The organism is Clostridium culturomicium, assembly GCF_000821305.1.
Classification (GTDB): Bacteria; Bacillota; Clostridia; order Clostridiales; family Clostridiaceae; genus Clostridium_J; species Clostridium_J culturomicium.
On record NZ_CCXK01000014.1, the window covers coordinates 173,015 to 230,685 of the forward strand.

Annotated in this window: 60 protein-coding genes, 1 riboswitch and 1 other annotated feature (2 of these 62 running past the window's edge); of the genes, 8 read left to right on the forward strand and 52 right to left on the reverse strand. The window is 32.4% G+C overall.

The genetic code is table 11. From position 1 onward, the window contains the following. A protein-coding gene (locus BN1075_RS04765; protein ID WP_040191946.1) for a Gfo/Idh/MocA family protein crosses the window boundary here: on the reverse strand, positions 1 to 1,242 show its 5' portion. It extends 54 nt beyond the left edge of the window; only the first 1,242 of its 1,296 coding nucleotides appear in the window; it begins with the start codon at positions 1,240 to 1,242; its stop codon lies beyond the left edge, outside the window. A gap of 193 nt (positions 1,243 to 1,435) precedes the next feature. On the opposite strand from BN1075_RS04765, the gene BN1075_RS21880 reads away from it, so the two are divergent. Beyond that, positions 1,436 to 1,591 (forward strand): hypothetical protein, encoded by a 156-nt coding sequence (locus tag BN1075_RS21880; protein WP_197072276.1) that lies wholly within the window; start codon positions 1,436 to 1,438, stop codon positions 1,589 to 1,591. A 213-nt stretch (positions 1,592 to 1,804) separates the two neighbouring features. Here BN1075_RS21880 and BN1075_RS04770 read toward each other — a convergent pair whose 3' ends face one another. From BN1075_RS04770 to BN1075_RS04850, 18 genes are all read right to left on the reverse strand, one after another. After that, the gene (locus tag BN1075_RS04770; RefSeq protein WP_040191947.1) at positions 1,805 to 3,175 is read right to left on the reverse strand and encodes an MATE family efflux transporter; all 1,371 of its coding nucleotides are present in this window, start codon (positions 3,173 to 3,175) and stop codon (positions 1,805 to 1,807) included. A gap of 161 nt (positions 3,176 to 3,336) precedes the next feature. After that, positions 3,337 to 4,665, reverse strand: coding sequence for an ABC transporter permease (locus BN1075_RS04775; RefSeq protein ID WP_040191948.1), 1,329 nt, complete (start codon positions 4,663 to 4,665; stop codon positions 3,337 to 3,339). Between the two features lies 1 nt (position 4,666). Continuing rightward, positions 4,667 to 5,557, reverse strand: coding sequence for an ABC transporter ATP-binding protein (locus BN1075_RS04780; RefSeq protein WP_040191949.1), 891 nt, complete (start codon positions 5,555 to 5,557; stop codon positions 4,667 to 4,669). Positions 5,558 to 5,674: 117 nt separating this feature from the next. Then, on the reverse strand, positions 5,675 to 6,127 hold the full coding sequence (locus tag BN1075_RS20580; protein ID WP_052406390.1) for a hypothetical protein: 453 nt from the start codon (positions 6,125 to 6,127) through the stop codon (positions 5,675 to 5,677). A gap of 2 nt (positions 6,128 to 6,129) precedes the next feature. Continuing rightward, positions 6,130 to 6,336 (reverse strand): helix-turn-helix transcriptional regulator, encoded by a 207-nt coding sequence (locus tag BN1075_RS04790; protein ID WP_040191950.1) that lies wholly within the window; start codon positions 6,334 to 6,336, stop codon positions 6,130 to 6,132. Positions 6,337 to 6,579: 243 nt separating this feature from the next. Further along, positions 6,580 to 7,269, reverse strand: coding sequence for a hypothetical protein (locus BN1075_RS04795; RefSeq protein WP_040191951.1), 690 nt, complete (start codon positions 7,267 to 7,269; stop codon positions 6,580 to 6,582). A gap of 56 nt (positions 7,270 to 7,325) precedes the next feature. After that, on the reverse strand, positions 7,326 to 8,012 hold the full coding sequence (locus BN1075_RS04800) for a hypothetical protein (protein ID WP_040191952.1): 687 nt from the start codon (positions 8,010 to 8,012) through the stop codon (positions 7,326 to 7,328). Further along, on the reverse strand, positions 7,999 to 8,694 hold the full coding sequence (locus BN1075_RS04805; RefSeq protein WP_040191953.1) for an ATP-binding cassette domain-containing protein: 696 nt from the start codon (positions 8,692 to 8,694) through the stop codon (positions 7,999 to 8,001). The genes BN1075_RS04800 and BN1075_RS04805 overlap by 14 nt, the downstream gene beginning before the upstream one ends. 16 nt (positions 8,695 to 8,710) lie before the next feature. Continuing rightward, positions 8,711 to 9,082 (reverse strand): GntR family transcriptional regulator, encoded by a 372-nt coding sequence (locus BN1075_RS04810; RefSeq protein ID WP_040191954.1) that lies wholly within the window; start codon positions 9,080 to 9,082, stop codon positions 8,711 to 8,713. Positions 9,083 to 9,224: 142 nt separating this feature from the next. After that, the gene (locus BN1075_RS04815) at positions 9,225 to 9,791 is read right to left on the reverse strand and encodes a DUF5317 family protein (RefSeq protein WP_040191955.1); all 567 of its coding nucleotides are present in this window, start codon (positions 9,789 to 9,791) and stop codon (positions 9,225 to 9,227) included. A gap of 9 nt (positions 9,792 to 9,800) precedes the next feature. Beyond that, entirely contained in the window at positions 9,801 to 11,126 is a 1,326-nt protein-coding gene (locus BN1075_RS04820) for an HD-GYP domain-containing protein (protein WP_040191956.1), read from the reverse strand. A gap of 292 nt (positions 11,127 to 11,418) precedes the next feature. Next, on the reverse strand, positions 11,419 to 12,033 hold the full coding sequence (locus BN1075_RS04825; protein ID WP_040191957.1) for a hypothetical protein: 615 nt from the start codon (positions 12,031 to 12,033) through the stop codon (positions 11,419 to 11,421). Positions 12,034 to 12,255: 222 nt separating this feature from the next. Further along, a complete protein-coding gene (locus BN1075_RS04830; protein ID WP_040191958.1) occupies positions 12,256 to 13,440 on the reverse strand; it encodes an AI-2E family transporter in 1,185 nt (394 codons plus the stop codon). Between the two features lie 163 nt (positions 13,441 to 13,603). Continuing rightward, positions 13,604 to 14,155: a hypothetical protein gene (locus BN1075_RS04835; RefSeq protein WP_040191959.1), complete on the reverse strand. Its 552-nt coding sequence runs from the start codon at positions 14,153 to 14,155 to the stop codon at positions 13,604 to 13,606. Positions 14,156 to 14,288: 133 nt separating this feature from the next. Further along, positions 14,289 to 14,744 carry a dCTP deaminase/dUTPase family protein gene (locus BN1075_RS04840; RefSeq protein ID WP_040191960.1) on the reverse strand — a complete coding sequence of 152 codons (456 nt, stop codon included), beginning with the start codon at positions 14,742 to 14,744 and terminating at the stop codon, positions 14,289 to 14,291. A gap of 377 nt (positions 14,745 to 15,121) precedes the next feature. After that, entirely contained in the window at positions 15,122 to 16,939 is a 1,818-nt protein-coding gene (locus BN1075_RS04845) for an immune inhibitor A domain-containing protein (RefSeq protein ID WP_052406391.1), read from the reverse strand. A 77-nt stretch (positions 16,940 to 17,016) separates the two neighbouring features. After that, positions 17,017 to 17,349: a hypothetical protein gene (locus BN1075_RS20585; protein WP_052406392.1), complete on the reverse strand. Its 333-nt coding sequence runs from the start codon at positions 17,347 to 17,349 to the stop codon at positions 17,017 to 17,019. Between the two features lie 175 nt (positions 17,350 to 17,524). After that, positions 17,525 to 19,756 (reverse strand): type IA DNA topoisomerase, encoded by a 2,232-nt coding sequence (locus BN1075_RS04850; protein WP_040191961.1) that lies wholly within the window; start codon positions 19,754 to 19,756, stop codon positions 17,525 to 17,527. 316 nt (positions 19,757 to 20,072) lie between these two features. Here BN1075_RS04850 and BN1075_RS04855 point away from each other — a divergent pair, with 316 nt between their 5' ends. Both BN1075_RS04855 and BN1075_RS04860 read left to right on the forward strand, forming a co-directional pair. Beyond that, on the forward strand, positions 20,073 to 20,267 hold the full coding sequence (locus BN1075_RS04855) for a helix-turn-helix transcriptional regulator (RefSeq protein WP_040191962.1): 195 nt from the start codon (positions 20,073 to 20,075) through the stop codon (positions 20,265 to 20,267). Positions 20,268 to 20,269: 2 nt separating this feature from the next. After that, the gene (locus BN1075_RS04860) at positions 20,270 to 20,737 is read left to right on the forward strand and encodes a DUF6773 family protein (protein ID WP_040191963.1); all 468 of its coding nucleotides are present in this window, start codon (positions 20,270 to 20,272) and stop codon (positions 20,735 to 20,737) included. Between the two features lie 111 nt (positions 20,738 to 20,848). On the opposite strand, the gene BN1075_RS04865 is transcribed toward BN1075_RS04860, so the two are convergent. The 5 genes from BN1075_RS04865 to BN1075_RS04880 form a co-directional block, all read right to left on the reverse strand. After that, a complete protein-coding gene (locus BN1075_RS04865) occupies positions 20,849 to 22,198 on the reverse strand; it encodes a TraB/GumN family protein (protein ID WP_040191964.1) in 1,350 nt (449 codons plus the stop codon). 66 nt (positions 22,199 to 22,264) lie between these two features. Beyond that, positions 22,265 to 22,873 (reverse strand): hypothetical protein, encoded by a 609-nt coding sequence (locus tag BN1075_RS04870; RefSeq protein WP_040191965.1) that lies wholly within the window; start codon positions 22,871 to 22,873, stop codon positions 22,265 to 22,267. 15 nt (positions 22,874 to 22,888) lie between these two features. Beyond that, entirely contained in the window at positions 22,889 to 23,323 is a 435-nt protein-coding gene (gene aac(6'), locus BN1075_RS04875; protein WP_042387018.1) for an aminoglycoside 6'-N-acetyltransferase, read from the reverse strand. Between the two features lie 16 nt (positions 23,324 to 23,339). Next, on the reverse strand, positions 23,340 to 23,480 hold the full coding sequence (locus BN1075_RS21885; RefSeq protein WP_197072277.1) for a hypothetical protein: 141 nt from the start codon (positions 23,478 to 23,480) through the stop codon (positions 23,340 to 23,342). A 183-nt stretch (positions 23,481 to 23,663) separates the two neighbouring features. After that, entirely contained in the window at positions 23,664 to 24,326 is a 663-nt protein-coding gene (locus BN1075_RS04880) for a TetR/AcrR family transcriptional regulator (RefSeq protein ID WP_040191966.1), read from the reverse strand. A gap of 148 nt (positions 24,327 to 24,474) precedes the next feature. On the opposite strand from BN1075_RS04880, the gene BN1075_RS04885 reads away from it, so the two are divergent. Then, positions 24,475 to 27,117 carry an ABC transporter ATP-binding protein/permease gene (locus BN1075_RS04885; RefSeq protein ID WP_040191967.1) on the forward strand — a complete coding sequence of 881 codons (2,643 nt, stop codon included), beginning with the start codon at positions 24,475 to 24,477 and terminating at the stop codon, positions 27,115 to 27,117. A 57-nt stretch (positions 27,118 to 27,174) separates the two neighbouring features. Here BN1075_RS04885 and BN1075_RS21475 read toward each other — a convergent pair whose 3' ends face one another. Then, positions 27,175 to 27,348 (reverse strand): hypothetical protein, encoded by a 174-nt coding sequence (locus tag BN1075_RS21475; protein ID WP_156132760.1) that lies wholly within the window; start codon positions 27,346 to 27,348, stop codon positions 27,175 to 27,177. A 291-nt stretch (positions 27,349 to 27,639) separates the two neighbouring features. Between BN1075_RS21475 and BN1075_RS04890 the strand changes: the two genes are divergently transcribed. Continuing rightward, positions 27,640 to 28,512, forward strand: coding sequence for an endonuclease/exonuclease/phosphatase family protein (locus BN1075_RS04890; protein WP_235777759.1), 873 nt, complete (start codon positions 27,640 to 27,642; stop codon positions 28,510 to 28,512). A gap of 328 nt (positions 28,513 to 28,840) precedes the next feature. On the opposite strand, the gene BN1075_RS04895 is transcribed toward BN1075_RS04890, so the two are convergent. The 12 genes from BN1075_RS04895 to BN1075_RS04950 all read right to left on the reverse strand — a co-directional run bounded on the left by BN1075_RS04895 (position 28,841) and on the right by BN1075_RS04950 (position 41,256). Beyond that, positions 28,841 to 30,277 (reverse strand): deoxyguanosinetriphosphate triphosphohydrolase, encoded by a 1,437-nt coding sequence (locus BN1075_RS04895; protein WP_040191968.1) that lies wholly within the window; start codon positions 30,275 to 30,277, stop codon positions 28,841 to 28,843. A gap of 83 nt (positions 30,278 to 30,360) precedes the next feature. Beyond that, positions 30,361 to 31,635: a dicarboxylate/amino acid:cation symporter gene (locus BN1075_RS04900; RefSeq protein WP_040191969.1), complete on the reverse strand. Its 1,275-nt coding sequence runs from the start codon at positions 31,633 to 31,635 to the stop codon at positions 30,361 to 30,363. 94 nt (positions 31,636 to 31,729) lie between these two features. Then, positions 31,730 to 31,968 (reverse strand) — a binding site (T-box leader). Positions 31,969 to 32,122: 154 nt separating this feature from the next. After that, positions 32,123 to 33,616: a cobyric acid synthase gene (locus BN1075_RS04905; RefSeq protein WP_040191971.1), complete on the reverse strand. Its 1,494-nt coding sequence runs from the start codon at positions 33,614 to 33,616 to the stop codon at positions 32,123 to 32,125. 1 nt (position 33,617) lies between these two features. Further along, positions 33,618 to 34,274 carry a Dph6-related ATP pyrophosphatase gene (locus BN1075_RS04910; protein ID WP_040191972.1) on the reverse strand — a complete coding sequence of 219 codons (657 nt, stop codon included), beginning with the start codon at positions 34,272 to 34,274 and terminating at the stop codon, positions 33,618 to 33,620. A gap of 4 nt (positions 34,275 to 34,278) precedes the next feature. Then, positions 34,279 to 35,034 carry an ABC transporter ATP-binding protein gene (locus BN1075_RS04915; protein ID WP_040191973.1) on the reverse strand — a complete coding sequence of 252 codons (756 nt, stop codon included), beginning with the start codon at positions 35,032 to 35,034 and terminating at the stop codon, positions 34,279 to 34,281. Positions 35,035 to 35,043: 9 nt separating this feature from the next. Further along, positions 35,044 to 36,075, reverse strand: coding sequence for a FecCD family ABC transporter permease (locus BN1075_RS04920; RefSeq protein WP_040191974.1), 1,032 nt, complete (start codon positions 36,073 to 36,075; stop codon positions 35,044 to 35,046). After that, complete coding sequence (locus tag BN1075_RS04925) at positions 36,050 to 36,985, reverse strand: ABC transporter substrate-binding protein (RefSeq protein ID WP_040191975.1); 936 nt, start codon at positions 36,983 to 36,985, stop codon at positions 36,050 to 36,052. The genes BN1075_RS04920 and BN1075_RS04925 overlap by 26 nt, the downstream gene beginning before the upstream one ends. Before the next feature lie 201 nt (positions 36,986 to 37,186). Then, positions 37,187 to 37,361: riboswitch (cobalamin riboswitch) on the reverse strand. A gap of 24 nt (positions 37,362 to 37,385) precedes the next feature. Next, complete coding sequence (cobD, locus tag BN1075_RS04930; protein WP_040191976.1) at positions 37,386 to 38,459, reverse strand: threonine-phosphate decarboxylase CobD; 1,074 nt, start codon at positions 38,457 to 38,459, stop codon at positions 37,386 to 37,388. 58 nt (positions 38,460 to 38,517) lie between these two features. Further along, on the reverse strand, positions 38,518 to 39,465 hold the full coding sequence (gene cbiB / locus BN1075_RS04935; RefSeq protein WP_040191977.1) for an adenosylcobinamide-phosphate synthase CbiB: 948 nt from the start codon (positions 39,463 to 39,465) through the stop codon (positions 38,518 to 38,520). Between the two features lie 20 nt (positions 39,466 to 39,485). Then, positions 39,486 to 39,863, reverse strand: a complete 378-nt coding sequence (locus BN1075_RS04940; RefSeq protein WP_040191978.1) for a bifunctional adenosylcobinamide kinase/adenosylcobinamide-phosphate guanylyltransferase — start codon at positions 39,861 to 39,863, stop codon at positions 39,486 to 39,488. 15 nt (positions 39,864 to 39,878) lie between these two features. Continuing rightward, positions 39,879 to 40,634, reverse strand: a complete 756-nt coding sequence (locus tag BN1075_RS04945) for an adenosylcobinamide-GDP ribazoletransferase (protein ID WP_040191979.1) — start codon at positions 40,632 to 40,634, stop codon at positions 39,879 to 39,881. 49 nt (positions 40,635 to 40,683) lie between these two features. Then, a complete protein-coding gene (locus BN1075_RS04950) occupies positions 40,684 to 41,256 on the reverse strand; it encodes a bifunctional adenosylcobinamide kinase/adenosylcobinamide-phosphate guanylyltransferase (protein ID WP_040191980.1) in 573 nt (190 codons plus the stop codon). Positions 41,257 to 41,472: 216 nt separating this feature from the next. On the opposite strand from BN1075_RS04950, the gene BN1075_RS04955 reads away from it, so the two are divergent. Continuing rightward, positions 41,473 to 42,327: a choline kinase family protein gene (locus BN1075_RS04955; protein WP_040191981.1), complete on the forward strand. Its 855-nt coding sequence runs from the start codon at positions 41,473 to 41,475 to the stop codon at positions 42,325 to 42,327. A 38-nt stretch (positions 42,328 to 42,365) separates the two neighbouring features. On the opposite strand, the gene BN1075_RS04960 is transcribed toward BN1075_RS04955, so the two are convergent. The 5 genes from BN1075_RS04960 to BN1075_RS04980 form a co-directional block, all read right to left on the reverse strand. Continuing rightward, the gene (locus BN1075_RS04960) at positions 42,366 to 43,580 is read right to left on the reverse strand and encodes an MFS transporter (protein ID WP_052406393.1); all 1,215 of its coding nucleotides are present in this window, start codon (positions 43,578 to 43,580) and stop codon (positions 42,366 to 42,368) included. A 36-nt stretch (positions 43,581 to 43,616) separates the two neighbouring features. After that, the gene (locus BN1075_RS04965; RefSeq protein WP_040191982.1) at positions 43,617 to 44,048 is read right to left on the reverse strand and encodes an MOSC domain-containing protein; all 432 of its coding nucleotides are present in this window, start codon (positions 44,046 to 44,048) and stop codon (positions 43,617 to 43,619) included. 26 nt (positions 44,049 to 44,074) lie between these two features. Continuing rightward, positions 44,075 to 44,578, reverse strand: a complete 504-nt coding sequence (moaC, locus tag BN1075_RS04970) for a cyclic pyranopterin monophosphate synthase MoaC (RefSeq protein ID WP_040192371.1) — start codon at positions 44,576 to 44,578, stop codon at positions 44,075 to 44,077. 88 nt (positions 44,579 to 44,666) lie between these two features. Next, the gene (moaA, locus tag BN1075_RS04975; RefSeq protein WP_040191983.1) at positions 44,667 to 45,662 is read right to left on the reverse strand and encodes a GTP 3',8-cyclase MoaA; all 996 of its coding nucleotides are present in this window, start codon (positions 45,660 to 45,662) and stop codon (positions 44,667 to 44,669) included. Positions 45,663 to 45,850: 188 nt separating this feature from the next. Beyond that, a complete protein-coding gene (locus BN1075_RS04980) occupies positions 45,851 to 46,342 on the reverse strand; it encodes a MogA/MoaB family molybdenum cofactor biosynthesis protein (protein ID WP_040191984.1) in 492 nt (163 codons plus the stop codon). 422 nt (positions 46,343 to 46,764) lie between these two features. On the opposite strand from BN1075_RS04980, the gene BN1075_RS04985 reads away from it, so the two are divergent. Further along, positions 46,765 to 47,154: a BlaI/MecI/CopY family transcriptional regulator gene (locus BN1075_RS04985; RefSeq protein ID WP_040191985.1), complete on the forward strand. Its 390-nt coding sequence runs from the start codon at positions 46,765 to 46,767 to the stop codon at positions 47,152 to 47,154. Continuing rightward, positions 47,151 to 49,184, forward strand: a complete 2,034-nt coding sequence (locus tag BN1075_RS04990; RefSeq protein WP_040191986.1) for a M56 family metallopeptidase — start codon at positions 47,151 to 47,153, stop codon at positions 49,182 to 49,184. The genes BN1075_RS04985 and BN1075_RS04990 overlap by 4 nt, the downstream gene beginning before the upstream one ends. Positions 49,185 to 49,260: 76 nt before the next feature. Here BN1075_RS04990 and BN1075_RS04995 read toward each other — a convergent pair whose 3' ends face one another. From BN1075_RS04995 to BN1075_RS05040, 10 genes are all read right to left on the reverse strand, one after another. Further along, positions 49,261 to 49,788, reverse strand: coding sequence for an MgtC/SapB family protein (locus BN1075_RS04995; RefSeq protein WP_052406394.1), 528 nt, complete (start codon positions 49,786 to 49,788; stop codon positions 49,261 to 49,263). Positions 49,789 to 49,887: 99 nt separating this feature from the next. Further along, positions 49,888 to 50,358, reverse strand: a complete 471-nt coding sequence (locus BN1075_RS05000) for a pyridoxamine 5'-phosphate oxidase family protein (protein ID WP_040191987.1) — start codon at positions 50,356 to 50,358, stop codon at positions 49,888 to 49,890. Positions 50,359 to 50,383: 25 nt separating this feature from the next. After that, complete coding sequence (locus BN1075_RS05005; protein ID WP_040191988.1) at positions 50,384 to 51,031, reverse strand: HAD family hydrolase; 648 nt, start codon at positions 51,029 to 51,031, stop codon at positions 50,384 to 50,386. A gap of 58 nt (positions 51,032 to 51,089) precedes the next feature. After that, entirely contained in the window at positions 51,090 to 51,419 is a 330-nt protein-coding gene (locus BN1075_RS05010) for a TIR domain-containing protein (RefSeq protein ID WP_040191989.1), read from the reverse strand. A 138-nt stretch (positions 51,420 to 51,557) separates the two neighbouring features. After that, positions 51,558 to 52,682 carry a LysM peptidoglycan-binding domain-containing protein gene (locus BN1075_RS05015; RefSeq protein ID WP_052406395.1) on the reverse strand — a complete coding sequence of 375 codons (1,125 nt, stop codon included), beginning with the start codon at positions 52,680 to 52,682 and terminating at the stop codon, positions 51,558 to 51,560. Positions 52,683 to 53,070: 388 nt separating this feature from the next. After that, on the reverse strand, positions 53,071 to 54,495 hold the full coding sequence (gene glnA / locus BN1075_RS05020; RefSeq protein WP_040191990.1) for a type I glutamate--ammonia ligase: 1,425 nt from the start codon (positions 54,493 to 54,495) through the stop codon (positions 53,071 to 53,073). A gap of 121 nt (positions 54,496 to 54,616) precedes the next feature. Continuing rightward, complete coding sequence (locus BN1075_RS05025) at positions 54,617 to 55,576, reverse strand: siderophore ABC transporter substrate-binding protein (RefSeq protein ID WP_040191991.1); 960 nt, start codon at positions 55,574 to 55,576, stop codon at positions 54,617 to 54,619. 144 nt (positions 55,577 to 55,720) lie between these two features. Continuing rightward, a complete protein-coding gene (locus BN1075_RS05030; RefSeq protein WP_040191992.1) occupies positions 55,721 to 56,476 on the reverse strand; it encodes an iron ABC transporter ATP-binding protein in 756 nt (251 codons plus the stop codon). After that, positions 56,476 to 57,456, reverse strand: a complete 981-nt coding sequence (locus BN1075_RS05035) for an iron chelate uptake ABC transporter family permease subunit (protein WP_040191993.1) — start codon at positions 57,454 to 57,456, stop codon at positions 56,476 to 56,478. The genes BN1075_RS05030 and BN1075_RS05035 overlap by 1 nt, the downstream gene beginning before the upstream one ends. Beyond that, positions 57,446 to 57,671: the end of an ABC transporter permease gene (locus BN1075_RS05040; protein WP_040191994.1), read on the reverse strand. The gene runs 728 nt beyond the window's last position; 226 of the gene's 954 nt are visible here — the last part of the coding sequence; its start codon lies beyond the right edge, outside the window; it ends in the stop codon at positions 57,446 to 57,448. Before BN1075_RS05040 ends, BN1075_RS05035 begins: the two co-directional genes overlap by 11 nt.

The window sequence follows — 57,671 nt, forward strand, 5'->3', positions numbered from 1 at the left end:
TCTAGCTTCTTCTGCAGCCATTGCCATTGCATGACTCATTACAGATACTTTTCCTGTTGTATATCTATCTTCTGTAACACCTGTTTTCACAAGATTGAAGAAGTCTTCCATAATACCATTGTCGCCACCACCATGACCACTGTCTGGTTCTTTAACTTCAATAGTTTTTACCATTCTAGAATCAAAGTCATATACTTCAATTACGTTATTTTCAGTATTGGCTCTAACCTCACCTTTAGTTCCCATAAATCTTGTAATTCTTGAAACCTTATCAGTGAAAGCCGTCATAGTAAATGCTACAGTAACTGCATTTTCAAAATTCAAACTTATAACTTGATTGTCAACTACATCATTATCACAATGATAAACACATCTTCCATAAGGGCCTTCTTTTAAAGCCTTTGTTATCCCCTCTAATGTGATATCTTCAGTGATTGCACTAGTTGGCCAATGTCTTGTGGAGGTAACATTTCCAGCATCATCTTTTCCTATTTTCTCCAAGCACTTAAAGTAAATCTTTCTTCCATCATATGGACAATCTTTTATATCGCAGTCTAAACATCTTTCTGCAGCTCCCTCTGGTGCACATTCTGGTTTAAAATGCTTTAAGCTTCCAAAGGATGCTAAGCTTTCACATTTTGCGCCTGCATACCAAAACATTAAGTCTAAGTCATGGCAGCATTTTGCTAAAATCATTGGAGCGGATTCTTCTTTATTTCTCCAGTTTCCTCTTACGAAACTATGAGCCTGATGATAGTATCCAACATTCTCAATATGTTGAATTGTAACTAATTCACCAATTTCTCCACTGTCTAATATATTTTTTAATTCCTTAAAGAACTCAGTATATCTAAGTACATGGCATACTAACAGATGACATTTCTTTTCCTCTGCTTTATTAACCATCTCAATACATTCTCTTAAGTTTGGTGACATCGGTTTTTCTAACAGCACATCATATCCTAACTCTAAAGCATTCATTGTTGGTTCATAATGCATTTGGTCTTGAGTTGTAACAATTACTACATCTCCAATCTTACCTGCTGCTAATGCTTCATCCCATGATAAAAAAGCTTTATCCTCGCTTAAATTAAACATATTAACTATGTTTTCTCTTCTTTCTTTTATAGGTTCAGCTACCGCAACAACATCAATTTCATCATTATTTCTCTTTATGTAATTTGCGTAGATTGTCCCTCTATCTCCAGCACCTAGAATAATAACTTTAATTTTTTCTGTCACTTTAATCCCTCCACTTATACCTTATACATAAATTTGCTAATTATAATCTTATAGCAATTTTTGTATCTTGTCCACAAATATACCATATTTTTAACATTTATACACAATTCCCCCTACTTACTTCTTTATTCTGTGAATTATTTTTTTAAAATAGACATAACCTAAATTAGTTACTAAAAAGGAGGTGTACTAAATGACAAAGGATTACTGCAAACAAAAAAACAAGAAAACAACCAACACAAAGGATGATCCATCTGCCCCAGGCTATGCACAACAAATAAAAAGTAAAGCAAATGAACATACCCCATACGGTGAAGCAGAGCCATCAACTCATACAACCTTTAAGTAAGTAGCCAAAAGTTACACTTCAGAAGTGATGCTCCAGAAGTGATGCTCCAAATCTTTGATTTGGCAATACGAACTTACTTTTTGAGAACTCCTTTGAATGAACATTAGAAGGAGTCACATATAAATAATAAAAAAGTATCCATAGTTTAAGACTATGGATACTTTTTTATTATTTATAATCTTGTTTTTAATATTAGCTACAGACCTCTTCACCCTATTCTAAAACCTTTTCATCAGCACCACTTAATGTCTTCTTATAGAATATTGAAAATACTATTATGGTTGTTGTAGCCGCGAATATATCTGCAATCGGTTCTGCTAAAAGTACACCCTTAAGTTTATCATCAATAAAGTTAGGAATGATGAATATTAATGGTACTAAAAGAATTACCTTTCTCAATAAAGCTAGAATTAAAGATATTTTTGCTTGTCCTAAGATAAGAAAAGTCTGTTGACATGCCATTTGTCCTCCAAAGATAAAAATTCCAGCAAAGTAAATTCTAATACTCCAGCAAGTAATCTTCATAAGTGCTGGGTCATTATTGAATATTCTTACAAACATCTCTGGCTTTATAAGTAAAGCACCACATATTACTGTTGTAAATGATAATGAAGTTATAAGTACTAACCTAAATGCCTTTTTAACTCTCTCTAGACTTTTAGCTCCAAAGTTATAGCTTACTATAGGCTGGCCACCTTGACATAATCCTATAATTGGCAATGTTATAATCTGCATTATACTACTCATGATAGTCATTGCACTGACAGCTAAGTCTCCACCGAACTTCATAAGTTGAGTATTTAAAGATATTAAAACTAAGCTTTCTGTAGCCTGCATTATAAATGGTGATACTCCTAAAGCCATTATCTTGCCTACTAATTTAAAATCTGGCACTAAGTATTTTTTTCTTATTTTTAATGTACTTTTCTTACCAAATAAGAAGAATAATACCCATATTGCTGATACTCCTTGAGATATAACTGTTGCAAGAGCTGCACCTTTAATGCCCAAACTAAATCCAAAGATTAAAATTGGATCTAAAACTATATTTGTAATAGCTCCAATTAATACTGTATACATACCTGTTCTAGCAAAACCTTGTGTGTTAATGAATGGATTCATCCCAACTGCTATAAGCACGAATATTGTACCTGCAAGGTATATTGTTATGTAGTCATCGGCATATGCTATGATATTATCACTGGCCCCAAAGGCTTTCAATATTGGTATTTTAAACATTAAAAAACCTACAATTAAAATAACCGCTAAAATAATCAATACTGAAAAACTGTTGCTCATAAGATTTTCAGCTCCATCGTTATCTTTTTCTCCCATTTTAATTGCGACAAGTGGTGCTCCACCATAACCAATAAGTGCACTAAAGGCAGATACAAGTATTATGATTGGAAATGCTACCCCAACTCCAGCCATAGCTAAATCACCATTTGGCATTCTTCCAATAAACATTCTGTCAATGATATTGTATAGTACATTGACTAATTGAGCTATGCTTGCTGGAACCGCTAGCTTCACTAATAATTTCCCAACATTATCCTTTCCCAAATCAAAATTTTTAGCAGACATATTAAACCTCCTTAATAACTTAAAATTCCTTAGTTTTTTCATATTATGTGTAAAAGTTAATAAAAAACTCCTTTTGTATAACCTATCGACCTTATCACAAAAAACAAATAAGGACATATAACTTCATGCGAAGTATATATCCTTATTAGCAAATATTAATTTTATTTTTCTCTACTGTAAATAGCAAATAAATCTTTTATTTTTACTCTATTTCCTGTTTGTAAAATTACTACTGAGTACACTCTAGACGTAAATAATACAAGAAGAACTATTGTTACTATCAATATTAAAAGTGATAATAACATTGAACCTGTGCTTATTGTACCTGATAAAATTACTGAAGGAATAAAGAATGCACATGAAAATGGTACATAAGTTGCAATTGTTCCAACAATGGAATCTGGTGTCATTGTTCCCATATATGCTAAATAGAATCCAATAATTGAAATAAATGATACTGGCATTATAGCAGTATTTAAATCCTCAAGCTTACTTACAGTTGCTCCAACTAAGGCATTTAGAACTGCATATACAACATATCCTAGGATAAAAAATAATATTATTAAAATCCATTGAATAGGAGGTACTTTACTAAAGATTGCACCTAAATTAAAGATGTTTGCATTAGGATCTATAACACTCTTTACAATTGCTCCACTTCCTACAAAGGAAATTAGTGCTACAACTAGAATAGAAATAAATTGTGTTATTGCTAAGAAGCCCATTCCAACACATTTACCTACAACTAATTCTAAAGGTTTAGTTGAGGTTAATAAAAGCTCCATAACTCTTGAAGTTTTTTCTGCAACGATAGAGTTTGCAACCCAATATCCATAGAAATAAATTAAATAGAATAGGAGCATACACATTACCATTGGAAGAATCATTTTGATTACCATGTCTTCAATGCCCTTGCCATCATCTCCTGCTATCATAGAATGAGAAGTTATTGGTAATGATAATTTTGCAACCTGGTCTTGAGTCAACCCTTCTGCTAACAATCTTCCATTTTCAAGACTTGATGCTACAACTTGTGAAAGAATTAAACCATCATTCTCTTTAACAACATCCTTATTGGTTGGAGTCACAACCTCCACATTATATCCACCTTGTTCTTGAGAAATATATACCAAAGCAATAGCTTCTTCTGTTGTATCAAGCTTTTTAATTAATTCTTCACGTGACTCTGAAGCCTTTTCATATTTTATCCCTGGTAATACCATAGTAACCGTTGGTGTTACATCCAAACCTAAATCAGATTCATCAATATAGTATGCCTTTTTAATGCTAAGTTCCATTTGACTTTGATTTTCTTGTCCAGCCTTCTCCTCTGATTTGTCCTTATTCATAAATGCAGGTACAAAATTTATAAGAGAAGTTAATATTAAAACAGCAATTAATATTATGGCAGTTGATATTTTAAAGGATTTTCCCTTTACTTGTTGAGCTACAGTAAACTTAGTCACCTTCCAAAAATTCTTCACATCCATGCTATTCACCTACCCTTTCTATAAATATCTCATGAAGGGTTGGCTCCCTTAATTCAAATCTAATAACTTGAATTCCTTTTTCTAAAATAGCTTTTAAAAGATTTGTTGCTTCACCTTCACTTGAAACTAAAAGTTCTTTGTAATCTAAACTATCATGGATTACTTTCATATTTGAAGCCTTAAGCAAGTCCTCAATATCCCCTTCACACTTTAATACTAAGTGATTCCTTCCGTAAGACTTTTTAATTTCATTTAAATTACCACTTAAAACTGTATTACCTTTATTTAAAATTACAAGATTCTCACAGAACTCTTCAATTGTTGACATCTGATGACTGGACATTATGATGTACTTTCCTCTTGCAATTTCCTCTTTAATTACCTCTTTAAATAAGTCAGTATTAACAGGATCTAGTCCACTTAAAGGCTCATCTAATATAAGAATATCTGGATTTGATATAAGGGCAGCAATAAATTGAATCTTTTGCTGATTTCCCTTCGATAACTGCTCTGCCCTTTTATTTTTATATTCTGAAGCCTCAAGCCTCTCCAACCAATAATCAATGCTTTTTACAGCATCCTTACGATTCATGCCTTTAAGTTCACCAAAATATATTAATTGGTCTATAACTGTAAACTTTGAATATATTCCTCTTTCTTCTGCTAAATATCCAATTGGTACATTCTTTGTATTAAAGGGTTTACCATTCCAAGTAACGGTACCTCCATCCTTCTTTAACATATCAAGCATCATTCTTATCGTTGTTGTTTTACCAGCTCCATTAGTTCCTAAAAGTCCAAAAACACCTGGTTTATCTATTGAGAAGCTTAAATTATTTACTACTCTTTTATCACCATAGTTTTTCACTAAGCCTTCAACCTTTAATGCCATAATAATCCCTCCCTTTCTTTAATTCCATCCCATTATTTTACATTATATTTTTCACTTATTCAACGATTCATAATCATCTGGAAATTTTAATTATAAATTTAGCAACATAATTAAAATTTATATTGTTCTTGAATAATAAGCGTATAAACCCGCTCTCACTAATATTTCAACTAATGCAGCTCCCATTAAAGCAATAAATCCAACCATATTAAAATAGCCAACAACAATTGCTCCCGCCAATAAAATTACAATAACAATCCTATAACTCTCTATTCCTGCTCTCTTAGAAATTTCCATATTTCTTTCATCATTCTCTTTTATATATAGAGTTCTAAGTGCCTTTTCATCTTTAAGCGTTGCAATGTAATATGCAACACGATATACAAGAAATATTTCAATTCCTATAAACATTCCAACTTGAACACCACTGAAGAAATCTACATAATGTGGGTTTTTAACAATTGGTGTAAACCAATGAAGCATATTACCTGCGAATAACAAACTAAATAGTAATATAACTCCAGTAAAAAAATTCAATCTTTTTTGAATTGTCTTTTTAAAATTTTCCATAATTAAAATTCCTCCACCTCTGAAAAATCAAATACTTCCTCAATGCTAAGTCCAAAATATTTTGATATTTTATATGCTAAAACTAAAGATGCTGTATACTTACCACACTCAATTGAAGTGATTGTTTGTCTTGTGGTTCCAACTGCCAGAGCTAATTCTTCCTGCGATATTCTTCTGCTTTTTCTAAGCTCTTTAATTTTTGTATTCACTTACTCATCTCCTTTTGCAAAATTCACTTTACAATTTAAGTATAGTAAACTTTGCATTTTATGTCAAGCATACTTTGCAAAATATTTCAAGTGACACTCCAGAAGTGATGCTCCAAATCTATGATTTGGTTAGCAGAACTTCCACAGAGTGCATCTTTGATTTGGTCAGTGGAACTTACTCATTCGAATGTATATGAGAAGGAGTTTCCTTTTATAAACCCTCAGGGTATAAAATATGGAATTTTACTGATAAACCTTTTCTATATCTCTCCATGCTATAAGAAACATTATCAAGCTTGCGATTAAAATAAATAAACCACACCCAGTCATCCACCATGGATCATGAGCTGTATCAACCTTCAATACTCGTATACTTATGCTACATATAATTATTAGTATAAAATCAAATAGCACTATTGCCTCTGTTACCTTATACCCTTTTATTCCTTTTGTTAATGTAAAAATACATCCTGAAATTATTTGAAACTGTATAATTGCTCCAAAACTTAATATAACTATTGGTGTAAATGTAATAATAAAGAATACTTCCTTTAAAGATTCTGCACTACCACTAAGGGCTATATTCCCAAGAGCTCCAACGATTATAACTATTGGAGAAATTATTAGCCAAGGCTTAAGTCCCTTAAAAAATACCTCTTTCCTACTCATTGGAAGATTTGCTGTACTTAAATACAATTTATCACTACCCATCTGTGGGCATACAGCCTTAAATGCAAACATAGGATAAAAGGATATTCCAAATGCCAATATGGAATAAATCTTGTTATATACCACCACTCCATTTTCAACAGGCATTTTATTTAAAACCTTAACAAACACAAGAATTAAAGCAGCAACAGAGCTTAAAATTGTAAGTCCTACTACTCCAACAATCTTTGCATCAAATAACCAATCCTTCTTTAAAAATTTCATTATAAATTTCCTTTCTAAACTCTCTATTTCTTGTTACATCAATGCTTTATACTCTTTTATTGGTGTATCCTCTCAACATCCTTCCAAGCCACAAGAAATACACCTAATGAGCCTAAAAGTAATGTTAAAACTACACCTGCTGCAAACCACATACTGTTATCTGTATCAATAGGAAGTGCTAGTCCAGCTAAAACACATACTCCAATTAAAATTGCATTAAATATTACCATTAAGCTAATAACCTTGTACCACTTAATTTGTTTAGCTGAGCAAAAAATCATTCCTGCTATAACCTGCATATTCATTAAAATCATAAACACACAGACAAGTGCTGGTCTTACTAAAGAAAATAAAACTAATATTCCCAAGCTTTCAGTTGGTTCACTTAATAATGCCATGACCACGGCTGAAGCTAAAATTACAATAGGACAGAATATAAACCAAGGCTTAAGCCCCTTTAAAAATAAACGTTTTTTACTAAGAGGCAAATTTGTAGTATTTAAATAAACCTTACCATTTTTTATTTGAGGTGAAATTGCTGAAAATACCCAAATAGGGTACATGCTTATAATCCCACTAACCATGGTATACAACTGTTCATACCCCTCTTTAAAACCCCATCTAGCCCCTGGAACCATCCATGATACCAGTAAAAACATTATTGATATCCCTGCTAAAGTTACACCTATAACATAACCCGCAGATTTAAAATCATACAGCCAGTCTTTCTTAATTAGCTTCATTCCTATACACCTCTTTATAAAGCTTTACTACAGATTTCCCATTAGTTCTTAAATCTTCAACTAATTCATTGTGTACTACTTTCCCACTCTTTAAAAGGATAACTCTATCCAACATCTTCTCTATATCTGCTACTAAATGACTTGAAATTATCATGGTGCTTTCAGGACTGAAATTTTCTAGTATCATTCCTATTATCTCTTCTCTTGCAATTAAATCTATGGTAGCTAAAGGCTCATCCATTATATATAAAATCCCGTCAATAGCAAGAGCTAATGCTAGATGAAGCTTTTCATTCTGACCCTTAGAAAGTTTTTTCACTTTATCATCCTGTTTTAATCCAAAGTCCTTTAACATGGATAGACACTTTTCCTTGTTAAACTTTTCAAAATATCTTGCATAATAAGCAACACAATCCTTAACATACCATCCTCCTGGCATTAAAGCAGTATCACTCATATACCCTATTCGCCCCTTATCTTTGTAATTAAACTCTTTATCCTCAAGTAAATATTCACCTGAATCAAAAACGATTTGTCCTCCAAGGATTTTAAGAAGTGTACTTTTCCCTTCTGCATTTGGAGCTAAAAGTCCAATTATCTCACCTTTATTTATAGTTAGATTTACATTATCTAAAATAACTTTCTCTCCATATCTTTTATTTAAGTTTACTAATTTAATCATTCACCATAACTCCCATCTATTTAAGTTCAATATATTCAAGAAGCTTTATTGCTTTTTCTTTACTTAATCCAATTGCACTCATATCTCTTAGATATTTTTCACTAATTTCTATTCCCATCTGCTCTTGCATCTTATCCGGTTCATTTTTTCCTTCACTAACAAAGGACCCCATTCCTCTTCTTGTATAAGTAATCCCTAATCTCTCAAGCTCTCCATAAGCCCTTTGAAGAGTATTCGGATTTACCCCTAAGGATGATGACATTTCTCTCACTGATGGCAGCTTATCCCCTGGCATCAAATCTCCTGTTGCAATAGCCCTTTTTATAAGTTCAATAATTTGAAGATATATAGGCTCATTATCATTAAATTCAAAATCCTTTAAGTTCAACTTTAAGTTTCACCTCCACCTTAGTACACTGTATCAGGCACTGTATTACTGTACTACTCAAATAGTACAGTAGTATAATTCTATTGTCAACTACTTTTTCATATTTTTTCTAAATAAAAAAAGAACTCCTATTTGAAGTTCTTTAATAATTACTTATATTTATCTCCTTATACTCTTTACAAGGCTTCTTTCTCATCTCTCGAATAAGAATTCCCATAATTCCAATACAAATGAATATATCCCCAACACTTGCTATACCATTCAAAGGTCCAATCTTATATGGTATAACATCTGCTAAAAATACAAATAGCGTATCGCTATTTACCATAGAATATAAACCAAGTTTACTAATTTCACCACTAAAATTTAATAGCTCTGCAGCCTTTATTCCAACAGGCATTGTACAGCTATTAGCAAATATAACAATTATATTTAACACAAATCCAATTCCTATAGTTAAAATAAACTTGTCTTTTATATTAATGAAAATAAAAACCATAATAAGAGTATACATTATTACGTTTATTACAAAGGTACTTGTTCCAATTTCTAAAACTCCCTTTGCCAGCAACATCTTCATACAAGTCTCTAAAAGAAACCCGGCTGCAATAAACCATATTCCCCTATACTTAAACTCTGATATATTTCTCAATTTCCCCTTAAGTATGTATCCAATTATAATTGCTATTACTATTGAAACTACAAACATCATACCCTCCTATTGGGTTACACTACTCTCTAGCACTTTAGCTTGTGCTTTTTCTTCCATCTTTTCTTCTCTTTTTAGTATATTCAAATATGCATTTGCAACCTTAGGATGAAACTGTGTCCCTGAATACTTTTCTATTTCAGCCTTTACAATTGCTTTTGACAAACCTTTTCTATAAGGTCTGTCTGAAGTCATTGCATCAACGGTATCCGCTAGATGAACTATATATACCTGTATATCAACTTCATCCCCCTTTAATCCATGAGGATAACCCTTGCCATCATACCTTTCATGATGCTGCTCAACAATTTTATGTACATAATCTATATTTTTAATTTTCTTAAGGATTTTTACACCGATAGTCGGGTGCTCCTTAATTATGTTATACTCCTCGTCAGTAAGCTTTCCTGGCTTATTAAGAATATTATCACTAATACCAATCTTTCCAACATCATGAAGCATAGCTGCTATATGAAGCTTCTCAATCTCCCATTGACTAAGCTTAAGCTCTCTAGCAATCTCCACTGATATCTCTGCAACCCTTCTTGAATGCCCTTCTGTGTACATATCTCTTGCATCTATGGCATTCATTAAAGCTTCAACTGTATCTGTAAGCTGTTCCTTTGTATTAGAATATAATAATAAAGTGTATCTTAACATTATCACTGTAAATACTACAATTATTAACCCCCAATAATTGTATTCAGTAAATACAATAGCTAAAAGAATCCCTATTGGTAACATCACTACTGAATTAAAAAAACCTATTTTTATATTTCCTAGAAAGCAATATAAAATATTTTTTCTAGTTTTCAACCCCATAAGTACAGACATAATTAAAATATTTACTATCAAATAAACTATTACAAAAACTATAAGTGGAAAAATATTATATTCAAATTTATTTATGCTATATGTACCACCCATAATCATATAAAAATAGTTACTGATTATAATCGGCAAAACTAATGCACACACATTAAAAATCGTACCAAAAATCGGAGTGTTAAAAATATGTATATATCCTCTACCATCAACCTTCAACACCCTACATAAAAATCCAACAGTAACTATAATAATTGATATTAATGGTCCAAAAAGTATGTAAGACGCAATTGTTACTGCAAAGCTTGTACTAAAAGACATACTTTTAAATGTTACTGTAAAGGACTCCGTTATTCCTATAAGTGCCATAAATAAAATTATGTCTGTATATTCTACTTGATTAGCTTGTATGGTTGCAATTGGATTATTTATAAGTATAATCGTAAAAAAAACTGTCAACGCATAAATTAATAAGAGATATAATCTTTGTTCTTTCGGTAATCTCCTCATATTTTTCCTCCTGAAATATTTAAGACCGATTATATATTATAAAGAACGTTTTAATTAAAACGTTCCTATTTTTAGTTTAAACTATGAATTACCAAATCCAAGTAACGCTTGAACCGCCAGCCATAGCTAATGCAAATAAAGCAACTATAGCAGGAACTAATTTCTTCATGTTTTTCATTGTTAATTTCCCCCTTTTAAGTGAATTAACAACGGTCCGCTAAAAAATCGTCATATTTTTCCACTCCGCTTAAAGGAAGAACAAATTTTAATATAATCGGTCATTAAACCAAAGTTATTGTTTCATTACCCTTCTATTAAGAGCATCCAAAGTAGCCTTTGCTATAGCTTCATTCACATCACTTTTAACTATAGCAGTTCCTATAAGTATTTCTTCATCGTCTCTTGTAATCATATTTGTAACTACATTAACGAAATTGATGTCTCTACTTTTATTCAATACAACATCTTCTATGTCAAACATAGGAGCTCGTCCAATTACTTTTTCTACTGCTGCCACAGTTGCCCTAGCAACTACTTTCTTTCTATTTGCACTTGTGCTTATTGCACTCTTAGTTGATACAAATTCTTCATCTCCACAAGATAATCTCACTTCACATTCTACATTATTATCTTCCACATGAACTGAAATTCCTTGGTAAACTATTCTGTTTATCGTTTTCTTTGATTCACCAGTATCAATTTGAGCAATACTGATTATCTTTCTATCTACTCTATATCCGAAAATCGCAAGAAGTGCGGATTCTATATCTCTTACAATTTGTTTTGCCGATCTTGAAGTTCCAGCAATTACGTGTACTTCTCTAAGGCCTTCATCGTCAGCTACAACCTTAGCATGAGTAACTCCTTGTATTTTCATTATAATATCTTGAAAAGATTGAAAATCCATATATCAACACCCCTACTTTACATTTTCAGTTAAATTATACCTCAAACTGGTGATTTAAACAACATATTCAGTGTATTATTTACCAAACCACCGCTTTTTTCCCACTTCCTATAATTTATCGACTTTTATACTTAAAACTTTATACTTTTTATTTATATTTTTTTAAACAAAAAAAGTATCCTTAAATAAGTTGACTTATTTAAGGATATAAAAGGTAAATTCTTAATCAATAATCTGTTGATCTGAAGATGCATAATCTTTAGTTTCCGTTGGCATCCCCTTCTTTTCTAAATTAATTTCTACAGCACCTCTGACTATAGAATAAATAACTGCAAAAGCCGGTACACCGATAATCATACCAATGAAGCCAAAGAGTCCATTTCCTAATAAAATAGCAAACATAACCCAAAAGGCTGATAATCCAGTTGAATTTCCAAGTATCTTTGGTCCTAGGATATTACCATCAAACTGTTGTAATAAAAATACAAATAAGATGAACCACAAAGCTTTAATTGGGCTGGTAATGAATATTATAATAACACTCGGAATTGCCCCGATAAATGGTCCAAATACAGGAACAATATTAGTCATCCCTATAATAAAACTTACAAGCAAGGTGTATGGCATATTAAATATATTCATACATACAAAACAAATTATTGCTATTATTAAGGAATCCAATAATTTACCGCTTAAAAAACCTTTAAAGGTTTTATTGCTATGATCACTTAATTCTATCAAGTAATTCACTGGTTTTTGTGGTAATACTGCAAATAACAGCTTTTTTACTTGAGCAAAAAATCTCTCCTTGCTAGCTAACATGTAAATTGAAATAATAGTTGCAATAAACACATTAAGCACAGATTGAGTTATTCCAGCTGAAAATTGTAGTAAACCTCCTAAAATCGCACCACCAATTGATGTTATATAACCTGAAATACTATTAAAATCCTCTATAATCTCATTAACCATATTTGCATCTAAATTTAGTTTTGTAACTATTTCAGTAAAATACACTTCTAAAGAATGTGCATAATCTGGTATATTCTCAATTAAAGTTCCTATACTTCTAGCAAGCTCTGGTATTAATATAGCAATTACGATAGCAATAATTATACCTGCTAAAATATATGTAATTGTGATAGCCAGTGTTCTTTTTAATTTTAAATTTCCCTTTTTATCTAATGGCTTTAAAATTGTTCTTTCAAAGACCTTCATTGGTATATCTAAAATATATGCAATAGCAAATCCATAAACAAACGGCATTAGTATTCTTAGAATCTCTTTTGTTCCAACAAAAAAGATACTTATATTCTTTATAACAAAATATAAAATAATCGCTACAGACAATACTATAATGTTAGAAATAGTATTCTTAACAGTATTGGAGCTAAAATTTAACTTCATAGTATCCCTCCATCATTTTAGTGGTCAAGCCATTTAATTATACTATTTTTCAATATAAGATACTACTGTTAAATGTGGATGGAATATGTATATACTGTTAATTCTTACGCCCCTAAAACTCGTCTTCAAAATACAGTCCCGAAAGCTCATATTTGATAAACCTTTATCTTATTGTTGATATAACCCACTTTCCTTGTTCTTCTATAATAGTTACCTTGTTAACTCCTTCTTTCACCTCTCCTTGAGAATTAATATAATGAAATTTAACATCATAAATTTTAATCTTTTCACTTACATCTACATTTTCAATAATTTCATAGAAATCTATCTGAAACTCATCTTTTCGTGTATCCCAGGATATATTTTCTTTACGCTGAAGATATGTCTTAAATTCCTGTTGCAGCATTGGATCCATAACTGCATACTGAAGCACCCCATTTCCACCCTTCATACCTTCTGCCCATAAATTAATAGCTTCTTCTGGACTAGGTATCCTGAATTTATTTATAGCTTCCTCTGCAAATCCAATATGCTTTAAAAGATTATTCAAAGTAGCTTGCTTAGCTTCGTCATTGTCGTTTTCAGCACTTCTCCATGGAGCCTGTTCCTTCAAAATGATATTTGTTTTTGATTGTTCATTTCTCATATCCCCAAATAATATTCCACTACCAAAACTAAGACAGATAATTAATATAAACATAAAATATTTTTTCATAAGTATTTCCCTTCTGCATAACACCTGATAAAATAAATCATCTATTTATTCTAGGATACCCTGTCCAAAATAATAAATTCTAAAAAAATAAAAGTACTTTCAGTATTTCACCAAAAGTACTTTTTTAGGTTTATTATTTGCCTGTGCTTCCAAAACCTCCAACTCTTTCCTCATCAGAGTTACAGTTATCACTTACTAAGAATGGTATAAACATAGCTTGCGCTATTCTATCACCTTTTTTTATTACATAAGGCTCCTTTCCTAAATTTAAAAGATTTATCCCTAAATTCCCGTCATTCTTAGGGTTATTATAATAATCACACTCAACCCATCCTTGAGCATTTCCCATTATAACTGGATGACTTCCCATTGAACTTCTTACGTTTATAAGCAAAGCTTCTCCTGGCTGGAAATAAGCTTTAACATCAGTCCAGATTAATTCCTTCTCCATTGGCTGAATCACTGTATCTATTGGTGAATAAATATCATAAGCAATAGCGTGTTTACTTCCTCTTGTTGGAAGCTGTACATCTACCTCAGGATGTTTTCTTTTTTCATCTGTAACTATTTCAAATCCTCTTACTCTCATCGTATATCTCCTATCTATTTATGCTTTAATGTTCCTATTTATTATATCATCTAAATAAATTTTAAAAATAAAAAAATTAATGAGAATATTTTTTTCATACCGTGACATAATAATATTGTAATCAAGTTACTGAATCGATTAAATCGAAGAAGTTATAAGATTACATGGAGCGGGAATCCGCTGTTTACCTTTATTAATTATAAGGAGGGTTACACCATTGGAAAATTTAGCTGTCAACGCAGAACTAGATTTAGGAAAGGTGGTTGGACCAAAAGATATTTAAGTGATTTAAATTCATCCTTACAAATTAATATTGATAAAAAAAGGGGTGTTAAGCTTTTTAAGCTTAGCACCTTCTTTTTTTGCATAATTGATATTTATTTTACACTTAATCTAATTGTTGCACCACTATTATCCTTTAATTGCTTCAAGATTTGTATATCTAATCCTAGTTTTGGCAAATCAGTTCCTAATGTTGGTATTCCTATATTATTAAACTCTTGCTTATCAGTAAACTTAGGATTAGCTGTTGAATATTTATCAATAGCATTTCTTCCATAAACTTCGCTAAAATCTACAACAAATTTACTTCCTGTCTTAGAGCTAAATGCAGCATCATGCATTTGGTATTTGTTACTTGCGAACATAGTAGATTTATCTCCAAATACCCAATTAATGTTGTTTTGGTCTGCATCTACAACTGATAGATATCCTCCACCTGGATGATATTCACCCCAGTTTTCAGTATAATAGTTATTTACATACCAAACTACCATACCTGGATCAAATGCAAAGATATTTCCTAATGAATTAATATGAGCTAACCTCATATCAACACCTTGGTGATTTCTCCACTCGATTAAATAGTAGTTCTCAGCAGCCTCTTTTCCTGTATTTTGTACAAAACCTTCTAAATTAAATACTCCATCAACCCATCCATTAGAAGTTCCAGTAATTCCATGTGATACTACAACTTCAGCATCTGGATCATGGTCAGTTGTAGTAATATTACCTTCTACATAAGTCCAATCTTCACTTCCTACTTCCCTAACCTGAATTGATGCAAAATCCCAACCATACTCAATATCATACCAAGTTTTAAATTGTAAAACAGGATTAACAGCTCCTGTTAAATCTACAGTAGTAGTCATATAGGTTTTAATAGGTGCTCCATCTACACCTTTTCCACTCCAGTAAGAATAGGTGCCACTAGTTGGTGTATTTATAGCATATTCACGTTCTGGGAGATTAATTCTAATAACCTGCCCTGTTGTACTAGCTGAATTTATATCAAAAGATGTGCCTTTAATTGTTAAATCTTCATAATTTATCACTGTTTGCTTTTGGAAATTACCTCCATATATACTTTGAAGTATCTCTCTTCCATATGGGCTTATTCCTGTTGGCTCTGTACCAGACACCTTACCAGCCCAGCTTCCTGAAGACATTACGGACCAGTTAGATATTGGCTCACTTGAAGCACTGCTATACTGGGTATCATATTCATCTGGCAAGCCTAATTCATGACCAAATTCATGAGCGAATACACCTGCTGCTCCATCCTCTGATTCAGTTGTATATTTATATCCTAAGTAAGGTCTTTCTTTACCATTTTCATCTGTATAGCTAGTTCCTGGAATTTCATATAATCCACCAAGGTCCCAGCTGTGTGCCCAGATTGCATCACTACCTAAATATCCACAGCCATTATCTTCACCAACTCCTGCATGAATAACTATTAAATAATCAATTAATCCGTCTGGCTCATCATAATTTCCATCGCCATCTAAATCATACCTATCAATGTGATCAAAGTCAGCTAAATTAATAGAAGTATCCTTCCCAACCTCATTAAGAGCATCCATAATTAGCTCTCTAGGTCTTATATCATTAGAACCACCAACATGTTCACCATAATATTTTGCAGTTTCTGGTACAGTATACCAGTCTGTAACTGTTCCTGTGATTTTCATTGTTCCACCAGACTGCTCATCATAGAATTGTCTCATAGATATTAAATTTTCACCATTTGGTCCCTTGTATCCATTTTCTCCAAATAGCATATCTTGATAATGCTGCTTTTCATAGCTATCATAATACATCTCTGTTTCACCAGGCTGTATAGAATTATGCTTATAATCATCGTATTCAACCATAACAGCTAATACATTTATTTCTGTAACTTCATCATTCATACTGTAGGATGTTATTCCATTTTCATTTTTCTTTTTATTTTCCTTTGCCTTACCATTTAATTCTTTCTGTTCCTTAGTTATCTTTTGATTATTATTTTAGCTACATTCTGCATATACTCAGTATAAGCCTCTTGTTCTTCTTCGAAGGTGGCTTCTTTTGATATTTTGCCTTCATCTTTTAATATCTCAATTATCTTAAACTCATTAGCAACTACTGTATCTATTGGTCCACCATTTTTATAATAATTACCTTGAGAAGCACCCATAGATATTTCTTCTGTTTCATTCCTAACTAAATTACTATCAACGTCTTTGCTTAATGCTCTTGCATTATGCCCTATGAAGTTCATTGCAACAAAACTTACAGTTAAGATACTAACCATCAATTTAGTTAACCTTCTTTTTAACAATACGAACACCACCTATAAATTAATTTTTACACTATAAATTTGTATGCGTGAAAACATTGGTTAGTATCAAAATAATATTATTCTTAAATTATTTTTCACACAAAGTTCACAATAAAAAGGATGTGTTCATCAATGTAACACATCCTTTTTATAATTAATAATCGGATAAACTTATTTATATAAATTCTAATTTCCAGTTAAAATATCCTGTTGCTTCATCCTTTTCATATCTTAAATAAGCTGCAAAGGTATTTCCTTTTTTACTTTTTAAATTTCTAAATCCTACCTTGCCATTTTTAAGAAGTAGTTCAACCATTTCCTTTGTTACAGTCTTCCCCATGGATTCGATATATTTATCATTTTTCCAAATTGTATACTTACAGCCATTTTTCCAATTGCAGCAACCAAATCCTTTAGATCCTTCAATCACTGGGTTTCCACATATAGGGCAGTTACCAACACTCTCAGTTCCTTCAGGCAGTTCGACCTTAATTTTAGATAACATTGAAGTATCATTTTTTATGGCCTCAACTGAACTTTTTGTGAATTCACAGATATGATTAATGAAGGTTTCCTTTTTAACCAAGCCTTTTTCTATATCCGATAAGGTTTTCTCTAATCGCCCTGTATACTCAAGGTCAAATAGCTCTCTAACAGGGAACATCTCAACCATTGTAGTTCCAAGTTCCGTGCAAGTTAAGTTTTTCCCCTTAGTTGTTATATATCCTATATCCTTAAGCTTCTTAATGGTTTCTGCCCTTGTAGCAGGAGTTCCAATACTAAATCCACTAAGTATTGCCTTCATTAACTCCTCAGAGGTTTCCTCTTGAGTTTCTGGTGAAGTATTTTCATCATCATCCTCATCATTAGAGACTTCTTTTCCAATACTCTTACCACAGGTTTCCATTACTCTAAGGAGAGTTTTCTCTGAATGATATTTAGGCGGCTTCTTGGTAACAGTATTAACCTTAGTGCCAACCACATCAACCATTTCCTTTTCCATAACAAGAGGAAGAATTGTATCCTTTGTTTCTATCTTCTCAACTTTACGCCAACCTTCAACAATTTGAACCTTTCCCTTCGAAACAAATACTCCTTTTATCTTTTCATCATAAACCTTGGAAGTGATCTTTGTTTCCTCAAATTCAGCAATAGGCATAAACTGCATTATAAATCTATTCTTAACAGCTTTATAAACAATAGTCTCATCTGGTGAAAGCCCCTTTGGAATAATATAAGTAGGAACGATGGCACTATGGCTCTCTACCTTTGAGTTATCGAAAATTCTCTTTGTCTTGGCAAACTTTATTTCCCCCTCATAAGGCAGGCCTCTTTTTAAGGTTTCTAAAACCTTTTTAGTTCTATCCACTAAGCTTTCCTCAAGAACTATACTAGCTGTTCTTGGATAAGTAATTAACTTCTTCTCATATAACGATTGGGCAACCTTTAACACCTTATCAGAAGTCCATCCCTTATACTTACTTGTAACATACCCCTGCAGGTTTGACAGATTAAATAGATATGGAGGATATTCCTTCTTCTTTTCAGTCTGCTTCTCAACAACCTCTGCCGATTTCCCTTCAAGAGCCTTTGCAATATTTTTAAGATAATCCTTCTCATCAAACTTTTCATCCAGCTTTTCTTCGCCTTCAACATTCTTTGTTTCATAATACATACCATCATACTCTTCATTATTCTGAGTTTTGAAGGTTACATTAAGCTTGTGATAAGTAGTTGCAACGAACTCCCTTATTTCCTTATCCCTATCATAAATAATCTTTAAGGTTGGAAGAAGAACCCTTCCAATGTTAAGTAGCTTAACATCTTCAAATTTATATCTAAGAGTTGCAACTGAAGTAAGGTTTATTCCAATAACCCAATCTGCCCATTGCCTTCCAATACCAGCATCCTGAAGGGACTGCATTTCTTCATTGGGCTTTAAAGCTGCCATACCTTTTTTAACCTCATCTGGTGTCCACTCATTTAAAAGAAGTCTGTAAACTGGCTTTTCCTCATTAAAATATATAAAGAGCTCATCGGCAATAACTTGTCCTTCACGGTCAAAGTCCGTTGCAGATATAACTCCATCCACATTTTCTCTATCTATTAAACTCTTGATAATTCTAAGCTGCTTTTCAGCACCCTTATCAACTATATTTCTATTTAGTGAGTCACTTTTAATCTTATACTTAAAATTATCTGGTATAAAAGGAAACTTAGAAAACTCCCAGCCTTTCATACTTTCATCATAATCCTTAGCATCATATAGCTGTAATAAGTGACCAAAAGCCCATGTAACTAAATAATCTTCACCTTCAAAATATCCATCTTTTCTAGTCTTAATGTTTAAAGCCTCTGCAATATTCTTTGCCACGGATGGTTTTTCCGCAATAATAACTTTAGCCACTATATCTCACCCTTACTTGTCTTTTTAATAATCTTACGTAAATCTATTTCTTAGAATAACACATTTAACTATAAAATCACACAAATATTTATCCATAAGTGCAGATTTTATTATTTAAACCTGTCCATTATACTATTATATCCCATTATCCAACTTTCTTAAACAAAAGACTAAAAAACACATTAATTCATTATAAAAGTAAAAATTCTCACTTCTCATTTATAAATCAAAATGCAATCTTTACCAGACCAAATGTAATCTATATTTGACATTTAGCAATTTATATATTATAGTACTATTTGTAAGGAGGTTTTTCATGAAAAACAAACGTATGAAGATAGCACGACTAGAACTAGACATGAAACAAGACGATTTAGCTAAAGCCGTAGGCGTTACAAGACAAACCATCGGACTAATCGAATCTGGAAACTATAATCCAACACTTAATCTCTGCATAGCAATATGCAAAGCTCTAAATAAAACCTTAGATCAATTATTTTGGGAGGAATAGATATGAAAAGAAATGTTATTCGCGATGAAAGAGAGATTAATCAAAAAAGAAAAATAACTAGTGAAGCTTTTTCTTTAGTAATGTTTTTTCTAATAGCTTCAATTCTAATACAACAATATGTGTTTAAAGCTGCTCCTGTAGAATATATAACTGAAATGGTATGCTTCTTTGGCGCCTCCGCCTATATTTTAATTAGAAATATTTCAAAAGGTACTAACTTAACCCCTAACATTACAAACAAACTTCTAATTACAAATAGTTTGATTTCTGGAGTAGTTATAACTGAAGTTATGGCATTTCAAATGGTAAAGGATTCTATGCTTCTAAATGAAAAGATTTTTACCCTTGTATTAGTATTTATAATTAGCAGCGTTGGATATTTCCTTTCTTGGTCCATACTAAGAAGTTTAAACCAACGTAAAATAAAGAAAATTGAAGCTGAACTTGATGATGATGATATTGATGATTAAATAGCCTATTTATATTTAATTATAACTTGAACTAAGAAATGAAGAGAGTGTATAAATTTATCATCATACACTCTCTTCATTTTCTCTTTTAAAATCACAAAATACTTAATATTACTTTTTATCTTTAAATATATCCAAGGATATCCACTGTATAGGAGTTGGATAATCTATAAATATTATACCTTGCACATAATCTGTGCAAACGCCTGCATTATTCTTGAATACTTCTTTCTCAAAATAATTGGAGTCATATTCACTAAATGGTATTTTAGACATTGCTTTTTTAAAAGGACTACTAGCTTTGCTTAAATCTAAAATGAAGTTTTTTCCTTCTAATTTTGACTCTTTAATTATTCTCTTCAAGTCTCCTGATATATTTGAAAAGGTTTCGTTTGAACAGGATTCATACTTAAATATTCCACCTTGATTATAAACTGTGCTAAAAGAATAAATCTTCCCCCTAAGCTCATCATCATCATTTAAATATGATGCCAAATATTTTACACCATTAAACTCTTTCTGATAAACATGAGACCCTCCATAATGGATATATGACTTTTCTAAATTGAATTTTTCATCCAGTATTTTAAAATTATTATAGGTATTTTTATCTCTTACTTCATAAAATTCTTTTTTATTGTAATGGTCATTTAATGGTTTACCTGAAATTTCTTGAGTATTTTTTATATTGCTTAAAATTACCTTAAGTTCAAAAAGTGAGTCTTCTAGATTTTCTTCATATTCTACATCATTTGAAGTTATATGACTTTCTAATTTATTAACAGCTTGCTGAACCTTGATCTTATTCTCTTCTACATTATATTCTAAGGTACTGTTAAGTATATCAACTTCCTCAATTTCACTACTAAATGTGTTTAATACATTTATTTGTTCAGGTGATAAGTCTGGATTATTTTTTATAAGTAAATCAATAAACATTTTCACACAAGGAACATTTTCTATACTGTCAATTCCAATTATTCTAATCTTATGCTCCTCTGATAATTCCTTATTTTTTTCAAATAACGACTTCATATAGTCATAATAGGAGGTATTATTAAACTTATTCATTAAATAAATTTTCTTATATTGATTTAAAAGCTCCTCATCTCCTGTTTGAATATAAGTATTTAAAATTGTACCCGCAGCATAGCCACCTTCAACTAATATATATTTTAATCCCCAATTATCTATTAGGTATTGTGACACTTTAGTTTGAATTATAGAATTTTCATTAACTCCATGCATTTCATTGGTAAATATAATTCTTTTATCTTTGATAATTTTATTAAATGACTCTAGCTCTAAATTGTCTACTGTTTCATCTATTTTTAATTCTACTGCGTACTTTTTAATATACTCTTCTTCAGAAAGTGGTTTAGCTTCACATGCCACCATAACTAGCAAAATTAGTCCTACAACTACAGACATTGTTATTAGCTTACTACTATTCATTTTCATAATATTTCCCATCTTTTCTACATTTCATCTAAAACTTATAAGTTAATTATGCTCAAATATATTATTTCAATGTGAATCAATTGCTTTTAAATCAAAGCTATATGAATCTTTTCCTTTTATCTCAGCCATTTCAAAACTCAACATACTTGGTTTGCCTAATTGAATTTCTCCATTAAGGTCATAGGTTTCATTAACATTTAAAGTTAAATCGTACTTTTCCGTACCATTTGAAATTACAATAAACATAAGCTGCGCACTTTCATCAATAGCAAAACCTTCTTTAATATATTCTTCTGGCTTTGGAGCTTTTTCAGGATATACATTATTGAACCACTGTACATAATTACCTATGTCACCTTGATATGTTTCCACATAAGCATAAACATATTTCCCTTTTTTATCTTTTTCAAATTCTATGATTCCTGTTTTACCCATCGATGTACAAAACCCCGCTACTCTTGTAGTTCCCATATCTACTATATCAATAATATCTACTGCTTCCTGCTCTTTATTTACCAGCTCCGTCTTATAAATTGCTTTAATAATCTCTTCTTCAGTATTTCCATAGGTCTTTGGATTAGCAATAAATATAACTGCATTAACTAATACTATAACTCCCACAAAAATCACTAGCACACTAATTAATCCTATAAACGTTTTAATTCTCTCTTTCATACCTCATCTCCTAACTCAAATTCTCTTAGTAAAGCAAATAATCCTATTTGCTTCCTCAAAACCAGCCCTTAAGTGAAACTTTAAGCTATCCATATTATCAAGTTCACAGTCACTAGCAAATTCACTACATCCTTTGTCTTTAGCCCATTTCTCACATTCGCCCAGTAGCTCCTTCGCTAATCCCTTGCTTCGATATGCTTCCTTAACATATATTCCTTCTAAGTAACCAACCGGACTATTATCTGTTCCCTCCACATAATCATGCCTTAGCTGACATTGTGCAAAAGCTATAACTTCATCTTTGTCATAACTTAATAAAATTAAAGCTTCTTCAGAAGAAAGTATATGTTTAAACTCCTTTTGAAGCTCTATAACTTCATTATCTGGCCATAATAACAAAGCAAGTTTTGTAACATCTTTATAATCTTTTATCTCTGCTCTTTTTATCACCTTTTCACCACCACAGCTACTTGAAATTATTAAAGGAATTCTTTTCAATATAAATCTTCAAAGCCTTAATTGATAATATCAATGCATAAATTACTAAACAAATAACAAATACCACAAGTATTATGTAAAGAGACGATAGTATTGAAAAAATAGCCATAATTAATCCCCCAATCATTAACTTAAATATACTTAATCACATTCTATCTATGTTAATTATATACTATTAATGAATATAATTACATAATTCAACTTTAATCAATTTAAATTTAGAATAAATATATTTTCTAATAAAAAAAGTACAGCCTCCTGCTACTAATACAGAAGGCTGTACTTTTTTACTTTAACTTTTATTCTCATCTCTGTTAGCAATTATGCCTTTCAAAATTATGTAAACATATTCCTTATAGGAAGATTCAAAGTCAAAATTTATTGGACATAACTCATCTGCCTCAGGCATAAGCCCTTCAATGGGCTCTCTAAGCATAGTTTGATAGGAACTCATAGAATATCGGAATTGATACTCTCCGAAAAGATATATTTCACGTAGACTTAATTCTGGAATATGCTTTTGAAGTAAAGATAAAAAGTAATCCATTTTTCCAGAAATTTTATCTTTATAAACCATTAAGGCTTTTATGTCAACACTTTTGCTTAAAATTGGTGGCAGAAAGGTCATTAATCCAATCATCCGCATATGTCTTGCAGTAACTTCCGCTATAAAGGTGCATAAATCCCTATGGGACATTTTTTCTTCCTTTTCTAACCTACTGCATAACTCATCAGTCCAAAGGAGAAGATCATCACAAAGAATGTCAGTGAAAATGAGCTCCTTAGAAGTATAGTATTTATATAAATTTGAGCGTGAAAAGTCCAATTCTGATGAAATTGATTTCATGGAGATTTTATCATAACCATGGATTTCATATTGTTTTATGGCAATCTCCTTAATCTGCTGTATTCTAAGATCCTTTTGTGCATCACTGCGGGCTCTTACAAATTCCATACCTTCACCTCCAAATATTAATAGATTTTAACGGAATTATAACATTTTTTATTTTTATTGACAAGTAACACAGTGTCACTTAAAATAAATTTAGCAACGAGGAACACTGTGTCACTTAGTTGGCGCAAAAGTTAGGGGGAGTAATTATATGTTGAAACTTAGTAATATAAAAAAAGAGTATATTACAGGTGATACCAAGGTACACGCTTTACGCGGTGTTAACATTGAATTTAGAGAAAATGAATTAGTTTCAATTTTAGGACAATCTGGATGTGGAAAGACTACCTTATTAAATATCATAGGTGGCCTTGACCAATATACCAGTGGAGATCTAATTATTAACGGTAAGTCAACAAAGGAATTTAAAGACAGCGACTGGGATACCTATAGAAATCAATCTATCGGCTTTGTTTTTCAAAGCTACAACTTAATCTCCCATCAAACTGTTTTAGCCAACGTTGAGCTGGCAATGACGCTGTCAGGAGTATCAAAGCAAGAAAGAAGACAGCGTGCCATTGATGCCTTAGAAAAGGTAGGTCTTGGAGATCAGCTCAACAAAAGACCTAATCAAATGTCTGGTGGTCAGATGCAGAGAGTTGCAATTGCCAGAGCCTTAGTTAACAATCCAGACATCATCTTAGCGGATGAGCCTACAGGAGCTTTAGATACAAAAACAAGTATTCAAATAATGAATATTCTAAAGGAAATCTCAAAGGAACGTTTAGTAATAATGGTTACTCATAACCCTTCTTTAGCTGAAGAATATTCTACTCGTATTATAAAGCTATTAGATGGAGAAGTTATTGACGATAGCAAGCCTTATGATAGAAATGCAGAGGCAGTAGTTAATTATGAAAATAAGAAAAAGAGATCTATGTCCTTTACTACAGCTCTCTCATTAAGCTTAAACAACCTTATGACTAAAAAAGGGAGAACCTTCTTAACTGCCTTTGCAGGTTCCATAGGTATAATAGGAATCGCCTTAATTCTTTCCCTATCAAACGGGGTTCAAAATTACATTGACAGCGTTGAAGAGGAAACACTAGGAAATTATCCACTTCAAATAGAAAGAGAAAGTGCCGACTTAACAGGCTTCATGACTAATATGATGGAAAGCCAGACAAAGCAAAATGAAGCAGAATCAGGAGACAATGAGATTATTTCTAATAACATGATGTCTTCTATGATTTCATCTATGGCAGCTGGCACAACAACTAATGATTTAAAGGACTTTAAAGAGTATTTAGAAACTAACAGTGATACACTAAGCCAATATACTTCAGGTATTGAATATCAATATAAAACACAGCTGAACCTTTATAAAGCTGATGATAGTGAAGACCTTGTACAGGTAAACCCTTCACAGGTTATGGATTCCATGGGGGTTTCCATGGGAAACATGGCAGAGATTGCACCAATGAGCCCAATGGGTGGCACCAACTATGACATTTGGAGCCAACTTCCAGCTGAAAAGAATCTTCTTGACACACAGTATGAGCTTGTAGATGGAAGATTTCCAGAAAGCCATGATGAAGTTGTTATAATTACTGATGGTAATGGAACAATAAGTGACTATGCTTTATATGCCCTTGGACTTCTTGAGCAATCAGAGTTAAAGGACATGCTAAAGAGCGCTATGAATGGTGAAGAACTAGAAGCTAAAGAAATAATGAAGTATAGTTATGATGATTTAATGAAACTTAAATTTAAGCTTTTACTTAATACTGATTACTACGAAAAAGATAAAAATGGAATTTGGAAGGATATGTCCGATGATGAAGACTATATTTTAAATAAACTTCAAGATGCTTTAGAAATAAAGGTAGTAGGGATCATAAGACAAAAAAGTGGAAGCTCATCTAGCAGCGTTGCTGCCTATGGCGGAGTTGGATACTCAACAGATCTTACTAAATATGCTGTAGAAACTATTCAGGAAAGTGAAATAGTTAAAGAGCAGATGGCAGACCCTAATAAAGATATTTTAACAGGTATTGCCTTTGAATCTGAAAACAAAGATGAAGATATGACTATGGAGGATTTACAAGCCTACATCGCAACTCGTCCAGAAGTCGAGCAACAGCAAATGCAGGGTGCAATTCAACAAATGAAGGCTCAAGGTGCTACTGACGAAATGGTCCTTGATCAGTTTAAAGATTATCTAAAAGCTTTAAAAACTGACGCTACCTATGAAGGAAACCTTGAATTGTTTGGTGTAGCCGATATAGATGAACCATCAACTATACTAATTTATCCAAGTGATTTTGAAGCTAAAGAGAAGATCGCAGACTTTATAGATGAGTATAACAGTGGAAGAGATGAAAATGAGGTTTTAAGATACACAGACTTTGTAGCCTTAATAATGTCTTCAGTAACTACAATTATCAATGCTATAACTTATATATTAATAGGCTTCGTGGCTATATCTCTAGTAGTATCTTGTATAATGATAGGAATTATAACCTACATCTCTGTACTTGAAAGAACTAAAGAAATTGGTATTCTTCGTGCAATTGGAGCTTCTAAGAAGGATATCTCAAGAGTATTTAACGCTGAAACCTTCATTATAGGGCTATGTGCAGGTTTACTTGGAATTGGAGTAACAACTCTTATCAATATACCAGTTAATAGTATCGTATTTAATGCTTTTGGTATAGAGAATATTGCTTCCTTACCAATAAATGCATCTATTATATTAGTTGTAATAAGCATGGTGCTAACAGTTATTTCCGGATTAATTCCATCAAAAATGGCTGCTAAAAAGGATCCAGTAGAAGCATTAAGAACTGAATAAAAAAAGTTTTTCAAATAAAAATCAGGGAAGCATAAACTTTAACGCTTCCCTAATTTTTTATTGTGGTTTTCCACTCTCTTTTTCATTGATATAAATATCTAAGGCTTTTATTCCTCTTCTTGCAAGCTTCACAAATAAAACAAAGGAATATATACCCATTCCCAATATTCCACCCCATATAAGAAATGCAAGTAACGCAGGTAAAAAATATAATGGACTAAAAGAATTCATATAACCCATTCCCCAATCATTAATTTAAATTTAAATAATTTCATTTATTCTTATTATAAACTATTGTGTAATATAATCCCATATATAATGCATTGCTCTATAAAATTTAACTTTTAATACTTTATTTAATTTATATGATACTATATTCTTATATTATATATGAATCTCCTTCTCATATTCATTGGAAGGAGTAAATACTTTAACCAAATCAAAGATTCACACTGTGGAGGTTCTGTTAACCAAATCAAATATTTGGAGCATCACTTCTAGAGCTCATTTAAGGAGGGTATAATGGGTAAAAAAATATTTAAAATCACTATTGGTATCTTAGCAGCTATTATAATAATTGCAGCTGGATACATCGGCTTCATGATTGTCACTGACTATAAACCTGAAGAGAAAGTTTCACTAGAAGTTGAAAATAATAAAACTAAAATATTAAACACTAAGGATGAAATAGAAATCACAACCTTTAACATAGGTTACGGAACCATGGATGAAAATGTAGACTTTTTTATGGATGGCGGTAAAATGTCTAGAGGTCTCAGTAAAGAAAAAACTCTAGAAAATATGAACGCTATCATAAATACTCTTAAGGACTTAAATTCTGATTTAATGTTTTTACAAGAAGTTGATGTTAAAGCAACTAGAAGCTATAAGATTAATGAAGTCGAAATGATTAAAGACAAATTTAAGGATTACAGCAGTAACTTTGCAATAAACTATAAGGTTCCTTGGGTACCAATTCCAATTTCGAAACCCCATGGAAATGTACTAGCTGGTCTTCTAACTTTATCTAAATATGATATTGCTTCTTCAACAAGATATGACCTACCTGGTAAATCTTCCTTCTTTGTTCAGCTAGGAGACCTAGATAGATGCATGACTGTGAACAGAATGCCTGTGAATAATGGTAAAGAACTTGTAGCTATTAATGCCCATCTTTCTGCTTATGATAAGGGTGGAACTGTGCGTAAGGTGCAACTTGGATATATAAAAGCATTTCTTGAAGCAGAGTATGCTAAAGGGAACTATGTTATCATTGGTGGTGACTGGAATCAACAGATGCCTGGATCAAACGCCTTTGATTTCCCAACTACTGAGAAGTGGCCTGACTGGCTTCAGGATGTACCAGAGGAGCTTACTCCTGAAAATTTCACCTAGGCCTATGACAAAACAGTTCCTTCAGACAGAACTGTTGCGACTCCTTATACCCCTGGTGAAAACCTCCTATCTGTAATTGATGGTTTCTTGGTATCTGATAATATTGAAGTTATCTCAACAGTGGGTACAGATTTACAGTTTAAAAACTCCGATCATAATCCTGTAACAATTACCTTTAAGCTAAAATAAATTTAATATTTTTACCTATAAAAAAGAAAAATCTATAAGATTCCCTATGGAATTCTTATAGATTTTTTAATAGAAACTCCCAAAGGAATTTCCACCTTAATCGTTCATTCTAAACTATTCATTATTAATCTAATTATCCCTATACATTCATTCCCTTTAAATCCTGATAAAGCTGAGCTGCATAGGAGTCTGTCATTCCACAGATGAAGTCCGTTACTAATAAAATTCTTGAATATTCCTCACTGCATTCTTGCTGCTCTAAATTATTTTCACAGACAAAACGATAGTTTTTAGAAATCAAAGAATATAACTTTCCATCATAGCCTTTAAATGGCTTAACTTCTTTATTCAGTGCTGCAGGTATAAAGATATCTAACAATCTGTGAATAATGTTATAACCCACTATTTCATTTGAAACTACCCTTTCATTGGTGTACACATACTCTTTCGATATTCTTCTTAAAAATAAAGAAATATTATTAGCCTTAGAGTTTCCTATTATATCCCCCTCATAAGAGCCATTCATAATATCTTCATAAGAAGAAATAAACTCCTCAATTACAGCTTCCTTTAGGTAGTTATTGAGCTTTATAATAAAGGATTTTAAAGCATATTCCCCTGGATCTTCATATCCATACTCTTCCTTAGCTATCTCATAATTCTTTGATAAATAGAATGATAGGCTTTCCTCTAAGGTTTTCTCCTCATATCCTTCTTCCTTTATAAAGGCTTCATATCTTTTTTTAAATATATCATGGGATATTATCCTTTTATTAAAAGCATCCTCTAAATCACCTAAAAGATAGGCTATATCGTCTGCTGCTTCTAAAATATAAACTAACGGATTTCTACTCCGAGAAATATTTGTGTTTTCTGCAATATCCTGAAACACCTTATTTTCTGATTTAAAGTATCCAATTTTCTTTAAACCGCTTTCCTCCAGCTCCACAGAGGATATGGGATATTTAATAACCGAACTTAAAACTCCAGTGGTTAAGTTCATACCAAACCTATCTATTACAAAATGAAGCTTGGTTAATATCCTGAGCCCTTGAGCATTTCCTTCAAAGTTTAATAAATCTAAGCCCTCTTGTTTATCTAATTGAAACTCATATTTATCATCTTCAAAGGTAAAAGATCCATCTTGGTTTCTTTTAAGCTTATCTTCAAACCACTCTCTTATTGCTACCTCACCAAAATGACCAAATGGTGGATTTCCAAGATCGTGAATCAACCCTGCACAAGCTAATATATTGCTCATATCCTCCACCATATGCATTGTCAAGCTATCATCTTTATCTTTAGCTATATCAATAAGTTTACAGCCGATGCTTTTTCCAAGGGATTTTCCAATGGAGGATACCTCCAAAGAATGGGTTAGCCTTGTTCGAACAAAATCTAATTTCTCTAAAGGAAATACCTGTGCTTTATCCTGAAGCCTCCTAAAGGAAGCACTAAATAAAATCCTATCATAATCATTTTCAAATTCATTCCTGCAATCTACAGCTCTTTTTGAGCCCTTATATTCTCTAATACGATTCTTATTTAAAATCTGTTCCCATGTGAATCTTGCCATTATTAAACCTCTCTTTTTAACATCATATCCTTATTCTTCACATGGGTATTTTTCTTATTCAATATTATGCTAAAATAGAGAAACTATTTTCTTCTTTTTTCTGTTGCATCCACAACTTTTGCAACAACTGCGGCACCTGTAACATTGGTTGCCGTTCTCATCATATCGATAACTGAATCAACAGCAATAATCATTGCCATACCTTCAACTGGCAGTCCAAGAGTAGATAAAATAACAGTGGTTGACATTGTTGCAGCTCCTGGCACTCCTGCTATTCCTAAAGATGAAACCATAGTTGTTAAAACTATTAAACCATAGTGATATAACGATAAATCGGTATTAAACATATTCGCAACGAAAATTGCCACTATAGCTGGATATAATCCTCCGCAAGCATTCATTCCAACAGTTGCTCCAATCGGTGCAACAAATCCAGCAACCTCCTCTGAAACCTCAGCTCCATCCACAAGACTTTCAATGGTCACAGGTAATGTTCCATAGCTGCTTTGACTTGTAAATGCAACAACTTGAGCTGGGAAAATGGCCTTAAAGAATTTTAGTGGATTTACCTTTGCAACAAAAGCAAGTAGTGGTGTATGAACTAATAACATCTGTAAGATACATGTAAGATATACAGCTATTATAACAATAGATAATGAACCTAAGGTATTAACTCCGTTCTGGCTTGCTGCCGTTGCAATTAAAGCAAATACTCCGTAAGGCATTAACTTTAAGATCCATCTAGTAATCTCTTGAACAATTTCACTTGCTCCTAATAAAAATCCTTTAAAATATTTAACCTTCTCTGGTTCTCTGTTATCTAAAATAACTAAAGCTATGGCAATAAATACTGAAAATATAACAACTGGAATTATTTTTCCTTCCACCACTGCTCCTGCTGGATTGGCTGGTAGCATGTCCAATAAAACCTGTGAAAAGGCAGGTATCTCTTTAGCTGTGAAATCTATAGCACCATTAAAAGTTAACCCTGCTCCTAAATTAAATAGATTTGCAACAACAATTCCAAGTAAAGCTGCAATTCCTGTTGTTCCTAAAAGCAACCCAACGGTCTTAATACCTATATTTTTCAAGGTATTTAAATCCTTTAGTCTGGCACTGCTTGTGGTTATTGCTAATATTACTAAAGGCATAACAATCATCTTAACTAAAGACATATAGCCCTTACCTACTGTGCTTAAGAAGCTGCTATTCTCCTTAAAAATACTTCCTATTGCTAATCCCAATGCTAAAGCTGATAAGGATGCTAGAGAAAGCTTTCCCGTCTTTTTCTTCACCTTATAAATTATAAAAGCTGCTGAAATTGATAAAACTATTGCTAAAATTATTTGTATATTCATCTTTTTCCTCCTATGTTTAATAAATTATTTTATCTATGTTAATTGCCGGCCAACAATATTTTTAAACACAAAAAACCTCCTGCCACTGTAAAAATACAGAGGCAGAAGGTATATATCTTCCACGGTTCCACTCTGATTAAGCATAAAATGCTCATCTCAATTCTAGTACTTACATACCATATCTCTATAATGGGAGAACCCATAAAAACCTACTTCATTTCGGCTTTTCAGCTCAAAGGCGCACTTCACTAAAATTCATCATAGGTTATTCCACCAATCTAACCTTCTCTGTGATAACTCCTAATAGTTACTTTACCTTATCAATGCTTTATCTTAAGTAAATGCCCAAATCTTTAATTTAGTTATTCGACCTTACTTTTCAAGTATTCCTTTCAATGAATATTAAAAGGAATTTCATTTGATTTTCTTTGATGTTTTTGATTTTAATACATTTTTTTTAAAACGTCAACAGTTTTATTAATAGTAATTATTTACTAACATTGAAATCTACTCTACTTATATCTATATTTTCTTCAAAAAGCTTTGCCAGTTCATCATACTGACTCATTTTATACTTTCTATAATCAAGGACTTCACTTTCTACAACTGCCTGGCCTTTATGCTTTCTTAGGGCGTTTATAAAGTCTTTTGCAAATTCACCTTCATCAAATACTCCATGAAGATAGGTTCCAAATACATTTCCCTCTTTATTGCACACTCCTAAATCTTCTCCTTCAGAGCTGATTATAAAATCTTCAGCGCCTTCAAGAACTTCAGTTACGCCATTATGAATCTCATATCCAGTAACCTTAATTCCTGAGCAATCTTTGATAATATCACTGTTGCACTCTATCCTTCCTTGAGTTTGGCAGGTTCTTTTTACGTCATTAAAGATAGTTTTTATCCTTAAAAGCCCAAGTCCCTTTTCAATAGTTGGCTCACCTTCAACTCCTTGTGAGTCATCAACCAGTTCTCCAAGAATTTGATACCCACCACAGATTCCAAAGATGATGGTGCCGCTTTTTTGAAGCTCCAATACTTTATCATAAAATCCCATTTCTTTAATTGCCTTAAGATCATAAATAGTATTTTTACTTCCTGGTATTATTAACAAGTCTGGATTTTGAAGCTCTGAAGAATCAGATACATATCTCACTGATACGTCCTTCATAATTTCAAGTGCATTAAAATCAGTAAAATTAGACATATGTGGAAGCCTTACAATCGCAATGTCAAAGCCCTCAGCCTTTGATTTTTCTTTTATTCTTTCAGTAACACTGTCTTCATCCTCTATATCAAGATTAAAGTAAGGCAGCACACCTAAGACCGGCACCTTAATTATGTCTTCAAGCTGCTTCATTGCATCTTCAAAGAATTCAGCTTTTCCTCTAAATTTATTGATGATTACACCTTTAACTAAAGCTCTTTCCTCTTCTGTTAAAAGCATTAAAGTTCCTACCACAGAAGCAAAAACTCCACCTCTATCAATATCTGCCACCAAAATTACATCTGCCCCAGCAGCCTTCGCCATGGACATATTTGCAATGTCAGTTTCTCTAAGATTAATCTCTGCACAGCTTCCCGAACCTTCAAGAACCATAACCTCATAATCCTTAGAAAGGTCTTCAAAGGTGTTCTTTACGATCTTTTTCAGTTCTTTATTTAACTCCTTATACTTATAAGCATCCATGGTGCAATGCACCCTGCCGTTGACAATAACCTGAGTTTTATTATTGCCGCCTGGCTTTAAAAGCACTGGATTCATTTCAGCTAAGGGTTTAATTTCACATGCCTCAGCTTGTACCACCTGTGATCTTCCCATTTCAAGGCCATCTTCTGTTACAAAGGAGTTTAAAGAAATATTCATAGCTTTAAAGGGTGCAACCTTAAAACCTTTTTTTCTATAATATCTGCAGATTGCTGTGGCAACGGTGCTCTTTCCAACGGAAGATGCCGTTCCCAGTACCATAATCTTCTTCATACTACTTACCTCTTATATCTAAATAGCCGTGGGTTTCCGTTTTTACAATCCCTGCGGCTTCAAAATCTATTGGATTTTTAAATAGCGGTCCATCATAAACAAAGCTATGATATTCACCATTTTCACCACAAGCATCTGAACCTGTAGCCTTAATATCATGAACCACTTCTCTTGTTAAAGTTTTTCCTAGAAACTCTTCACCAAGCCACTGTAAGTTAACATTCTTAATAACAGTTTTAAATCCTGAGTCTATAAACTCATAAACTAAGTCTTCTCTTCCTTCCTGCCATAAAGGGAACACTGCCTCAATACCAGCTTCCTCACATCTATCTGTGCACCACTCTCTATGGCCTTCTAAATCTATATCTCCATAAACGCAGCTGTCTATGCCTAGATTTTCCTTTGCTCTAATTAAGGCTTCCTTAAATGTTACTTCATAGTCTGTACCACTAGATTCAACTATCATCAGTGGAATATCTAATGCCTTTGATACTTCATCTAAAAGCTCATTTGGAACTCCATGAAACCAAGACCTGCCTGCCTTTTTATCCACCGTAACTAACAAAGCACTAGGTTTATGACCCTGCTGTATCATTCTATATAAAGCTAATGTACTATCCTTGCCACAGCTATAGGACATTATAAACTTTTTCCCCATATTATTACCTCCATTTTTCAAGAGTCTCCACCATGAAGCCTTTTACATCTATTCCATAGACAGCTTCTAGCTTTTCATCTCTGAAAACCACAGATGGAGGACCGTCACTTACAATCTTACCTGCATCGATAATTACAACTTCTTCACCAAAAGCTTGAACTAAGTTTAAATCATGAAGCACTGCCACTACAATTTTATCATTTTCTTTTGTCCATTTGTTTAAGTACTCCAGAATCTCAATTTGACATTTCAAATCTAAATGATTTGTAGGTTCATCTAACAAAATTACTTCTGGATCCTGAGCAAAGGCTCTCGCTAAAAATACTCTTTGCAGCTGTCCGCCTGACAGTTCGCTGATTAGTTTATCTTTTATGTCCAAAACTCCTGCATTTTCTAAGCTTTTTTCGATAATCTCATAATCTTCTTTTCCTAATTGCGCAAATACTCCCTTAAGATGGGCATACCTTCCTAAAGCAACTGTTTCATATACAGTGTAAGGAAAATGAATTGCACTTGATTGAGACATTAAAGCAACCTTTTTTGCCAATTCTTTTCTATTTAATTTTTTAACTTCCTTGGAATCTAAGGTTATGCTTCCTCTGTAATCCAAAAGGTTTGCTATGGACTTTAAAAGTGTACTTTTTCCACATCCATTTGGACCTACTATACAAAGATTTTTCCCCCTGGTAACTTTAAATTCAACACCTTTAACCACGTCAACTCCATCGTAACCACAGCACAAATCTTTAACCTCTAACATATGTCTCACCTACTTTGATTTCTTAAAATATATATATGCAAAGAATGGACCTCCAATAAGAGCTGTTACTGCTCCAACTGGTAATTCTGAAGGTACCACTATGGTTCTTGCAATTAAATCTGTGATTATCATCATGCAGCCACCAAGAACCACTGACATTGGAACTACATAGGAATGCTTTGAACCAAATATCTTTCTAACCACATGCGGTGCAATTAAATCAATAAATCCAATAGTTCCACTTAAAGCAACGGAACTTCCTGTTAATATTGCAACAAAAATAAATAAGCTTCTTTTAACCTTAACAGTGTCGACACCTATAGCTTTTGCTTGTTCTTCTCCAAAGGTCAAAACATCCATTTCCTTAAGATAAATAAAAAGCCCTAAAAGTCCTATTATAAAAAATGGTACTCCAGCCTTAACATAAGTCCAGCCTCTCATTGAGAATGAACCCATAGACCACATGGTTATACTTTCAATTTTATCCGTCATAAGTGCTGATAATGTAGTTAATGCAGCACTAAAAAATAATGAAATAACCATACCACTTAAAATTATTGTAGTATTTGACATGCTCCTGTCTACTTTTTCAGAAAACTTAAGAACTATTGCCATTGTCACTAAACTGAAAATAAACCCAACCACAGGCATTGTTAAGTTTCCTAAAAGAGGAATTGATATTCCTGAAACTATAACAAGACCAACTCCTAAAGATGCTCCTGAAGATAAACCAAGGGTAAAGGGTGAAGCCAACTGATTCTTTAATACTGACTGAACCACAGCACCACTTGCTGCCAGTGAACCTCCTACAATAAAGGCAAGAAGTACTCTTGGTAATCTTAAATTCCAAATGATTGCAACCTGTTGTGAATCAATTCCTTCTGCTAATGGGACTCTTAAAATCTTATGGGCTAATATTGAAAAAACATCAAATATGCCAATATTGGAACTTCCAATGGAAGTTCCAATACAGATTATTAATAAAACCAGTGGAATTGATAAGAGTGCTAAAGTTCTATTCCTGGATGTCTTTATATTCATTTGGGTATAAAGCCTTAGCCATTTCTTTTAATGCCTTAATTATATTTTGAGAACCTCTTGCTGAAGCATTTTTATCTATCTGATAAATATCTCCATTTTTAACTGCAGTGATTGTGTCCCATCCATCACGGCTTTTAATGTCTTCAATTGCAGTTTTTCCTGCTGGTGTTAAGTTAGGATCGTTTGATAATATCACATCTGGATTTGCAGCTAAAACAGACTCTGGAGTTGCTGTAATCCAAGATTCTTCCTTACCAAATATGTTTTCTCCACCAACAACCTCAATCATTTCATTTAAGAAAGTATTATTTCCAAAAGTATAAAGTCCACCACCTGAACCAATTTCAAAGTAAACCTTTTTCTTATTTTCAATTTTACTTCCTATTTCCTTAATAGCATCAACTTCTTTTTTCATTGTTTCCACTATCTCTTTACCCTTTTTCTCTGTTCCTGTTACTTCTGCCATAAATTCAATATCTTCATAAATTCCATCTATACTTGAGCTACTTGGAATATAAACAACAGTGATTCCAGCTTCCTTTAAAAGAGCAAACGGATCTTCATCTCCTGCCTTATTATGACCTGAAGCTATTATTATATCTGGATCTAAACCTATTAAAGTTTCCGCATCTGGGTTCCTAAAGTCTATTTGTGGTAAATCCTTATCGATTCCTTCCACGTCAGATGAATATTTATCTATTGCGACAAGCTTATCAGCCAAGCCAAGTCCAACTAAAACTTCAGTATTAGATGGTGCTGTTGATACAATGGTTTTAATGTCTTTAGGTATCTCAAATTCATTTCCTTCCCTGTCCTTCATTACAGTTGGTTCCTTTGAACACCCTGTCATAACCATCAATGCCATTACTGCACCTGCAACTAATGATAATAATTTTTTTGATTTTCTCATGTCTTCTTCCTCCTAAATGATAAATATCTGGGGCTAGTCTTACGCACTCTTGCATAAGGACATAAAAAAGACACCTTGAAGGTGTCCACAATACATAATAATTAATTCAAACAACTCACAAATTATACACAATTCATACAATTTAACAACTTGTTCTCTTAAATCAATTTGTATTTACTATCTCACCCTCAGAAGATAATAAGCTTCATAATATAAATGGCAGGTCTCCCGGCTCTACATCATTCTACTTTCCATGCCTTCCCGCAAAATCTGCAGTGGCTTTATCAGGATTTCGTCTGTATTACGGTTACTGGGGTAGCTTAGGCTCAACCTAATTCCCTATTAAGTTACAAACACCAATCATATTGAATTTTCAACTTAAATTATATTCTTTACTTGTTTATTTGTCAAATGAAACAGTTTTCATTACAGAAATTAACTTCTCATTTTCCTTTGCTGTTCTAACAGCTACTCTATAAAAATTCTCACTTAGTCCTTCATAATTTCCACAGCTTCTTATGAGAATTCCTTTTTGAAGCAATGTTTCCTTTAAATTTATATTCTTTAATGTCTTAAACATGATAAAATTCACGGATGGTTTAAAAACTTTTATAAAATCAAGTTTATTTAGCTCCTTATACAACCAATTTTTTTGCTCCTCAACATATTTAATAGTTTTATTTATATATTCCTTTTCTTTCACTCCAGTGCATACACCTTCTGCAGCAACAATATTAACAGCCCAAGGAATCGAAACCTTGTTAATACTTTCTATGATAGCTTCATTACTGCTGATACCATAACCAATTCTTATTCCAGGCATTGCAAAGAATTTAGTTAAGGACTTAACTATAATTAAATTATTATAGTTCTTAATTAATTCAATTGAAGAATATTTAAATTTCTCTTCAACAAAATCTAAAAAAGACTCATCTAAAACAACCTTAGTTCCAAACTTTTCAGCCTTTTTAAGTACCTTTTCAACAAACTTTTTTTCTGTAAGAACTCCTGTTGGATTATTAGGATTACATATAAATATTAAATCAATCTCTTCATCAATGTCTTTTATAAAATTATCATCAATTCGAAATTCATTTTCCTCCTTCAAGGAATAATATTTAACTTCTCCATCTATACTCCTCACAGCTTCTTCATATTCTGAAAAAGTCGGCGCTGGAAGTAATACCTTTTTAGGTTTTAAAGCTCTTACTATATTAAATATAACCTCAGCAGCTCCATTACCAATAAATATATTGAGCAAATCAATCCCTTCGTAACTGCATATAGTATGCTTCAAATTATAATAAGTTATGTCTGGATATCTTTCAACTAAATTCAATGCTGAAATCATGCTGTCCTTTACTTTTTTATTTAAGCCTAAAGGATTAATATTAGCTGAAAAATCAATGATATCCTTATGGTTTATATTATATTTCCTTCCTATTTCCTCGACATTTCCACCATGTACTGCCATATTCTTCACCTCCCTATAGTTAACTTTTCCTTTTTAACTTTTCATTTAATATGGCTAATTATATAAACATATAAATCAACTTATTGATAAGTAATGCCACAAGCCACCCCATAGTTGAAGCCACATATAGCAATTTATTAGCTTCATTCACCTTATTAACAGTTATATCTTCCAAATTATCTCCTATAGTTGGCTTTTCAACTAACTTTCCAAAATAGTAATTTGCGCCACCAAGTCTTACTCCTAAAGCTCCTGCAAACGCTGCCTCTGGATGTGCACTATTGGGGCTGCTATGATTAAATTTATCCCTATTATAAATTCTTAGAGACCTTTCTCCATTGAAACCTAAAAGATATGCTGCAGCAACTGTAAGATATCCTGCCAGTCTTGCTGGTATAAAATTGAAAACATCATCTATCTTTGCTGGAAAAAATCCAAAGTCCATATACTCATCATTTTTATAACCAAACATGGAATCCATTGTATTTACTGCTTTATATGCAAAAGCTAAAGGTGCTCCACCAATCCCTGCATATAATAACGGTGCTATTACTCCATCTGCCATATTCTCAGCAATGGTTTCTATAACAGCTCTTAAAATTGCTTCTTTATCTAAATTCATAGTATCTCGTCCCACAATATAAGATAACTGTTTTCTTGCTCCCTCTATGTCATCCTTTAAAACAAAAGATACTACCTTAAGCCCCTCAACCTTCAACGCTTTAGTCGAAATACAGAAATATATCATTACTCCAGCAGCGATTGTTGCCAAACTCCAGCTAAAATATCCAATAACCCATAATATAATGCTACTTAGAATATACACACTAAATACAGCAACAAGCCAAGTTACTAACCCTGCAATCTTTAAATTGTTTTTAAACCTACTTCTAAAAAAACTTTCTAGCTTCTTACATAAAGCTCCAATAAATCTTATTGGATGATACGGATTTTGAGGATCTCCAATTATCAAATCCAATATGAAACCAATAGTAATTTCCTTCACTTTCACACCTTCTTTTCTAGTTATTTCTTAAGTACTGTCGGTATTCCACAGAAAACTCTATAAACCTTTTCTGCTTCTTTGCTTAACCTTTGAAGACACTTTCCTGTATCCTCTCTCCAAACTCTTTCCTCTTTTTTTAGTGGAACTATTCCACTTGAAATTTCATCACAAATAATTATCTTATCCTTAAGTAATTCTAAGTTTTCCTCTATAACCTCTAAAGAATTTTTTCCATGAAGTGAATTTTCATAAGTAAATTTATGAAGCCCTGATATAACCTTTTTTGAGAAGTCTATATTACCATCCTGACAATAAAAAATATCCCCATTATCTACTCCATAGTTTTCTTTTACAAATTCCAGCTTTCCGCTATAAGCACCACCAATAACTAATATCATACCATTTCACCGCCCTTAAATTAATGCTAATATTAATATTCCAACAGTCTCTGCCATAACAAGACCAAAGCCAGCTGTATCTCCTGAAATTCCATCAAACTCTCTACAGCAGTTATCCACCAATAATAATGCAGTAACAATCATTACAGAAACCATTATCCCAGCGTTTACATTTATAAATACTATAGCTGTAAAAGTTGCAACAATTAACGCCATCATAAGTAAAGCTCTGTCTACAACCCCTGTACCCTGTTTAAAAAATGCTCCTAAAGAGCTTCCCTTCATTGCTTCCTTTGATAATAAAAGATATCCAATAAGACTTCTTGAAATTATAGGAATAAATATAAACCCTAGAGGATTAGTGTTAATATCCACAATGGTATACACTGCAGCAAAATTTACTGTAAAAAGCATAGCAAGAGCAATTACTGCAAAAGCACCAGTGTGAGAATCCTTTAGTATTCTTAACTTTTCCTCCTTACTTCTTCTAGAAAGAAGAGCATCACAAACATCCATAAAACCATCAAGATGAAGCATACCCGTTAGTATAAATGGTACAATCATTATTATCGCTGCTGTTATCATGGTGGAAGCTCCTAAAAGTTGTAATACTTTATAAACTCCATACCATATAAATCCAACAATTAATCCCACCACAGGATAAAACTTCATAATGTGCTTTCCACCTTCATCATCCCAAATGTTATGAGGCAGTGGAATAATAGTAAACATACTTACCGCCATTAAAAATCCTTTAAAATACTTCTTCATAATATCTCCTTTAAGTTAACATCCAAATTTTACATTTGGTTAATGGAATTTACTCATTCGAATGAATATGAGAATGAGTTTCCTTTAACAACTCTTGTCCCTTATGACAAATCACATTACCATAGGAACACTCAATTACAACATCAGAAAGTTCAGACAATCGCCTATTCACTGTGCCAAGCTCTCTTCTAAAAGCTTCAGTATAAGAGTCATACATTATTCCATCACAAAATACATAATCAGAAACAATAACCATATTTCCAGCTCTTTCCCCAATATAGTTTACACCTTTAACTACTTCTTCTACAATTCTATCAAAGAAGTCATTTCCCCTAAACATAGAATTTGTAACAAGGGAGGTTATACTGTCTAAAAGCACTGCATCCTCTGGATTCATAACTTCAGAAACCTTCTTCATATTCAGCTCTTCTTCTATAGTTATAAATCCATAGCCTTCCCTATCCTTTAAATGATTTGCAATTCTGTTTAAATCCTCTTTATCATAAGGCTTCATAGTTGCTAAATAATAAAGCTTTCCTCTCTTATCTTCAAGAGCCTTTGCAATATCCTGTCCTAGCATTGACTTGCCACTTTTGGAGCCTCCTATAACTAACACCTTCATCCTATTCCTTCACCTCCTTCAAACTTCTCCAACTCTATCTTATATCTTCCTTAAATAATAATCAATTTGAAATGAAACCTTTTTCTGCTATAATCAACATTGAACTGTAGATTAAACTCGTAATTGTATTAATTAAAACTAACTAAAATCAAAAATCTAATTAAGAATGCCTGAATGTAGAATTTCTTAATTCTTAATTAAAAAAGGGTGAATTAAATGAACTTATCTCCTAAGGATTTTCTAAAACACAATTTAAACTGGGATCTATCAGCTTTACAGTTCATTGAAAAAGCTGGCGGTCTTAGCAGTGACAACTATAAGATTATTTATAATAACAAAATTTATTTTTTAAGATTATGTCCTCATACCTACCTTCATACCAATAGAGGTCTGGAGCTTATGGTTATAGATAAGGCTTCTACACTAGGCTTATGCGATAAACCTTGTTATTATGAGGTTAAAACTGGTCACATGGTTAGCCCTTGGATTAATGGTAATATGCCAAGCGAAGAGGATTTTCAGACCTTGGAGTTTATTGATCTTGTAACTGAAAGATTAAAAAAGCTTCATACTTTAACCTGTGATGAGGAGTTTCAGCTTTATGACCATATACAAAGTCGAATAAAACTGTGTATGGATTATAAAATTCAACTTCCTGATTCTATCAATACAATTTTAAATACCCTAGAGAAATTAGAAATTAAATTAAACAAAAATAAGCACTTAGGTCTTTGTCACAATGATTTAAATGCTTCAAATATGATTTTGCATAATAATAACCTTTACTTTGTGGATTATGAATATGCTGCCATGGGCGATGTATTCTTTGACCTTGCCACAGTTGGCTGGTTTATGAATACTGCTTGTAGAAAATATCTGCTAAAAAGCTACTTTGGACATTATACGGATGCGTACTACGAAAAACTCCTAGATTATCTTTATATTGTTAAGCTTTATAATGCCACCTGGTCCCTTTTAAAATCAAAGGATTCCACTAGTGAATATGATTATTTCAAAGGTGCAAATATGATTTTCGAGGATTTGCTGAACTTTGAAAGCATAAGAAAATAGCATGTAACTTCTAAGATAAGTTACATGCTAATTTTATGTTATTTAATATTTATGTCATTATTCTCATGACGATGTATAACTCTTCTAGGTTTCTTAATCAATGGAATTAGCATTAAAGCTCCAATTCCTAAAGAAGCTGCAAAAAATAATGTAAAGTTTACATCCTTCCATTCTGTAAGGACCCCGCTTAAATACGGTATTAAAAGAGATGCTCCCCCAGTATATATGCTCATTGCCACCAACTGTCCTGTTGACTTGCATGCATCACTAGTTAATTCATCAATCATTACCTTTGATGCAATTATTAAGCATGGATTTGTTAACACTTGTAATCCAATTAACCACAAAAGCCCTGATACAGTCGTAGCAAATCCAAATAATACAAATTGAATAGTATATGCAATAGCTGAAACTATGAGTAATGCCTTTGCCTTATACTTACTTAGAATCATTGGCCCTGCTAAGAAAAGTGGTAATTCCACCAATCCCTTTATAGTTGCTGTTATTCCAACCTCTTTGCTCGTCCCACCTAGTATCATTATTTTATCTATGAGGGTATAGTTATTAAACATTTGAATACAGCTAAGTAAAAATAGAACTACTATAACTAAAATATATGCTTTGTTGGTAAGTAGCTCCTTAACATCAGCTTTTGTAATACTCTGTGTTGTTGGGTCATTGCTTTTAGATGCATCTCCGAGAAGTAAACATCCCCCCAATGTGATTACTGTAAAGAATAAAACTGTAACGCTTAAGGATTTGTAGCCAAAGGAATTAATCAAATAACCTAGTGTTATTCCACCGATAGCCCATCCAAAAGAACCAAAAGCTCTGATAACACTATATAAATTTCGCGTTCTTTCATCTGTTTCAAGAACCCAGTTATCCTGTACACCCATACCAAGGTTGGAAAAACCTCCACATAGAGCTACCAAAATTAAATGTAAAATAAATTGCCTTGAGTCTACTGTGTAAAATAGCCAGCTAGCCGCAGCAAAAACTATCATTATTACAATAAATAGTTTCTTTACCGTTTTATATTTATCTGATAGATATCCAAATATAAGCTGAACAATAATAGTTACAATTGCTATGGATGAGATTAAAATTCCTCTCTCAACTGGTGAATATCCAATACTGGTCAAGTATGGAACTATCTGCACCGTACCAAAAGCAAATGCTAAATAAGTTATTATATATACCCAAATAAAAGTAGTAACGGTTCTTTTCTTGTTTTGTTTCTCTTGTGTCATTTTTTCTCCTCTTCATTCTGCCCTTACATTATTCTATTATATAATTCTTATCTCATCACCTGGCTTTATCCAGCCTTCTTCAACTACTTTTGTAAATATTCCTTCTCTTGGCATAACACAATCGCCAGTCGTCTTCATTACGGTACATCCCTTATGGCACTCTTTTCCTATTTGAGTCACTTCTAAGACAGCCTGTCCAATCGAAAGTCTTGTTCCAACTGGCAACTCATATAAGATAATCCCCTCTGTCGTAATATTTTCAGCAAATATTCCTGGTGTTAATTCTATTATAGCTTTTTCACGAATTTTATCTACACTTTCAATACCTAATAAACTTACTTGTCTATGCCAGCTTCCTCCATGTGCGTCACCTTCAAGGCCAAAGTCCACCTTCAGAAACCCTTTTTCTATGGGTGTTTTTACAACCCCCTTAACTTCACTTAAATTAATTCCTAAAACTTTTGCCATAATCATTCCACCTTATTTTAAGTTTACTAACACTTATTTTCTTCAAAGTTAAACTCTCCAGACTTTCCGCCAATTTTCCTAAGAAGTCTAATGTCTGATATGGTCATAGTTTTATCTATTGCTTTACACATATCATAAATGGTTAAAGCTGCCACAGTCACAGCTGTTAAAGCTTCCATCTCAATTCCAGTTTCTCCAACGACTTTAGCTGTAGCTGTTATATCAATTTTATTTTTTTCATAATCCATTTGAAAGGTTATATCGCAACCTGTCATAAAAATAGGATGACACATTGGAATTATATCTGCTGTTTTTTTTGCCCCCATAATTCCCCCAACTTGGGCTACTGACAATACATCACCTTTATGTATGTCTCCCCTTTCAATTCTTTCAAGAATATTTCTCTTCATATAAATAGACGCACAGGCAACAGCTTCGCGCTTAGTTTTCTTTTTTTCACTAACATCTACCATTCGAGCTCTTCCTTGTGGATTTATATGAGTCAGCTGCTCCTCTGTCTGCTTATTAATATCAATATACTCATTGGATACTTCTATGTTTACTTCATTGGTAATATTGTTAACTTCCTTCTCTTGAAGATTATTATAATCAGACACCTTATCCTCCAATCTGAAACATGGCCCTATGACTTTTACTTCTGCCATCTTCCACCAATGTGTGCTCTGCCGGTTTGTTATATATAATTTTTTCTATTTTAAGCTTTAATATCTGGTGAGAATTAAAGTATTCTTCCCTTCCTTGAGCCTTAACAGCTTGTCTTGCATATTCCAATATATCATATTCTTCCTCACTATGAAGACAAGGCTTAATTTTACCCTCACTGGTCAACCTTACTCTATTGCATTCATTGCAGAACTTGCAACTAAGAGGTGTAATAAACCCAATTCTTCCCTTGCCATCTTTAACTTTAAAAAGTTCTGCAGTTGAAGCCTTTTGGTGTCCAAGTCTTATTAACTCTGGATGTTCCTTTATTACATCATTAGCGCTAATAAAGTTATCCTTAAATAATTTTATTCCTGCACCTATAGGCATCAATTCGATAAATCTAACATCTACATCATAGCTTCGAGTCAAATTAATAAAATCACTCATCTCTGACATATTTATTTCCTTCATCATTACAACATTTAATTTAACTGGTGTTACGCCTAAATTCATTGCCTTGATAATACCATTCTTTACTTTAGAAAGACCTGTTTTTCCAGTAATTTGCTCATATTTATCTTCCTGTAAAGTATCCATGCTAACATTAATTCTGGTTATCCCTACTTCCTTTAAGGCTTCAATTTTTTCAGCTAAATTAATACCATTAGTAGTAATAGATATATCTTCAATTCCTTTAATTTTTGAAGTGCTCCTTATAATCTCTTCAATTCCTTCAACTATTAAAGGTTCACCTCCCGTAAATCTGATTTTATTTATACCAAGGTCAGCAAAGGCTTTTATTATTTCATTAATTTCTTCAAGTTCCATTTTCATTGTAACCTTCTCATTACAAATACCCTTTGGCATACAATATTCACAATTCAAATTACACTTATCCGTAAGAGAAATTCTTAAATAATCAATTTTGCGACCTTGAATATCTTCCATCTCATCATCCTTTTCTATAAATAAAATCAAGGTTTATTCAATCTAGCGAGAAAACACAACTTTCCTGCTAACATTTTCAGTCCAGTATGCTAATTTAATAGAGAACTCCTTAAAAGCAGTTTAGCAAGAAGTCCTCTATTAATTAAGTTTCGATAGCAAAAATATACTTTTGATTTAAGCCTTTAAAACTATTTTCTGGCACATTCAAAAGCATCTCCTGTTAAAATATCAATTCCATGTTTAAGTGTTGGTAAAACACACTCTAGATTTTCCTTTGCACCCTTTGGACTTCCTGGAAGATTAACTATAAGCGAGTTTTTTCTAATTCCACATATACCTCTGGATAAAATTGATCTTTCAGTCTTTTGTAAATTTTTCATTCTCATTATTTCCCCAATTCCTGGAACGTACTTATCGATAACCTTGAAGGTCACTTCTGGAGTTATGTCTCTTTTTGCAAAGCCTGTACCACCATTGGTAACTATAAGGGGAAACTGAAGCACATCGCTTATATACTTAAGCTCAACTTCAATATGATCTTCTTCATCTGGAATTACTGTGTAGTATTTAATCTCATACCCATTTTCCTCCAGATAACTTCTCAACATCTGTCCGGTCTCATCAATTCTTTGACCTTTCGACCCCTTGTCACTCACTGTTATGATCGCTGCCTTTACCATAAATACACCACCTAAAATTATTATGTTTAATTTTTAATTTTAAATTGTTATATATGTTATAGGAATCTCCTTTTCATATACATTCAAAGGAGTACTTGAAAAATAAGTTCGAGTACTTAAATCAGAGATACACTCTGTGAAAGTTTTTCTTACCAAATAATAAATTTGGAGCATAACTTTTAGACTCTCCCTTAACTTCACATTAACCAAATCAAAGACTTGGAATGTCACTTTTAGCTTATCATTTAAGTCTCATGTAAATTATACCATATATTATTTATATTTTGTTTAAATGTATATTTTTTCTTGCAAATATCTTTCACTGAATTTTTACATATTTTTGAACATATTATTTATTTTCCCATCAAGATATAGTATTATTAATATATAGCTACTACATTTGTAGAAAGGTGGAAATTTAAATGATAAAAAATATAAAAAGACTGCCTGATTCTGAGTTAGATATAATGCTTATTATCTGGAAAGCTAATACTCCTGTATCTAGAAGTTATATAGAAAGCCAGATTAATAAAAAAAAACATCTAGCCAGCACTACTATCCTTTCTTTACTAACAAGACTTGTAGATAAAGGTTTTGTACATGCTGAAAAACATAGTAAAGGTAATCTATACTCTGCTATAGTTGATGAAAGTATCTACCTTCAAAATGAAGGAAAATCAATTCTTGAAAAACTTTATGGCAACTCATTAAAAAATTTTATTTCAACTCTATATGCCGGAAATAAAATCGATGAGGATGAGTTAGCCGAACTAAGAAATTTCCTAGATAAAACAAAGGAGGAGTTTAAGTGATTGAAAAACTATTTCTAAGTTTAATCGAAATTACAATATCAACTTCTTTAGTAATAATTCCTTTATTATTGATATCCCCTATTATAAGGAAAAAATATGCATCAAAATGGCAATATATCCTTTGGCTTATAATTGGCTTAAGACTAATTATCCCAATAAATATAAATCTACCTGAAACAGCCTTAAAAATACCTATTCCAATTACACTGGAAAACTCTGCTCATAATGATAATGAAATTTCAAGTACCAACCCTAATAATGAGAATACTCAGACTTCACATGATTCACCAGAATCCTTTGAGAGTCTAAATGAAACTCCCACTTTAACCCCTATTTCTGATACAGTTAATAAAAATACTACTAAGTCAATGCCCTCTCTTAATATTACTCCATTAAAAATGGTATCAATTATTTGGCTTATAGTTTCTTTCTTATATTTAATTTACCAGTCTCTTGGTTACTTCAGCTTTAAGAAAAACCTTCTTCGATGGAGCAGACCCATATCCGATGGGACTACATTAACTATCTTCAAAAAAACTTGTAATGAACTTAATATTACACGACCAATTAAAATAATGACTTGTAAAAAGATACTAAGCCCTATGGCCTTAGGACTATTTCAACCCATGATACTATTGCCGGATAATCAAATCCCATCTGATGAATTATCCATAATTTTAAAGCATGAATTAATTCACATTAAAAGGCATGATATATCTTACAAGCTACTTTTAACTATAGCTAACAGCCTCCACTGGTTTAACCCAACAGTATATATTATGGTTAAAGAGGCTAATAAAGACCTGGAATTTTACTGTGATGAAATGGTTGTTAAAAATATGAATAATGATTATAAAAATAAATACAGTGAAGCTATTCTAGCTGTAATGCATAGCAAAACAAACTGCAATTCTATATTATCTACAAACTTTAATGGAGGTGTAGAAAACATGAAAAAAAGATTTAGAAATATTTTCGATAATAGAAAAAAGAAATTAGGAATTCTTTCTCTTACCTTCACCCTAGACGTAGTCCTTTGTGGCTCTTCTTTAGTTGCCTGCCAAAGTTCACAAAAATCCTCTCCTGAGGAAGAAACAGCTCCTGCCTTTTTAAAGGGTTATTATGAAGTTGATAACATTCTTTTATTAAAGGATCTACAGGACTTATTTGAAGAGCAAATGTCAAAAGGTGTAGTACACCAACGTGATGATGGTGCTCTGATTACAATGACTGAGGATGGTGGGAAAATATACTCTGATGCTGTATTAAAAAATATTAGTGAATATATAACTCCAGCCTTTGGGGAACGTCTTATTAAAAACACAGACATATTAAGAAATCTTCAATCTGCTTATGACTACGGCTATACCTTGCAGGTTAGTGATATAAAATTAACTATTAGAGATGATTCAATTGAAAATAAGTTATCCTATGATTATTCGTTAAGTGCTAAATTAACTTATCAACAGGATGGTACTTCTGAAACTCAAGTCATTGATGGATGTATCTCTTTAGTTAAAGAAAATAAATCATGGCTTGTACAAGGATTCATTAATCAACCACAGATAACTCCTAATAAAAAGTATTATAATCCTGAACCAATGGATATTGCTGAGGATACTTCAACTACTGATTCTCCTGGAATTTTCTCAGATCCAGTGACCTTATGTGAGGCATATATTCAAGCAATGATAGATAGTGATTTCACCTTCATTGCCAACCATACTGTTAATTCACTTAATAATACAACTATTGAAGAAGGTCAAAAGACTTGGGATACAATTAAAATTGATTCTGGATTAGTAATTAATGGGCTACAAAGAAGCAATTCAACGCATCCTGATATTATTAAAGCCTACTACGAAATTGAAATTAATGTCTCTGAACCTGGAAACTCTGATTTTGTTAAAGGCGAAAATACTAGATGGTTATATCTTTCCTATAGTGAAAAAAGTGGCTGGGTTGTAGAGAATTTTGTATCTACTGGTGCCCCCGATGAGCTATGGTGGGATATAGTAAATGGAGGTTAATTCCTATACTACTTCTGATAATCCCCTTTAACTATGAAAGCCATTAAGGATTCGACTCCTTAATGGCTTTCTTTTATTAATCATCTTCATCATCATCTGAGTAAAGACTTAAGTCACTACGCTCTTTTTCCTCTTTTTTTGCTTTCCTCTTTCTTTTATTAATTACTTTATCCGCTCTTTTCAATAAAGATAAAGTAATTACTACTATCACTGCTCCAGTTATAGCCAAACTATATAACCCTTGACCTACTGCTAAACCTAAACATGCATCAAGCCATAAAGTTGCAGCTGTAGTTAATCCTCTGATTGAACCCTTATCTCTAAGTATTGTTCCAGCTCCAAGAAAGCCAATTCCACTTACAACCTGAGCTCCAAGCCTCCCCATATCAACTTTTATGATTCCTTGATATGCTGAGTTCTTAGCTAGCTCCATGGCAGCTTTCAAATCACTTTCACTTATCAATGAAATAATAGCAGCACCTAAACAAACTAAAATATTTGTTCTAAACCCTGCAGGACTATCCTCATGTTCACGTTCATATCCTAAAAGTCCGCCTACTAATACTGCAACCAAAAGCCTCACTACTATAGTTTTATAACTCATATGATATCTCCTTAATCAAGTCCACCTTGAATGCTGTTTTATTAATTACTCTATTATATTCAAGTGTCCAAATTATGAGATATATGATATATCACTCTTCTATTGTCTTTCTATTACCTTTCCTGTAACATGATCAATCTTGATTTCAACTATCTTAGTAACATGTGAAGATTTTTCAATATATCTTTCGCCGGCTTCAATAAAATCTGGTGAATATTTCTTAACTATTCCCCTTAAAGCTTCCTTCTTAGCTTCACCGTCTATTTCTTTCGCTTCACCATAAATTACGACACTTTTAAAATCAGTAGTAAATTTTTCAGGTATTATTTTTGTATCGTTTACTACTGAAAATGCAACCTTACCATTTCTTCTTATGTTATCCAGCTTTTCTCCTTCCTCTGCACAGTGAAAATAAATACAATTATTCATATACACATAGCTTAATGGCGTTATGCATGGATATCCATGCTCTCCAATAGTAGATAAAATTCCATACTCTCCTCTTTGTAAAATTACATCTACAACTTCCCTCGATACTTCTCTTTTCTTATTCCTCATAGACTTAAACATTACTTTCCCCCCTTAATTTACACTCTTAATCTAACTCAACAAACTCTAAACCTGCCACATCTTCAAGTTTATCAACAACAAAATCATAATCTTCTACATCCCCAAAACCATACTTAGCAAATACAAAAGGTACACCTGCCAGCTTTGCAGCCTTTCTGTCTCCTGCTGTATCTCCAACATAAACAGGATTTTTTAAGTTGTTTCTTTCAACTATCAGCTTAATATTTTCCCATTTAGGCATCCCTGTACGGCCTGGATTTTCAAAATCCACAAAATATTTTTCAAGATTATGTGCTTTATAAAAGGCTTCTATGTATCCATCCTGGCAATTACTCACAATGAACAATTTATGGTTTTTTGATAACTTCTTTAAGGTTTCCTCTAGATTGTCGTATAGCTTTGCACCATGAATACTAAGATATTCATTTTCAATTTTACTACAGTGTTTAACTATTTCCTTAATCTCTTCTTCCTCTAAATATGGATAAAATTTCTTTCCAATATCCAATAGTAAAAGCCCCATAGCTGATTGAATATCCTCCACAGTTACCGTTGTCGTTATTTCTTTAAAATCATTAGCAGCATCATTCCATACCTTTAAAATAATTTCTGTAGAATCCCATAAGGTTCCATCTAAATCAAATATAATTCCATCTACTTTTTCCTTCGTCATTCTTAAATTCTCCCCTCTATATTTGCTTAAAATCTAATTTCCTTTCTACTTATATAGCTTATACAAAGTAGCTTTCTTCCATATATTTAATCTTCTTCCCAGTGTCCTTAGCATACTGAATTTCACTTCTTGTACTACTGCCTATATATCCATCTTTATTAATTACATAAATTTCATCTGCCATATCAATTTTTCTTTTATGCATATCGTCAAGCATAACCTTAGTTTCATCTGTAATAATTGTTCCAAATTCACCATCGGCATGACCAAATAAACCTACTGAAATTACTATAATCCCTTTTAAGCTTAACTCTTTTTGAACCCTTATAAAATCCTCTTTAAATTTTGTACTGCCACATAAAGTTACAACCTTATATTTTCCAACCATCTTTTACCTCTTTCTAATAACATTCCATTTATCTATATTATTAATTAATTTAATTTCCACATACATCTTTTAATTATACCATTTATTCCAACAAAAATAGAAGCATTTTCCAAATTAATATGAAAATGCTTCCTTAGGTTAACTTATCTTTATAATTTGACCTGGATGAATTAAATTAGGATTTGATATTCCATTTATTTGAGCTAAATGCTGATAAGTGGTGTTATATTTTTCTGCTATACCGCTTAAGGTATCCCCTGACTGTACTGTATAATAAGATGATGAACTTCCACTAGGCAACAATATTTTTTGACCTGCATAAATCAAATTAGGATTTGAAATACCATTAAGCTGTGCTAGTATCTGATAAGTTGTGTTGTATTTTTCAGCTATTCCACTCAACGTATCTCCTGGCTGTACTATATAGTAAGATGCTGAACTTCCGCTGCCTGATCCTCCACCAGAACTTCCGCCCGGCAATAATATTTTTTCACCTACATATATTAAATTAGGATTTCTTATACCATTAAGTTGAGCTAATACTTGATAGGTTGTATTGTATTCTTCTGCAATTCCACTTAAAGTATCCCCTGACTGTACTATATAATAATTATCTGAGGTGTGAATTTCTGGTGGTATAGGTGTACTATCTGAGCTTGAATTTGATAATAGTATTTCTTTCATGAATACATCCATGTCACAATCGCCACTAACTCCCGGTACACTTCCAGTACTTGAATATTGGAATCCAATCCAACTATCCCATGCCGGATTACTCTCTGGTGTATCCACTCCATATTCAGCTATCCACAAAGGAAATACGCCTAATCTAGAATCTATATTATTTCTTGCAAAGCTAGTATAGGTATAAACAACCACTGCTTTACCAGTCAACTTTTCAACCTGATGCAAAAATGCTATAGCATTAGTAGTTAAAGCTGTAGCTCCAAGGCCGTTAGCACTTTCCAAATCAAGAGCTAATCTGCAATCTGGTACTTTATCTCCTATTTTACTAGCAAAATAGTTAGCTTGTTCTATTGGGTTATCACTTCCTAGAAAATAATGATAAAACCCAACTTTTAATCCATTTGCTTTAGCTCCACTATAAAATGAATCAAGATAAGGATTTACAAATCCCGTTCCTTCTGTTGTCATAATATATACAATTTCTACTCCGCTAGCCTTAACCTGCGAGAAATCTACATCACCTTGCCAATTACTTATATCAATGCCTCGATATTGGCCTGAATTTACACTTTGCATGTCAAAATCACCTCTATGATATACTATGTAAAAATAATTTTGTTGTGTACATTTTACAAATGCCTTATTAACTGAATGCACTCATTTGCTAATTTATAGGTATTAATACACCTTCCACCTGCTTATACTTCTGCTCCGATAATTATAATATCCTTCATAGATTCATCGTCCTCAAGCTTTACTTCAAAACACTTTAATCACCCTCTGTTCTACTTCATATATGTACAAAAAAATAACCTCAATATATAAATGTATTAAGGTTATTTTAATGCGTAGATTAATAAGGAAACTCCTTCTCTTTTTATTCGAAGGAGTAAGTTCGAGGACCCAAATCAGAGATACACTCTGTGGAAGTTCCACTAACCAAATCATATATTTGGAGTGTCACTTATAAATCATAGTACAATGCAAATTCTATAGGATTTGGTACATTTCTAATACTTGAAATATCCCCTTCTTTAATGTTAATCCAGTTTTCAATAAACTCTTTATGGAAAACATCCCCTGATAATAAGAATTCATAATCTGCTTTTAGTTCATTTAAAGCTTCTTCCAATGAGGTTGGAAGTGCACCAATTTTACTTCTCTCATCTTCTGGAAGATCAAATACATTTATATCGTAAGGTCCAAAGCCTTCTGCTGTTGGATTTATTTTATTTTTTATTCCATCAATACCAGCCATTAAAATTGCAGAGTAGGCTATATATGGATTACAGGTTGCATCAGAAGGCCTGAATTCAAATCTTCTTACCTCTGGATTCTTTACATAGCCTGGTATTCTAATTACTGAGCTTCTATTACCTGTGGCAAAGCAGATTGAAACTGGAGCTTCAAAGCCAGGAATAAGTCTTTTATAGGAGTTAGTTGATGGACTTGTGAAGGCTAGCAATGCCTTTGCATGCTTTAATATTCCTCCAATGAAGTATAAAGCCTCATCACTCAATCTTGAATAGCCCGCTTCATTAAAAAATAAATTATGTCCATTTTTTCTTAAAAGCATATGAATATGCATTCCGCTTCCAGCTTCATTATATAGTGGCTTTGGCATAAAGGTAGCTGTTTTCCCTGCTGCCACTGCTTCGTTTTTAATAACATACTTTGCTTTCATGGTTCCATCAGCCATATGAAGCATATTTTCAAGCTCAACTTCGATTTCTAACTGTCCTGCTGCTCCCACCTCATGATGATGATATTTCACATCAATTCCCATATCCTCAAGCTTTAAAATCATTTTATTTCTCAAATCGTTATCTACATCATTAGGAAGTCCAGCATGATACCCCTTTTGAAAGGTCACCTTATATCCATTATCATTTTTCTCATTACTGCTCCAATAAGCTTGTTTAGAGTTAATCGTAACTTCTTGATGTTTATTCTTAACTTCGTAAGCAATGTTATCAAATATATAAAACTCAAATTCTGGTGCAATTATAAATTCATCTGCAATGTGTTCTGCTTTTAAGTATTGTCCCGCCTTTTCAGCAATATATCGTGGATCTCCTGAAAATCTCCCTTCCTGTTTCCCAACAGTATATATATCCCCAATCATACTTAATGTAGGCTCCTCACAATAGCAATCCTCAAAGGCAGTTGATATATCTGGTATAAAGCACATGTCTGAATTTTCTATAGAGGAGTAGCCATAGCTTGACCCATCAAAACCTATCCCATCCTTGAAAAGTCTTTCACTTAATCTTACAGACGGTATAGATAGATGATTCCATTTTCCCTCTAAGGTTATAATTTTAAAATCAATAATTTTAATATCTCTTTCCTTTACATAAGCTTCAAGCTCTTTGTAACTATTAAACATATAATTTCCTTCTTTCATACTACGAATTAACTAAACACTTTCAAGAGGTTCTATAAATTATATGTTATACCATGAAAAAATAGGCATTGAATTTCTATGAATTCCATGCCTATTTCCATAATTATTTTATAGCTTCTTCTATATCCTTAATCATTAAATCAGCTGATTGAAGTCCTGCTCCACCAACATACCAAGCTGGGCCATTAAGATATATTATATTATTATTTTTATGAGTATCTGTAGACTTAACTAGCTCATTATCTAAAATATCTTTAGCAGCAGTAGGCTCTTCTGAACTTCCAGTTGCAGATGCTTTATCAATAACAAATAAATAGTTAGGATTTTTAGTTAAAAGATATTCATAAGAAATATTTTGTCCATGCTTTGATACCTCAATTTCTGTATCTGCAGCTTTAAACCCAAAATTATCATAGATTGAAGAAAATCTTGAGCCATTTCCATAGACGCTCATTGCTCCATCACTAACCATTAAAGCTAAAGCATTTAAGCCTTCGCCTTTAACTTTCTCACTAATTTTTTCAACTCTTTCACTTAAAGCAGCTAATTGATTTTTAGCCTCATCTTCTTTGCCAAAAATCTCACCTAAGACTGTAAGATTTCTTTCTAAGGAACCAAAATAATCCGTATTATCTGTTCCTAATTGTATAGTTGGAGCTATAGCCATTAAATCTTCATAGGAATCTGTTTGTCTTCCTTCTATAATTATTAAATCTGGCTTTAGTTCATTTATTGTTTCAAGACTAAATTCTTTTAAGTTTCCAACACTTACAATCTTCTCATCACTATACTCATCTAAATATGAAGGTAAGTTATCCTTTGCAGTTCCTACAACTTTTTCTTCTAAATCCATCTCATCTAATATATCCAAAGTTGAGTAGCTTAAGGTTACAACTCTTTCAGGGTTCATTGGCACCTCAGTTTCCCCTAAATCGTGTTTTATCATTATCGTTTCACTAACTGCTTGTCCATCATTTTTTCCTACAAGCTTACCTGCTCCTAAAACACCTACTATTGCAATTACTGCGATTCCTATTATTATACCTAATTTTTTCTTATTCATAAATTTTACCTTCTTTCTATTTATTATTTAATTTCTTTTTTCATTATTATTTAATTTCTTTTTCATTTCTGCTTTATAAGTATTGAATACCTTAAAATCAAAGCTAATTTCAATTCAATAAAAGAAAACCTATATGACTTTTCATTAAAAATACACACATATATCCTTGCCATTTATATGACTTATATTAAAATCAATTTCATAAATATCTTCTAAAATATCCTTAGAAATTATATTTGATGTAACATCATCCTTTGCAATTTTTCCATCCTTCAGAATTACAATCCTATCTGAATATACTGATGCAAAGTTTATGTCATGCATAACTATTACTACAGTCTTTCCAAGGTCATCCACAAGTCCTCTTAATACCTTCATCATCTGAACTGAATGCTTCATATCCAGATTATTTAAGGGCTCATCTAGAAACACATATTCCGTATTCTGAGCTATTACCATTGCAATATAAGCTCTCTGTCTCTGCCCGCCACTTAATTCATCCAAATATTTATTTTCAATATCCTTCAGTTCCATGTATTCTATTGCCGCGTCAATCTGCTTTATATCCTCCGCGGTAAGTCTTCCTTGACAATGCGGATACCTTCCAAAGCTTACAATTTCTCTTATGGTTAATCTCACATTGATATTATTGGACTGCTTTAATATAGCAAGCTTTTTAGCTAATTCTCCACTATCCCAATTTTCAAGATTAGTCCCATCTATAACGATATCACCTTGATTCTTGTCCATAATTCTTGCTATCATAGATAAAACTGTACTTTTTCCAGCACCATTAGGTCCAATAAAGGAAGTTATTTTTCCTTTTTCTATATTTAGAGATACATTATCCACTACCGTCTTATCTCCATATTTTTTTGTTAAGTTTCTTACTTCAATCATTATTTTCCCTCCTGCAGCAGAAGATATATAAAGTAAATTCCACCGATAAAGTTAATTATTATGCTCACAGTGCTGCTGAAATTTAATATTCTTTCCACCACAAACTGCCCGCCAACTAAGGCTATAATACTAATTAATACAGCACCCATTATCTGATATTTATGCTTATAGCTTTCAAAGAACTGATAACTAAGATTAACTACCAACAACCCTAAAAAGGTAATTTGTCCAACTAGTGCCGTTGATATTGATACAAGTACAGCCACAATTAAAAGAATTTTTTTAGAAAACTTATCATAATCAATTCCAAGGTTAATGGCCTGCTCTCTTCCAAGAAGCATTACATCTAGTTTTCCAAGTTGGTCATAAATCAAAACAACTATTATAAGCACAGCTACTATTGAAATTATTAATATATCTGTATTCACATTAGAAAAGCTTGCAAACATCTTACTTTGAAGAACTTCAAACTCATTAGGATCAATTAATACCTGCATAAAGGAAGTCATACTCTTAAACAACGTTCCCAATACTGTTCCAACTAACAATAAAAAGAACAGATTATTTTTTCCACTTTTCTTAAATAAAAACTGATATAAAATTAAGGTTCCAGCCAGCATAACAACTACTGACACTAAAAAATTCACATTTTTATTAACCATAAATACACTTGATGCACCAAACAAAAATACCGATATTGTTTGGATAAACATGTATAATGAATCAAGTCCAAGTATGCTTGGAGTCAAAATTCTATTATTAGTAACTGTTTGAAATATCATTGACGAAAATGCTATAGAACCTCCTGTCAAAACAATTGCTATTACCTTTGGAATTCTTCTGGATAAGTTATAGCTAAAATTTCTTGCATTTAAGCCTTGAAACAGAAATAATCCTATCGCCACTACTGCTATTGCTCCAAGAATAAATAATCTTTTTCTATCTCTATAATCTTTTTCTTCTAACGATTTAACCTTCATTTTTATTCCTCCTGATTATTAAGTAAAGGAATATTACACTTCCGATTACCCCTACTGTAAGACTTATTGGCACTTCGTAAGGGAAAATTACAATTCTTCCAATCATATCACAGGCTAGGACAAATATTGCCCCAAACAGAGCCGTATCCCATATATTTTTACTTAGATTATCACCTTTGAAAATCGAAACTATATTAGGTACAATGAGTCCTATA

Excerpts from the sequence above, each read along its gene's own strand:
- BN1075_RS04830 (WP_040191958.1), bottom strand. The coding sequence starts at position 13,440 with ATGAAGTTAAATTTTAGCTCCAATACTGTTAAGAATACTATTTCTAAC.
- BN1075_RS04950 (WP_040191980.1), bottom strand. The coding sequence starts at position 41,256 with ATGAAGGTGTTAGTTATAGGAGGCTCCAAAAGTGGCAAGTCAATGCTA.
- BN1075_RS21475 (WP_156132760.1), bottom strand. The coding sequence starts at position 27,348 with ATGAATTCTTTTAGTCCATTATATTTTTTACCTGCGTTACTTGCATTT.
- BN1075_RS04995 (WP_052406394.1), bottom strand. The coding sequence starts at position 49,788 with ATGAGTTATAAAACTATAGTAGTGAGGCTTTTGGTTGCAGTATTAGTA.
- glnA (WP_040191990.1), bottom strand. The coding sequence starts at position 54,495 with ATGTTTAATAGTTACAAAGAGCTTGAAGCTTATGTAAAGGAAAGAGAT.
- BN1075_RS04910 (WP_040191972.1), bottom strand. The coding sequence starts at position 34,274 with ATGGGGAAAAAGTTTATAATGTCCTATAGCTGTGGCAAGGATAGTACA.
- BN1075_RS04860 (WP_040191963.1), top strand. The coding sequence starts at position 20,270 with ATGAAAAGAAATGTTATTCGCGATGAAAGAGAGATTAATCAAAAAAGA.
- BN1075_RS04940 (WP_040191978.1), bottom strand. The coding sequence starts at position 39,863 with ATGATATTAGTTATTGGTGGTGCTTATAGCGGAAAGCTGGAATTTGTA.
- BN1075_RS04835 (WP_040191959.1), bottom strand. The coding sequence starts at position 14,155 with ATGAAAAAATATTTTATGTTTATATTAATTATCTGTCTTAGTTTTGGT.
- BN1075_RS04855 (WP_040191962.1), top strand. The coding sequence starts at position 20,073 with ATGAAAAACAAACGTATGAAGATAGCACGACTAGAACTAGACATGAAA.
- BN1075_RS04775 (WP_040191948.1), bottom strand. The coding sequence starts at position 4,665 with ATGGATGTGAAGAATTTTTGGAAGGTGACTAAGTTTACTGTAGCTCAA.
- BN1075_RS04965 (WP_040191982.1), bottom strand. The coding sequence starts at position 44,048 with ATGGCAAAAGTTTTAGGAATTAATTTAAGTGAAGTTAAGGGGGTTGTA.
- BN1075_RS21885 (WP_197072277.1), bottom strand. The coding sequence starts at position 23,480 with ATGGCTATTTTTTCAATACTATCGTCTCTTTACATAATACTTGTGGTA.
- BN1075_RS04825 (WP_040191957.1), bottom strand. The coding sequence starts at position 12,033 with ATGGATTTTCAATCTTTTCAAGATATTATAATGAAAATACAAGGAGTT.
- BN1075_RS04890 (WP_235777759.1), top strand. The coding sequence starts at position 27,640 with ATGGGTAAAAAAATATTTAAAATCACTATTGGTATCTTAGCAGCTATT.
- BN1075_RS04900 (WP_040191969.1), bottom strand. The coding sequence starts at position 31,635 with ATGAATATACAAATAATTTTAGCAATAGTTTTATCAATTTCAGCAGCT.
- cobD (WP_040191976.1), bottom strand. The coding sequence starts at position 38,459 with ATGGCAGTACATGGTGGAAATGTCGAGGAAATAGGAAGGAAATATAAT.
- BN1075_RS05030 (WP_040191992.1), bottom strand. The coding sequence starts at position 56,476 with ATGATTGAAGTAAGAAACTTAACAAAAAAATATGGAGATAAGACGGTA.
- BN1075_RS04955 (WP_040191981.1), top strand. The coding sequence starts at position 41,473 with ATGAACTTATCTCCTAAGGATTTTCTAAAACACAATTTAAACTGGGAT.
- BN1075_RS05000 (WP_040191987.1), bottom strand. The coding sequence starts at position 50,358 with ATGTTTAAGTCTATGAGGAATAAGAAAAGAGAAGTATCGAGGGAAGTT.
- BN1075_RS20580 (WP_052406390.1), bottom strand. The coding sequence starts at position 6,127 with ATGGAAAATTTTAAAAAGACAATTCAAAAAAGATTGAATTTTTTTACT.
- BN1075_RS04795 (WP_040191951.1), bottom strand. The coding sequence starts at position 7,269 with ATGAAATTTTTAAAGAAGGATTGGTTATTTGATGCAAAGATTGTTGGA.
- BN1075_RS04885 (WP_040191967.1), top strand. The coding sequence starts at position 24,475 with ATGTTGAAACTTAGTAATATAAAAAAAGAGTATATTACAGGTGATACC.
- BN1075_RS04805 (WP_040191953.1), bottom strand. The coding sequence starts at position 8,694 with ATGATTAAATTAGTAAACTTAAATAAAAGATATGGAGAGAAAGTTATT.
- BN1075_RS04820 (WP_040191956.1), bottom strand. The coding sequence starts at position 11,126 with ATGAGGAGATTACCGAAAGAACAAAGATTATATCTCTTATTAATTTAT.
- BN1075_RS04780 (WP_040191949.1), bottom strand. The coding sequence starts at position 5,557 with ATGGCATTAAAGGTTGAAGGCTTAGTGAAAAACTATGGTGATAAAAGA.
- BN1075_RS05005 (WP_040191988.1), bottom strand. The coding sequence starts at position 51,031 with ATGACGAAGGAAAAAGTAGATGGAATTATATTTGATTTAGATGGAACC.
- BN1075_RS04945 (WP_040191979.1), bottom strand. The coding sequence starts at position 40,634 with ATGAAGAAGTATTTTAAAGGATTTTTAATGGCGGTAAGTATGTTTACT.
- BN1075_RS04980 (WP_040191984.1), bottom strand. The coding sequence starts at position 46,342 with ATGGTAAAGGCAGCGATCATAACAGTGAGTGACAAGGGGTCGAAAGGT.
- BN1075_RS04905 (WP_040191971.1), bottom strand. The coding sequence starts at position 33,616 with ATGAAGAAGATTATGGTACTGGGAACGGCATCTTCCGTTGGAAAGAGC.
- BN1075_RS04840 (WP_040191960.1), bottom strand. The coding sequence starts at position 14,744 with ATGAGAGTAAGAGGATTTGAAATAGTTACAGATGAAAAAAGAAAACAT.
- BN1075_RS04845 (WP_052406391.1), bottom strand. The coding sequence starts at position 16,939 with ATGAATGATGAAGTTACAGAAATAAATGTATTAGCTGTTATGGTTGAA.
- BN1075_RS05025 (WP_040191991.1), bottom strand. The coding sequence starts at position 55,576 with ATGAATAAGAAAAAATTAGGTATAATAATAGGAATCGCAGTAATTGCA.
- BN1075_RS04865 (WP_040191964.1), bottom strand. The coding sequence starts at position 22,198 with ATGAAAATGAATAGTAGTAAGCTAATAACAATGTCTGTAGTTGTAGGA.
- BN1075_RS04915 (WP_040191973.1), bottom strand. The coding sequence starts at position 35,034 with ATGTTAGAGGTTAAAGATTTGTGCTGTGGTTACGATGGAGTTGACGTG.
- BN1075_RS04770 (WP_040191947.1), bottom strand. The coding sequence starts at position 3,175 with ATGTCTGCTAAAAATTTTGATTTGGGAAAGGATAATGTTGGGAAATTA.
- BN1075_RS04960 (WP_052406393.1), bottom strand. The coding sequence starts at position 43,580 with ATGACACAAGAGAAACAAAACAAGAAAAGAACCGTTACTACTTTTATT.
- BN1075_RS05015 (WP_052406395.1), bottom strand. The coding sequence starts at position 52,682 with ATGCAAAGTGTAAATTCAGGCCAATATCGAGGCATTGATATAAGTAAT.
- BN1075_RS04800 (WP_040191952.1), bottom strand. The coding sequence starts at position 8,012 with ATGAAGCTAATTAAGAAAGACTGGCTGTATGATTTTAAATCTGCGGGT.
- BN1075_RS04895 (WP_040191968.1), bottom strand. The coding sequence starts at position 30,277 with ATGGCAAGATTCACATGGGAACAGATTTTAAATAAGAATCGTATTAGA.
- BN1075_RS05035 (WP_040191993.1), bottom strand. The coding sequence starts at position 57,456 with ATGAAGGTTAAATCGTTAGAAGAAAAAGATTATAGAGATAGAAAAAGA.
- BN1075_RS04880 (WP_040191966.1), bottom strand. The coding sequence starts at position 24,326 with ATGGAATTTGTAAGAGCCCGCAGTGATGCACAAAAGGATCTTAGAATA.
- moaA (WP_040191983.1), bottom strand. The coding sequence starts at position 45,662 with ATGGAAGATATTCAAGGTCGCAAAATTGATTATTTAAGAATTTCTCTT.
- BN1075_RS04985 (WP_040191985.1), top strand. The coding sequence starts at position 46,765 with ATGATAAAAAATATAAAAAGACTGCCTGATTCTGAGTTAGATATAATG.
- BN1075_RS04815 (WP_040191955.1), bottom strand. The coding sequence starts at position 9,791 with ATGTTTGTAGTTTCAATAGTAATAGCAATTATAATTGGATACATACTT.
- BN1075_RS04920 (WP_040191974.1), bottom strand. The coding sequence starts at position 36,075 with ATGAATATAAAGACATCCAGGAATAGAACTTTAGCACTCTTATCAATT.
- BN1075_RS04870 (WP_040191965.1), bottom strand. The coding sequence starts at position 22,873 with ATGAAAGAGAGAATTAAAACGTTTATAGGATTAATTAGTGTGCTAGTG.
- BN1075_RS05010 (WP_040191989.1), bottom strand. The coding sequence starts at position 51,419 with ATGGTTGGAAAATATAAGGTTGTAACTTTATGTGGCAGTACAAAATTT.
- BN1075_RS21880 (WP_197072276.1), top strand. The coding sequence starts at position 1,436 with ATGACAAAGGATTACTGCAAACAAAAAAACAAGAAAACAACCAACACA.
- BN1075_RS04925 (WP_040191975.1), bottom strand. The coding sequence starts at position 36,985 with ATGAGAAAATCAAAAAAATTATTATCATTAGTTGCAGGTGCAGTAATG.